At 73.1% G+C, this 57,671-nt stretch carries 38 protein-coding genes and 2 pseudogenes (2 of these 40 running past the window's edge); 17 read left to right on the top strand and 23 right to left on the bottom strand.

Annotated features, from left to right (window positions below; translation table 11 throughout):
* The 3 genes from F9278_RS45145 to F9278_RS45135 all read right to left on the bottom strand — a co-directional run.
* Positions 1–2,230, bottom strand: the 5' portion of a protein-coding gene (locus tag F9278_RS45145; protein WP_152173480.1) for a hypothetical protein. It extends 749 nt beyond the left edge of the window; only the first 2,230 of its 2,979 coding nucleotides appear in the window; its start codon is at positions 2,228–2,230; the stop codon falls past the left edge of the window.
* A 2-nt stretch (positions 2,231–2,232) separates the two neighbouring features.
* The gene (locus tag F9278_RS45140; RefSeq protein ID WP_152173479.1) at positions 2,233–4,182 is read right to left on the bottom strand and encodes an HSP90 family protein; all 1,950 of its coding nucleotides are present in this window, start codon (positions 4,180–4,182) and stop codon (positions 2,233–2,235) included.
* A gap of 172 nt (positions 4,183–4,354) precedes the next feature.
* Entirely contained in the window at positions 4,355–5,341 is a 987-nt protein-coding gene (locus F9278_RS45135; RefSeq protein WP_152173478.1) for a hypothetical protein, read from the bottom strand.
* 220 nt (positions 5,342–5,561) lie between these two features.
* Here F9278_RS45135 and F9278_RS45130 point away from each other — a divergent pair, with 220 nt between their 5' ends.
* The 3 genes from F9278_RS45130 to F9278_RS45120 all read left to right on the top strand — a co-directional run bounded on the left by F9278_RS45130 (position 5,562) and on the right by F9278_RS45120 (position 8,097).
* Positions 5,562–6,452 carry a calcium-binding protein gene (locus F9278_RS45130; RefSeq protein WP_226967226.1) on the top strand — a complete coding sequence of 297 codons (891 nt, stop codon included), beginning with the start codon at positions 5,562–5,564 and terminating at the stop codon, positions 6,450–6,452.
* Positions 6,453–6,632: 180 nt separating this feature from the next.
* Positions 6,633–7,340 (top strand): hypothetical protein, encoded by a 708-nt coding sequence (locus F9278_RS45125; protein WP_152173477.1) that lies wholly within the window; start codon positions 6,633–6,635, stop codon positions 7,338–7,340.
* Positions 7,341–7,485: 145 nt separating this feature from the next.
* Positions 7,486–8,097, top strand: a complete 612-nt coding sequence (locus F9278_RS45120) for a calcium-binding protein (RefSeq protein ID WP_152173476.1) — start codon at positions 7,486–7,488, stop codon at positions 8,095–8,097.
* Positions 8,098–8,127: 30 nt separating this feature from the next.
* Here F9278_RS45120 and F9278_RS45115 read toward each other — a convergent pair whose 3' ends face one another.
* Positions 8,128–8,598 (bottom strand): SRPBCC family protein, encoded by a 471-nt coding sequence (locus F9278_RS45115; RefSeq protein ID WP_152173475.1) that lies wholly within the window; start codon positions 8,596–8,598, stop codon positions 8,128–8,130.
* Between the two features lie 114 nt (positions 8,599–8,712).
* Here F9278_RS45115 and F9278_RS45110 point away from each other — a divergent pair, with 114 nt between their 5' ends.
* Both F9278_RS45110 and F9278_RS45105 read left to right on the top strand, forming a co-directional pair.
* Positions 8,713–9,156 (top strand): cytidine/deoxycytidylate deaminase family protein, encoded by a 444-nt coding sequence (locus F9278_RS45110; RefSeq protein ID WP_152173474.1) that lies wholly within the window; start codon positions 8,713–8,715, stop codon positions 9,154–9,156.
* Between the two features lie 173 nt (positions 9,157–9,329).
* Complete coding sequence (locus F9278_RS45105) at positions 9,330–10,499, top strand: cytochrome P450 (RefSeq protein WP_152173473.1); 1,170 nt, start codon at positions 9,330–9,332, stop codon at positions 10,497–10,499.
* Between the two features lie 9 nt (positions 10,500–10,508).
* Here F9278_RS45105 and F9278_RS45100 read toward each other — a convergent pair whose 3' ends face one another.
* The 3 genes from F9278_RS45100 to F9278_RS45090 are packed head-to-tail and all read right to left on the bottom strand — an operon-like array spanning position 10,509 to position 11,680.
* Entirely contained in the window at positions 10,509–11,054 is a 546-nt protein-coding gene (locus F9278_RS45100; RefSeq protein WP_152173472.1) for a P-loop NTPase family protein, read from the bottom strand.
* 3 nt (positions 11,055–11,057) lie between these two features.
* Positions 11,058–11,429 (bottom strand): fic family toxin-antitoxin system, toxin component, encoded by a 372-nt coding sequence (locus tag F9278_RS45095; RefSeq protein ID WP_152173471.1) that lies wholly within the window; start codon positions 11,427–11,429, stop codon positions 11,058–11,060.
* Positions 11,426–11,680: a hypothetical protein gene (locus F9278_RS45090; RefSeq protein ID WP_152173470.1), complete on the bottom strand. Its 255-nt coding sequence runs from the start codon at positions 11,678–11,680 to the stop codon at positions 11,426–11,428. The genes F9278_RS45095 and F9278_RS45090 overlap by 4 nt, the downstream gene beginning before the upstream one ends.
* A 116-nt stretch (positions 11,681–11,796) precedes the next feature.
* Here F9278_RS45090 and F9278_RS45085 point away from each other — a divergent pair, with 116 nt between their 5' ends.
* The gene (locus tag F9278_RS45085) at positions 11,797–12,789 is read left to right on the top strand and encodes an aldo/keto reductase (protein WP_152173469.1); all 993 of its coding nucleotides are present in this window, start codon (positions 11,797–11,799) and stop codon (positions 12,787–12,789) included.
* Positions 12,790–12,909: 120 nt separating this feature from the next.
* On the opposite strand, the gene F9278_RS45080 is transcribed toward F9278_RS45085, so the two are convergent.
* The 8 genes from F9278_RS45080 to F9278_RS45045 form a co-directional block, all read right to left on the bottom strand.
* The gene (locus F9278_RS45080) at positions 12,910–14,178 is read right to left on the bottom strand and encodes a diaminobutyrate--2-oxoglutarate transaminase (RefSeq protein ID WP_152173468.1); all 1,269 of its coding nucleotides are present in this window, start codon (positions 14,176–14,178) and stop codon (positions 12,910–12,912) included.
* 60 nt (positions 14,179–14,238) lie between these two features.
* Positions 14,239–15,240, bottom strand: coding sequence for a TauD/TfdA family dioxygenase (locus tag F9278_RS45075; protein WP_152173467.1), 1,002 nt, complete (start codon positions 15,238–15,240; stop codon positions 14,239–14,241).
* Positions 15,241–15,289: 49 nt separating this feature from the next.
* Complete coding sequence (locus F9278_RS45070) at positions 15,290–15,499, bottom strand: MbtH family protein (protein ID WP_152173466.1); 210 nt, start codon at positions 15,497–15,499, stop codon at positions 15,290–15,292.
* Between the two features lie 81 nt (positions 15,500–15,580).
* Positions 15,581–32,125 carry a non-ribosomal peptide synthetase gene (locus tag F9278_RS45065; protein WP_152173465.1) on the bottom strand — a complete coding sequence of 5,515 codons (16,545 nt, stop codon included), beginning with the start codon at positions 32,123–32,125 and terminating at the stop codon, positions 15,581–15,583.
* Between the two features lie 2 nt (positions 32,126–32,127).
* Positions 32,128–32,412 (bottom strand): acyl carrier protein, encoded by a 285-nt coding sequence (locus F9278_RS45060; protein ID WP_152173464.1) that lies wholly within the window; start codon positions 32,410–32,412, stop codon positions 32,128–32,130.
* A 122-nt stretch (positions 32,413–32,534) separates the two neighbouring features.
* Positions 32,535–34,247 (bottom strand): acyl-CoA dehydrogenase, encoded by a 1,713-nt coding sequence (locus tag F9278_RS45055; protein WP_152173463.1) that lies wholly within the window; start codon positions 34,245–34,247, stop codon positions 32,535–32,537.
* A complete protein-coding gene (locus tag F9278_RS45050; protein WP_152173462.1) occupies positions 34,244–35,956 on the bottom strand; it encodes an acyl-CoA dehydrogenase family protein in 1,713 nt (570 codons plus the stop codon). Before F9278_RS45050 ends, F9278_RS45055 begins: the two co-directional genes overlap by 4 nt.
* Positions 35,953–37,707, bottom strand: a complete 1,755-nt coding sequence (locus F9278_RS45045; protein ID WP_226967225.1) for a fatty acyl-AMP ligase — start codon at positions 37,705–37,707, stop codon at positions 35,953–35,955. Before F9278_RS45045 ends, F9278_RS45050 begins: the two co-directional genes overlap by 4 nt.
* A gap of 140 nt (positions 37,708–37,847) precedes the next feature.
* Here F9278_RS45045 and F9278_RS45040 point away from each other — a divergent pair, with 140 nt between their 5' ends.
* The 6 genes from F9278_RS45040 (at position 37,848) to F9278_RS45015 (ending at position 45,337) form a co-directional block, all read left to right on the top strand.
* Positions 37,848–38,903 (top strand): ABC transporter ATP-binding protein, encoded by a 1,056-nt coding sequence (locus F9278_RS45040; RefSeq protein WP_152173461.1) that lies wholly within the window; start codon positions 37,848–37,850, stop codon positions 38,901–38,903.
* On the top strand, positions 38,900–39,847 hold the full coding sequence (locus F9278_RS45035; RefSeq protein WP_152173460.1) for an ABC transporter permease: 948 nt from the start codon (positions 38,900–38,902) through the stop codon (positions 39,845–39,847). Before F9278_RS45040 ends, F9278_RS45035 begins: the two co-directional genes overlap by 4 nt.
* A gap of 39 nt (positions 39,848–39,886) precedes the next feature.
* Complete coding sequence (locus F9278_RS45030) at positions 39,887–41,062, top strand: LLM class F420-dependent oxidoreductase (protein WP_152173459.1); 1,176 nt, start codon at positions 39,887–39,889, stop codon at positions 41,060–41,062.
* Positions 41,049–41,759, top strand: a complete 711-nt coding sequence (locus F9278_RS45025) for a thioesterase II family protein (RefSeq protein WP_226967224.1) — start codon at positions 41,049–41,051, stop codon at positions 41,757–41,759. The genes F9278_RS45030 and F9278_RS45025 overlap by 14 nt, the downstream gene beginning before the upstream one ends.
* A gap of 61 nt (positions 41,760–41,820) precedes the next feature.
* Positions 41,821–42,645, top strand: a complete 825-nt coding sequence (locus tag F9278_RS45020; protein WP_152173457.1) for an SDR family oxidoreductase — start codon at positions 41,821–41,823, stop codon at positions 42,643–42,645.
* A gap of 46 nt (positions 42,646–42,691) precedes the next feature.
* The gene (locus tag F9278_RS45015) at positions 42,692–45,337 is read left to right on the top strand and encodes a non-ribosomal peptide synthetase (protein ID WP_226967223.1); all 2,646 of its coding nucleotides are present in this window, start codon (positions 42,692–42,694) and stop codon (positions 45,335–45,337) included.
* Positions 45,338–45,402: 65 nt separating this feature from the next.
* Here F9278_RS45015 and F9278_RS45010 read toward each other — a convergent pair whose 3' ends face one another.
* Positions 45,403–45,618 (bottom strand): hypothetical protein, encoded by a 216-nt coding sequence (locus F9278_RS45010; RefSeq protein ID WP_152173456.1) that lies wholly within the window; start codon positions 45,616–45,618, stop codon positions 45,403–45,405.
* A 195-nt stretch (positions 45,619–45,813) separates the two neighbouring features.
* On the opposite strand from F9278_RS45010, the gene F9278_RS45005 reads away from it, so the two are divergent.
* From F9278_RS45005 to F9278_RS47935, 3 genes and pseudogenes are all read left to right on the top strand, one after another.
* Positions 45,814–46,281, top strand: coding sequence for an ATP-binding protein (locus F9278_RS45005; RefSeq protein ID WP_152173455.1), 468 nt, complete (start codon positions 45,814–45,816; stop codon positions 46,279–46,281).
* Between the two features lie 94 nt (positions 46,282–46,375).
* The gene (locus F9278_RS45000) at positions 46,376–46,990 is read left to right on the top strand and encodes a sigma-70 family RNA polymerase sigma factor (protein WP_152173454.1); all 615 of its coding nucleotides are present in this window, start codon (positions 46,376–46,378) and stop codon (positions 46,988–46,990) included.
* A pseudogene (locus F9278_RS47935) lies at positions 46,987–47,100 on the top strand (zf-HC2 domain-containing protein); the annotation flags it as partial. The gene F9278_RS45000 and the pseudogene F9278_RS47935, both read left to right, overlap by 4 nt.
* 60 nt (positions 47,101–47,160) lie before the next feature.
* Here the strand turns inward: F9278_RS47935 and F9278_RS47930 are convergent.
* From F9278_RS47930 to F9278_RS44980, 4 genes are read right to left on the bottom strand one after another with little or no spacing between them, the layout of a single operon-like run.
* Positions 47,161–47,901, bottom strand: coding sequence for an alpha/beta fold hydrolase (locus F9278_RS47930; protein WP_226967222.1), 741 nt, complete (start codon positions 47,899–47,901; stop codon positions 47,161–47,163).
* Between the two features lie 53 nt (positions 47,902–47,954).
* Complete coding sequence (locus tag F9278_RS44990) at positions 47,955–48,767, bottom strand: DUF1295 domain-containing protein (RefSeq protein ID WP_152173452.1); 813 nt, start codon at positions 48,765–48,767, stop codon at positions 47,955–47,957.
* Positions 48,764–50,071 carry an SAM-dependent methyltransferase gene (locus tag F9278_RS44985; RefSeq protein ID WP_152173451.1) on the bottom strand — a complete coding sequence of 436 codons (1,308 nt, stop codon included), beginning with the start codon at positions 50,069–50,071 and terminating at the stop codon, positions 48,764–48,766. Before F9278_RS44985 ends, F9278_RS44990 begins: the two co-directional genes overlap by 4 nt.
* A complete protein-coding gene (locus F9278_RS44980; protein WP_226967221.1) occupies positions 50,068–50,790 on the bottom strand; it encodes a DUF1365 domain-containing protein in 723 nt (240 codons plus the stop codon). The genes F9278_RS44985 and F9278_RS44980 overlap by 4 nt, the downstream gene beginning before the upstream one ends.
* A gap of 104 nt (positions 50,791–50,894) precedes the next feature.
* Here F9278_RS44980 and F9278_RS44975 point away from each other — a divergent pair.
* Positions 50,895–51,796 (top strand): annotated as a pseudogene (locus tag F9278_RS44975) (helix-turn-helix transcriptional regulator).
* A 32-nt stretch (positions 51,797–51,828) separates the two neighbouring features.
* Here the strand turns inward: F9278_RS44975 and F9278_RS44970 are convergent.
* A complete protein-coding gene (locus F9278_RS44970; protein ID WP_152173449.1) occupies positions 51,829–56,268 on the bottom strand; it encodes a CHAT domain-containing protein in 4,440 nt (1,479 codons plus the stop codon).
* 122 nt (positions 56,269–56,390) lie between these two features.
* On the opposite strand from F9278_RS44970, the gene F9278_RS44965 reads away from it, so the two are divergent.
* Positions 56,391–56,933 (top strand): hypothetical protein, encoded by a 543-nt coding sequence (locus F9278_RS44965; RefSeq protein ID WP_152173448.1) that lies wholly within the window; start codon positions 56,391–56,393, stop codon positions 56,931–56,933.
* A 41-nt stretch (positions 56,934–56,974) separates the two neighbouring features.
* Here the strand turns inward: F9278_RS44965 and F9278_RS44960 are convergent, their stop codons facing one another.
* Positions 56,975–57,532 carry a GNAT family N-acetyltransferase gene (locus F9278_RS44960; RefSeq protein ID WP_152173447.1) on the bottom strand — a complete coding sequence of 186 codons (558 nt, stop codon included), beginning with the start codon at positions 57,530–57,532 and terminating at the stop codon, positions 56,975–56,977.
* Between the two features lie 107 nt (positions 57,533–57,639).
* Positions 57,640–57,671, bottom strand: partial view of a hypothetical protein gene (locus F9278_RS44955; protein ID WP_226967220.1) — the final stretch only. 340 nt of this gene lie beyond the right edge of the window; only the last 32 of its 372 coding nucleotides appear in the window; its start codon lies beyond the right edge, outside the window; the stop codon is at positions 57,640–57,642.

Here is a 57,671-nt window from a genome sequence, read left to right as displayed (position 1 = left end):
AGTCGAGCAGGGCGATGCAGTCCTCGACCCGGCCGAGGTCGAGGCTGAGCTGTGCGGCGTTGCTGTAGGTGCAGAACGCGTCCGTCCGGCTGCCGCCGCGCAGCCCCAGCTCGGCGGAGCGCGTCAGGTGCCGCAGCGCCTCGTCGGGGCGGCCCAGGCGCAGGCAGGCCTGGGCCAGATCGCCGTACAGGCGGCCGGTGTCGACCGCGTCGGCCGGCCAGTCGGCGGTGAGTCGCAGGGCCTCGGTCAGGTCGGCGTGTGCGGCCTCGGCGTCCCGGAGGCCGAACTGGAGCCGGCCGCGCAGTCCCAGCGTGCGGGGCAGGTGCCAGGCGGGGCCGTGGGCCTTCAGCCGGTCGAGGAGGGCGTCGATCTCGGCGACGGCGGTGGGCAGGTCACCGGCGATGGCGTGGGTGGTGGTCCGCAGCAGCAGGGCGCCGGAGATCTGTCCGGCGAGGTCGTGCCGGGTGGCGAAGGCGTGCAGCGCGTCCGCCTCGGCGAGGACCGGTGCGATGTGCTCCTCGCTCCCCGTCGTCTGCAGGCGCAGGCCGAGCGCGTTGCCCCGCAGCCGCAGCAGGCGGGCCTCCTGGGACGGGGTGAGGCCGGGCGTCTCCTCGTGCAGCCGGACCATGGAGGCGTGGGCGGCGGTCAGTTCGACGGCCTTCGCCTCCACCCCGTCAGTGGCCTCGGCCTCGTCCGCGCCCGCCCCCGGTGTCTCGGCGGGGATCTGGGCGGTGGTGAGCAGGGCGCAGGCGCGGGCGAGCGCCGCGTGCTGCGGCAGTACGGCATCGTCGTACAGGGCCGCCGCGTCCTCGTAGAGGTCGGCGGCGTCGGCGAACTCCTCCTTCTGGGCCGCCCGGCTCGCCTCGTCCTCCAGCAGGTCCGCACGCAGTCGTACGAGCGGGCCCACGGCCGGGTCGTCGGGGTGGCTGTAGTCGCGGGCGGCGACGAGCGTACGCAGCCGAGCCCAGCAGGCCGGCGCGTCCGGGTGCGCCTGCTCTTCCAACTCCCTTGCCCGGAGGATGAGTTCGGGGAGCGCGTCGGGGACGACGGCGGCCGTACGGGCGGCGGGGGCGGCGGCCGGTGCCGTACGGGCGATGTCGTCGAGGCCGCGGGTGCGCAGGGTCAGTTCCAGCGCGTCCAGGAGCGGGGCGCGGTCGAGGCGGGTCCTGCGGCGGTCGGTGTGGGTTGTGGTGCCGTTGCGGGCGTCGAACCGGGCGGCGATGTCGTCGGCGCGGTCGCGCACCTCGGCGCGCAGGCCGGACACCGTCCAGGTGCGGCCCGCGTACCCCGCGGCGGGCAGGTCGCCCTGGCCGAGGAGTTCCACGCGCCGGAGGAGGACCTCGACGCCGGTGAGGAAGCTCAGCAGGGCCAGCGGCGAGTCGACCTCGTCGAACAGGTTGCGGTTCTCGGCGAGGAGTTCCAGGCCGCGTGCCTCGTTGCCGGTGAGCGCGCAGAACTCCAGGTGCCGGCCGACCTCCTGGGACATGGAGAGGTTGCGGCGGCAGGCGCGGTAGCCGGCGAGGTGCAGTTCGCGGGCCTCGTCGACACGGCCGGTGCGCAACAGGGGCAGCAGCGCGTGCGAGACGGAGCGGGCCGGCTCCTCCTTGCAGGACTCCTTCCCGGCCAGGACGGGTTCCCAGATGCGCAGCGCCCGTTCGTCGTCGCCCGCCGCGAGGTGGTGCAGGGCGCGCTCGCAGATCTCGCAGGCCTCGCAGTCACTGAGCCGGACGCGGGTGCGGCTCGCCCACAGTTCGTAGGCGAGGGTGGTGTCCTCGCCGACGTGGGAGGCCAGTTGGTAGGCCTGGCCGTAGTAGGGCTGGAGGCCGAGGTCGGCCTTCTCGTACCGGTCGCGCATCTCCGTCAGCCACTGCCGCAGGCTGACGAGCGGCACCTCGGGCAGCTGGAGCAGGGCGTTGGCCACCCACTTGAACCGCCAGAACAGCTGATGGCGCAGGCTCTCGTCGAAGACGTCGGGCTGTTCGTCGAAGAGGTTGAGCAGCCGGGCGAAGACGACGGGCGACTTCCGGGGTTCGGAGCCGTACGTGTACGCCTCCTGGAGTTCCAGGAGGGCGCGGACCAGTGGGAGGGGCTCGTCGAACTGCTCGGCGGCGTCGACGAGTTCCTCGGCGGTGACGGTGCGGGTGCGGCCGTAGGGGCGCTGGTGGTTCTCCTGGAGCGCCTGGAACAGCTCGTCCGTGCTCTGGGGGTGGGGTGCGGGTGCGGTCGGCATCGTCAGCTGTCCTTGCGGAGGGCGTGGGCGAGCAGGTCGAGGAAGGAGCGGTTGATGAGGCTCGATTCGGAGGGCCTCAGCGGGCGCCGGGACAGCATCGCGGCCTGCCCGTAGAGGGCTTCGGCGCTGGTGCGGGCCAGTTCGGGTTCGTCGATGGCGACGGCGGTGCGGACCAGCGGGTTGAGCTGGTTCAGGATGAGCTGGGCGCGCGGTGCCTCCTGGCGCAGGGCGCCGAGGATGTCGCCCCACAGGCCGCCCTCCTGCTCACGGGCGAGCTGGGAGCGGGTGCGCTCGTGCCGTGCCTCGCGGCTGTCCATCAGGAGGGCGGGCGCGGAGGCGGGCTGGAAGGTGCGCAGCGCCACGTCGCAGTCGAAGACGGCGAGCGCGTCGCGGGCCTGGGCGAGATAGGCCGCGGCGGCCAGCTCCGTCTCCCGGTCCACGGGGTCGAGGTGGGCGGTGAGGGTCGCCGGGTCGAGGTCGGCGACGGCGACCTCGGGCCGGATCTCGGTCAGCCGGTGGACCAGGTCGCGGTCGTAGGTGTAGCCGCCGTTGACGACGCCGAGTCCGGCGGCCGAGGCGATCGCGGCGACCTGCCGGAACTCCTCCACGCTGGAGGTGACGAGCACGGTGCGGTGGGCGCGGGCGAACTCGTCGAGGGTGGTGTGTCCGTCGGTGGTCTCGAACGGCAGCCAGGGCAGCAGCATCCGCAGGATCTCGTCGTCGTGCACGGCGAGCGACTTCACGGCCAGGTGGTGGGCGTGCAGGAAGCGGGAGAGCAGGTCGGGGTCGCTGGCGGCGGCGCGGGCGATCCAGTCGCGCAGCCGCTCGGCGAGGGCGTCGCGGACGGCGGCGAGGGTGTCGTCCTCGTACAGGGACTCGCGGGACGCGGTGGGGCGCAGGCTCTCGGCGTCGACGACGCAGCGGACGAAGAACGCCCACTCGGGCAGGATCTCCTCGGCCTGCTCGGACAGCAGCATGCCCTTGACGTGCACGCGGTGTCCGTGGCGGCGCCCGGCCGGCACCGTCTCGGGCAGCACACAGGCGATGCCCTTCAGGCCCACGGCCGGCAGGTCCAGCTCGATGGTGTCCAGCGGGGTGAACCCGAAGACGTCGGCGCCGTACGCGGCCAGCGCGCGGGAACGGGCGCCAGGGGTCGGGTACGTACGGGACCAGGGGGCGGGCTCGGGGTTCACGGGCGCGCCCCGGCCGCCCGGCCCGTGTGCCCCGGCCGTGCCGTCGTCGAAGGTGACGGGGTGGCGGAGCAGGGAGCCGAAGTGCCTGGCCAGGGCGTGCACCTGGGCCGGGCGGGTCCACTCCCCCGCGTCGGCGCGCGGTGTCAGGGTGACGGTGGTGCCGGGTCGGGGGCGGGCGGAGGCGGGCAGGGTGCGGACGGTGTAGCTGCCGTCGCCGCGTCCCCGCCACTCCACGGCGGGCGCGTCGGGGGTGCGGGCGGAGCGGCTGAGGACGTGGATCTCGTCCGCGACCAGGAAGCAGGAGAGCAGGCCGATGCCGAACTGCCCGATGAAATCGGCCCGTTGCTCGGCTATGCGCTCGGCGCGTTTGCTGCTGCGGCCGATGGTGGCGAGGAAGGTGTGCACATCGGCCTCGGTGAGACCCACGCCGTCGTCCTCGACGCGGACCACCGAGCCGTCGGCGTACAGACGGATGCCGAAGGCGTCGGCGGGGGTGGCCGGGTCGGGGCCGTGTCCGGTGGCCGGGGCCGGGGCCGGGGCCGGGGCCGGGGCCGGGGCCGGGGCCGGGGCCGGGGCCGGGGCCGGTTCGAGCGTGTGCCGGGCGGTCAGCGCGTCCACCGCGTTCTGCATCAGTTCGCGCAGGTAGACCCGGGGGCTGGAGTACAGGTGGTGGGAGAGGAGATCGACGAGACCGCGCAGATCCACCTGGAAGGTGCGATCGGCGGCGACCGGGTCGGTGGCGGTGTCGGGCAGAGTCATGGGGCAGTCCGGGGTGGGAGGTGGGAGGGCGGAGGGACGGCACGCGGGCCGACCGGTGCGCGCGTACGCCGTCCTCGGCCGGGCGGGAGCGGTGTGCGCTCGGGCACGGCCGTGGTGACCGGGCGGGACCGGCGGCGGGTCCGGCGGGACCTGGGACGGGACCAGTGCGGGCTCAGGCGCGGCGGTGGTGGCGGGCGAACTCCTTCTCGGGGTCCGCGAAGTAGGTCCAGGGCCAGCTGGTGTAGGCGCCGTCCAGGGCCTGGAAGACCCGCCGGACCGTGTGGCGTTCGCCGGCCAGCGACAGTGCCATGGCGAACATGTTGAAGTCGTGCTGCCAGCCCGGGTGCCGCACATAGGCGGGATGCAGGATGCTGTGGTCGGCCGCTTCCCTCAGCTGCGCCTGGATCTCGGCGGTTTCGAGGTAGTCCCCGCGCTCCGACTCGACCCATTCCTCGATGTACGCCATGGCGATCACACAGCCGAGGCGGTGTCCCTCGGGGGCCCGGGAGAACGCCTCCTGGGCGAAGGCCAGGGCCTGGCCCGGCTTGCCGCTCCAGCGTGGCTGGAGCTGCGACACCCACTCCAGATGGGTCTCCAGGTCCAGCGGGTCGCGGCGCAGGGCGGCGTCGCGGCGGGCCTCGTTGACGGCGGGGCCGAGCGACATGCCCCGGCCGGAGGTGAGGAGGCGGCGCCAGGGGGTGACCCAGTCGGGCCGCAGCTCGGCGGCCTCCAGCAGGTGTTCCTCGGCGATCCTGAGCCGCTCGTGGAAGATCCGCCACTGGTCCCGCGAGACGTTCACGGCGCGTTCGGCGGTGCGGGCCTCCCAGCCCCAGCTGACATGGCGTGTGCCGGATATCAGCAGGGCGGTCGCCCGATGTTCCTTGTCCTCCTCGACGGCCTTGCCTATCCAGTCCTGCAGACCGTCCAGGTCGTCCAGCTCGCCGAGGACCAGGTGGTCGCGGCCGAGGTCGAAGGGGGTGAGCGCCGTCTTGAGCGCCTCCCAGTCACCGGCGTCGGCGGCCTCCACCAGCGCGAGCACCCGCGCGTCCCCGAGCGCGCGCAGCGTGTACATGCCGTTCTTCTGTCTGCGCGGGACGGGAAGGGCGTACGGATCCGTCGCCGGTCTCTCCGTGCCCCTGCCGAACAGCTTGCCGAGCATGCCGCGTCCTCCCCGTGGTCCCCGCGTGATCGTTCGGTGCAGCATAAACGGCCCCACCGACACCACTTCCACAGGGTTTTCACATGTGCCGCCCGACCGTGCGGGCGATACATGGGGGCCGTTCCCCCATGTACCGCCCGGGTGCGCCTGGCACGTTGGGACCGGCTCGGCGCACCGGCGGTGCGCGGCCAGGTCGATTCACAGGAGCGAGAGGGAGCCCATGGGCAGAAACGCGTTACTCCGGGTCATGGTGGTCGCCGCGATGGCGGGTTCCGCGGTGACCCTGACCGGAGGGTCCGCGAGCGCGGCCACCGGTGTGTCCAAGAGCGGGACCAGTCTGGTCGTGAACGCGGCGGCGGGCCGCGCGAACAACATCACCGTCAGTCTGTCCGGGAGCACGGTCTTCATCCAGGACACCTCCGACACCCTGTCCGCGGGGATCGGCTGCACGCTCCAGACCAACGGCTCGGTGGCCTGCCCGGTGAACCTCGGCACCGACACGGTCGTGGTCAACGCCGGTGACGGCAACGACATCATCACCAAGACCGGCAATGTGCGCGGTGAGCTGAAGGGCGAGTCCGGCAACGACGTCATCAACGGCGGCCCCAGCCCGGGGAGCAACATCCTCAACGGCGGTACGGGCAACGACACGCTGAACGGCGGTGTCACCTTCGACATGCTCGTCGGCGGCCCCGGCGCGGACCGGCTCAGCGGCGGAGGCGGCACCACCGACCTCGTCAACTACCTCGACAGCACGTCCGGCGTGGTCGTCGACATCGACAACGCCGCCGACGACGGCGTCGGGGGCGAGGGTGACAACGTCCTGACCGATGTCGAGTTCGTCTACGGCAGCCAGTTCGGCGACACCCTCACCGGAAGCGCGGCGGGCGACATCCTGTCGGGCTTCGGGGGCAACGACCTCCTGGTGGGCGGGAACGGCAACGACACCCTCGTCGGCGGCGCCGGCAGCGACAGCCACAGCGGCGGGGCGGGCAACGACACCCTCGACGCGGTGGACGGTGTGTTCGGCAACGACTCCCTCAACGGGGGCGCCAACACCGACACCTGCACGGCCGACACGAACGACACGAAGAGCGCCTGCGAGGCGTGACCTCGTACGCCGGGGCCGGACCGCGAAGCCGTGGTCCGGCCCCGGCCCCATTGAACGGACGCGCCCCCGCTGGGCAGAATCCAGCCAGGACGCGCAACTGCCGACGGCTGAAACTCGTCCCTTCCTCCCGAGCCGACGGGGCTCACGGAGATCGCGAAGAACCAAGGGTGGGGACGGACCATGAACCTGACGCCGAGAACGATCCGCCGCAGACCGGGCGCCGCCAGGGCGGTGGTGCTGGGCCTGTGCGCGGCGGGGGCACTGAGCCTCACGGGCTGCTCCGGTGACGGCGGCACGGGCGGTGCGGGTGGTACGGGTAGTACGGGTAGTACGGGCGGTGCCGCCGGTGGATCGAAGCCGACCGCGACCGTGACGGCGGCTGCTGCGACGGCGACGGCGAGCGACACGGACGACAAGACGGGGGCTCAGGCCGACGCGACCGGCGGCGCCGAGACCCCCGCGGACAGTGGTCCGGCCGCCTCGAAGTCACCGGCTTCCAAGGCGAAGGCCTCGGCGGGCGCCGACGGCGGTGGGGACGACTGCGACCACAAGATGCCGATCTCCCCCGACGAGATCGCGGTCTACCGCTACACCCCGGAAGGGGGATTCCTGAGCCTGATCGTCAAGCACGGCAACTGGGGATGCGGCACCCCCGACTCGGACGGCGCTCCCTTCGAGACGGTCGGCAAGGAGACCTTCATCCCGCTGGACCAGGCGGCGGACATCACCGTCACCACGCCCATCGTGGAGAGCACGGAGAACCAGCCCATCGGCGTCCAGGAGTTCCTCGACTGGCTGGAGGCCAACCCGGACTCCGGGCTGGTCTTCACCTACCACCTCGGCGACGACGGCGCCATCGACCGCCTCGACGAGGTCTTCACCCCCTGACCGCCCCAACACCCGTACCACCGGCGGTACTTGGGGGTTCTCCCCCCATGTGCCGCCGCCGCTCCGCGCCCAGGATGGAGCACGGCGAGACCAGCCAGTGGTCGACGGGGGCGAACAGGAGGAGCGAGGAACATTGAAGACCTCGATGCGCAGAGCGATTCAGGCCGGTGCGACGAGCGTGGCGGTGGGGGCGGCCACGGTGCTGTCCGCCGGGCAGGCGCACGCCGCGACCGGTGTGCGTGTGGACACGGTTCGCATCTATGTCAACGCCGTGGCCGGGAAGGCGAACGACCTCTCCGTCACCCTGTCCGACAACAGGGTCTTCATCAGCGACGGCGGCGACGCGGTCGCCGCGGGATCCGGGTGCACCCAGGTCGACGGTGACACCGTCAGGTGTCCGTTCGACAGCCGGACGCTCACCCTCGACATGGGCGACCTCGGGGACATGGTCCTCGTGACGGGCAACATCCCCGCCAACATCACCGCCGGCGCGGGCAACGACATCATCACCATGGACTACACCTCCACCGCCGCGACCTTCCTGGAAGGCCAGGCCGGTCACGACACCATCTTCGGTGGAGCCGGGGTCGACGACATCACCGGTGGAGCGGGCGACGACACCATGTTCGGCAGGAACGGCAACGACCGCATCTTCGCCGCCGACTTCTCGAACGGCAACGACCGCACCTACGGGGACGGCGGCTCCGACGCGTGCACGGGAGACGTCGGCGACCTCAAGGACAGTTGCGAGCGCTGAGCCCCGTCTGTCACCGCACCCATGACCGACTCAGTCGTCCGTCGCCTCGACGTACGCCGCCAGGTTGGCCAGTGACGAGGCGATCCCGGCCTCGTGGTCCGCTCGGTCGATGCCGGCCGGCACGTCCGTGGCGGTGACCGTCACCTCGGTTCCGTCCCCCTTGGCGGCGAGCTGCCAGGTCATCGTCATGACGCCCGCGTACGCCGGGTCGTCGGACGCGAACACCGCGCGCTGCACCACGCGTTCCGACGGCTCCAGGGCGCCGAATCCGATATCGACGACATCGGTCGCCCCGGAGGTCTTGCCGGGGCTGTCGGTGGGGTCGAGGTAGGTGAGGACCATCCGGAAGCCGCCTCCGGGACGGGGGTCCCACCGTTCGATCCGCCCGCGCATACCGTCCGGCGGCAGCCAGGTCTCCAGGGAGTCGCGGTCGAGGAGGGCGCCGTAGACGGTCTCCGGTGACGCCGCGATCACCCGGCCGGCGCGATCTATCCTGCCCATGGCCCGATTCTAGGACCGATGAGGGCAGAGCGAGCGGCCAAGGCCGACCGCCCCAGGCGGGTGCGGCCGAGTCGGAGCGACGAAGGCGGAGGCGGAGAGAGTGCGGGGACGAGGATGACCGGGCGGACGGACCACGTCGACCGGGAGCTGATCGAGGCGGCGGCGCGGGTGGCCCGCACGCGCTGTCGCGGTGACGACCACACGATGGCCGCCGCGGGACGCGCCCGGGACGGGCGGATCATCACCGCCGTGAACGCCTACCACTTCACCGGAGGCCCCTGCGCCGAACTGGTCCTCATCGGTACGGCAGCCGCGCAGGGCGCCTATGAACTGGACACCGTGGTCGCGGTGGGCGACCGCGACCGAGGGGTCGTCCCGCCGTGCGGCCGCTGCCGTCAGGTCCTTCTCGACTACTACCCCGCTCTCCGGGTCATCGTCGGCGCGGGCGACCGCGTCCGCACCGTCGCCATCGCCATCGCCGACCTGCTGCCCGAGAGCTACGTCTGGGCCGATCACCAACTCCCGGCGGACCGCACCGAGCCGAACGGCACCGATTGAGCGCGCCGGCCGAGGGCGCCGACCGAGGGCGCCGACCGAGGGCGCCGACCCGGGCGTCGGGCGAGGGTGCCGACCCCGGGTGCCCCAGCGCGGATCCCCAGCCTCTCCGCCCCGGAGCGGCTTGTTAGCCTCGGCGGCGTGAACGGTCTCCTCGTCCCGGGCCAGGGCGTGTCATGAGCGTCGTCGGCTCCTGCCCGCTCGGTGCCGCGACCACGCTCGCCGAGCTCTCCCGGGATCCCCATGCCCGTCTGGCGCTGCTCCGGGTGCGGGAGCCGGTGTCCTGGCTCCCCGAGCTGGGCGGCTGGCTGGTGACCCGCCGGGATCTGGCGCTGAGCGTGATGCGGGACGCCGAGACCTTCACCGTCGACGACCCCCGGTTCTCCACCGCGCGGGTCGTCGGCCCGAGCATGCTCTCCCTCGACGGCGACACGCACACCCGGCACCGTGAGCCCTTCACCGCCCCCTTCCGCCCCCGGGCCGTGCACGACGGCTTCGCCGCGGTCATCGAGCGGGAGACCGACCGGCTGCTGACCGGGCTGGAAGCGACGGGCGCCGCCGAACTGCGACGTGCCTTCGCGGGCCCGCTCGCGGTCGCGGTGGTGACCGAGGCGCTGGGTCTGGTCGGCACCACCTCGGACACGGTCCTCGGCTGGTACGACACCATCGTGCGGTCGGTCTCGGACATCACCGCCGGTCATGAGGCGGCGCCGGCGGGTGCCGCGGCCTACGACCGGTTGCGCGCCGCCGTGGAGGCCACCGTCGCCGACCGGGACGCCGCCTCCCTCCTCGTCTCGGCCGCCGACCGGCTGACCGTTCCCGAGGTGGCGTCCAATGCGGCGGTGCTGATGTTCGGAGGCATCGAGACCACCGAGGCGATGATCACCAACGCGCTGCTGCATCTGCTGCGGCACCCCGACCAACTCGCCCTGGTCCGGGCCGACTTCGGTCTGCTGGACGGCGCGATCGAGGAGTCGCTGCGTCTCGAACCCGGCGCGGCGGTGGTGGACCGCTACGCCACCCGGGACACGGCCCTCGGCCCAGCGACGATCCGCCGGGGTGACCTCGTCACCGTCTCCCTGACGGGGGCCAACCGCGACCCGGACGTCTTCCCCGATCCCGATGTGTTCGACGTCCGCCGGGCCAACGCGCGTCTCCAACTGGCCTTCGCGCACGGCCCGCACTACTGCCTCGCAGCGCACCTGGCCCGCCTGGAGACCCGCATCGCCCTCCGCCGGCTGCTCGAACGCCTCCCGGCCCTGCGCCTCGACCCGGACCACCCCACGGCGCCCTCCGGCCTGGTGTTCCGCAAGCCGACCACTCTCCATGTGCGGTGGGCGGCCTGACCGGACGGGTCAGCGGTCCACCGAGGGCAGATGGACCAGGCCGGTGTCCCGCATGATGCGGTCGACGGTCTCGGGCAGGGCACTGTCGGCGCCGATGACGGTCTCGACACCGCCGGGCAGCAGGTCGCGCGGCCGGTACCAGTCGCGCAGCCGTGTCGCGTCGACGACGTCGGCGATCGGTTTGGTGGAGTGCCGGGCGAGGGTCTCGTCCAACGGCACGTCCAGGTAGTAGCCGTGGGTCGCGCCCCGGTGGTCGGCGCGCAGCCGGGCGAGTATGGCGCCGTAGCGGTCGGCGTACATGATGCCTTCGACGACGACATGGAATCCGGCGTCGAGGGCGTAACGGGCCGTCAGGTCGATCAGGCCGATGTTCGCCGCTCCGGGCCGGTCGCGTTCGCGCAGCACGACACGGCGGAGGTTGTCCTGTCCGACCAGGGCCAGGCCGCGGCCGAAGCTCTCCCGCAGACCGGCGGCGACGGACGACTTCCCCGAGGCGGAGTTGCCGCGCAGCACGACCAGCCGGGTCTCCTCGGTACCCACCCTCACTCCGGTCACGGGTCAGGGCTTCCAGGTGCGCAGCAGGGCGGCGATCCGGGTGGTGGCGCAGCGCGGGTGGTTCAGCTCGTGGGCGAGGGCGGTGAGCTGTTCGCGGGTGGGACTGACGGGGATGTCGCTCGCCTCCAGGTACATGACCGCGACCGCGCAGGCCACGGTCAGGGTGGACCGCTCCAGCCAGCGGCTGCGGCCCAGGGTGTGGACCAGGGCGGCGGCGCGGGCGTAGGGGCCGTCGTAGACGGGGGTGTCGAGGAGTTCGCCGCGGTGACGGGCGACCGCCGCGATGGGTACGCCGTAGTCGTCGGCGGCCGGGTCGCGGTGACCCGCCCGCTCCGCCACTTCGAGGATCCAGGACTCGTCGACGTGCGGGATCACGCGGGACCCGGCCGCCGCTCGGCGTACGGGGCGTCGAGCCGGTGCTCCAGGTCGTCGAGGAAGGCGCCGTGCTCGCCGATGAGCCGCTGGGCGGCGGCCATGCCGGCCGCGCGGGCGCCGGTGGTGTCCTCGATGATGAGCCGCTCTATGTACTTGTTGAAGTCCAGGTGACGGGCGGCTGCGGCATCCTTGCCCGCCGCGAGCACACTCTCGTCCAACCGGACCTGCGTCTGCTTCTTCGCGGAGGTCACCCTCGGGACGGTAGCAGGGTGGTAGCACCCATGTGCGGCAAAATTTCGGTAGGGGTGTGTCACCGCGGTGCGGGACGGGAAGTTGGAGCGCACTCCATGGGACTAGCGTTCCCTCCATGAAGTACACGCAGCTCGGACGCACTGGACTCAAGGTCAGCCGACTCGTCCTCGGCACCATGAACTTCGGCCCGCAGACCGACGAGGCCGACAGTCACACGATCATGGACGCGGCACTGGACGCGGGCATCAACTTCTTCGACACGGCGAACGTGTACGGCTGGGGCGAGAACAAGGGCCGCACCGAGAGCATCATCGGCAACTGGTTCGCCAAGGGCGGCGAGCGCCGCGACAAGGTCGTCCTCGCGACCAAGGTGTACGGGAACATGACGGCCTCCGACGACGCCTGGCCCAATCACGACAAGCTGTCGGCGGTGAACATCCGGCGGGCCGTGGAGGCGTCGCTCAAGCGGCTGCAGACGGACCACATCGACGTCTACCAGTTCCACCACATCGACCGGGCCACCCCGTTCGACGAGATCTGGCAGGCCGTCGACGTACTCGTCCAGCAGGGCAAGATCCTGTACGCCGGGTCCTCCAACTTCCCCGGCTACAAGATCGCCCAGGCCAACGAGACCGCAGCCCGCCGCGGCGGCACCATCGGTCTCGTGAGCGAGCAGTGCCTCTACAACCTGTACGAGCGGCGCGCCGAGATGGAGGTGATCCCGGCCGCGCGGGAGTACGGCCTCGGCGTCATCCCGTGGTCGCCGCTGCACGGCGGTGCGCTCGGCGGGGTGCTGAAGAAGGAGATAGCGGGCGGTCGGCGCGGAGAGGGGCTGGCCGCGGGCACCATGTCCGGCCCTGAGGTACGCGCGAAGATCCAGCCCTACGAGGACCTGCTCGACAAGCACGGCCTGGAGCCAGGCGAGGCCGCCCTCGCCTGGCTGCTCACCCGCCCCGGCGTGACCGGCCCGATCGTCGGTCCGCGAACAGCTCAGCAGCTCGAATCCGCCCTGCGCGCCGTCGAGTTGGAGCTGAGTGAGGAGTTGCTGGCCGGGCTGGACGAGATCTTCCCGGGACCGGGACCGTCTCCGGAGGCCTTCGCCTGGTAGCGGTGGCAGCCCCATGCGTTCGCGCGAGCGCCGCCCCCGTCGTCGGGACGGGGGCGGCGCTCGGTCTGTGTGTCGGGGACGGCCGCGCCTGTCCGGCTCGTCCCCGAGGGCGTCGGGCGGCTACGCCGTAGCGAGTGCCTGGACGGCGTCGCCCACGGTGTCCGCCACTTCCTTCCACTCGGTGAGGGACATCGTCAGGGGCGGCAGCAGTTTCAGTACATGCCCCGACCCCGAGGTCTCGGCGACGACGCCGGCCCGGAACAACGCCTCCCGTGTCCGTTCGGCCGTCCCGGCGGCGGGGAATCGCAGTCCGCTCATCGCCCCCTTGCCGACGACCTCGGCGGCACCCGCCGGGAGGGCGTCGACGATGCCGACGAGGCTGGTGCGGATCGCGGCGGCCAGTTCGCCGGCGTGGTGGGTGAAGTGCGGGTCGGTCCAGTGGTCCAGTGCCGCGGAGCCCGCCACGAAGGCGAGGTTGTGGCCGCGGAAGGTGCCGTTGTGCTCGCCGGGGGCCCACCGGTCGATCTCGCGCCGGATCAGCAGCGCCGCCATCGGCAGCCCCATACCGCTGAGGGACTTCGACAGACAGACCAGGTCGGGCCGGAGTTCGGGCGCGTCCTCGAAGCTGAAGAAGGTGCCGGTGCGTCCGCAGCCCGCCTGGATGTCGTCCACGATCACCAACGTGCCGGTGGCGTCGGCGAGTTCACGGATCCGGGCCAGCCATGCGCGGGGCGCCGTGTGCAGTCCGCCCTCGCCCTGGACCGTCTCCAGCAGAATCGCGGCGGGCGGGGGCGTCACCGCCCCCGGGCCGAGGGCGTGTTCCAGGGCGGCGAACGGATCGGGCTCGGTCGCGTCGCCGTAGGGGAGGATCGTGACGTCGGTCAGTGGTACGCCCGCCGCGCCGCGCAGCAGCGGGGAGGTGGTGGCGGCGAGGGCGCCGAGGGACGCGCCGTGGAAGCCTCCGGTGAAGGCGATCACCTGGGTGCGCCCGGTGACCCTGCGGGCCAGCTTCAGGGCGGCCTCGACGGCGAGCGTGCCGGCCGGTCCGGGGAACTGGACGACGTGGTCGCCGAGGCCGCGCGGCTGGAGGATGAGGGTGGTGAAGCGTTCCAGGAAGTCGGCCTTGGCGGTGGTGTGCAGGTCCAGGGACTGCACGGGGCCGCCGGCCGTGAGGTAGGCCATGACCCGTTCGACGATCTCGGGCGGGTTGTGGCCGTAGTTGAGCGAGCCGGCCCCGCACAGCAGGTCCACATAGCGGCGTCCCGAGGTGTCCCACAGGTGGTGTCCGGCGGCGCGCTCGAACACCACCGGGAAGTCACGGCAGTAGCTGCGTACGTTCGACTCGTGCCGTTCGAACACCGTGAGAGGCGTCCGGTCGGTCTCGGTCATGTCAGCACGTACCTTTCCTCTGTCCATCTATTCATCTGTCCATCGGCCTGTCGGGTGGGGTCACTTGACCAGGACCGTGCCGTCGCCGGGGCGGTGGTCGCGGGAGCGGCGGAGGTCGCTGAAGGCGAAGGTCCGCTGGAGCCAGCGGTCACGGCCGTCGTAGCGCGGGGTGAACGCCGAACGGCCGTGCAGGGTGATCCGGTTGTCGACGACGGCGAGGTCACCGGGGCGCAGCAGCACCCCCGTGTACGTGCGGTGCGCCACCTCCGCCAGTTCGGCGAGGGCGGCCCGGCCCTCGGGGGTCACCGCCTTGGTGGCCGCCTCGTCGAAGCACCAGTCGGGGTCGTCCGGGTCGCCGGTGAGCACGGCGTGCGCGGTGCCCGCGTCGGCCGGGCCGAAGGACGGCGGTGCCTCGGTGACGTACTCGGGCCTGCCGAGCGCCTCCCGGGTGCCCGGGGTCAGCAGGGGTAGCACGCGTCGGGCGCAGCTGGTGCGCAGTTCGGCCGCGCCCTCGTGGTCGGGGCGCAGGCAGAGCAGCATGACGTAGTCGGGGCGGTGGGGATGGAAGGCGTTCTCGGTGTGGAAGGTGAGCTCGACCGAGCCGACGTTGCCCTGGACGGTCTCCTGGCCGGGCACCGGCACGACGTCCTGGACGAGGGCGCCGGACTTCTCCGCCGCGAACGCGGCCGGGTCGCCGAGCCCGGCCGCGAACAGCAGCAGCGTCGCCGCCGCCAGGGACGGGCCGTGCTGGACCGAGCCCTTCACCATCGGGGTCGGCGGCAGGGGCACGGCACCGATGGGGAGCCTCCTGAGGACGAGGGCGCCCTCGGGGCCCGAATGCCTCCGGAACTCCCGCACGGTGCGCCGTACTTCGGCGGGGACGTCCTCCCAGGCGTGCCGGGCGAGGGCCACCCAGGCCGGGTCGTCGACCCGGTCGCCCGCCCGGTCCAGCAGTTCCGCCGCCACATGGCCGAGCCGGGCCAGGGTGGGGGCGTCGTACCGCACCGTGCCGTCGTCGCTCGCCGGGGCGTACGGTGCCCGCGTCATGTCGACGCTGCTCACGTGCGTGTTCCCTTCCGTTCGTTCCGTTCGTTCCGCTCGTTCCGCCGGCTCATTCGCCCATGGCCCGGACGAGGCTCTTGGGGCGCAGGTCGGTCCACTCGCGTTCGACGTACTCCAGGCAGGCGGTACGGCTGTCCGGGCCGAAGACGGTGGTCCAGCCGGCGGGTACGGCGGTGAAGTCGGGCCACAGGGAGTGCTGGCCCTCGTCGTTGGCCAGGACCCGGTAGGTGCCGTCGGGGTTCTCGAAGGGGTTGGTCATGACGGTTCGGTGTTCCTTTCGGGAGTCGGGAGGCGCGTCGCCTCCCGGTGCGGGGGGGCGGGCCGGTGTGCGTGGCCGGCCTCACCGTTCGACGAAGTCCCAGTAGCGGGAGATCGCGGTGTCGTCGATGTCCGGGATCGCGACCGCCAGATCCCGCAGCCGCCGAAGCGTCCTGTCGTTCTCGAACGCCAGCGTCGGCCGCTGGGGGTCGGGAGTGTTCCTCGCGTGCTCTTCGAGATACGCCAGGTAGGGCAGGATCGGCAGGTCCTGTCCCCGTTCGCTCGCGCGCCGCAGACGGCGCAGCCACTCGGTGGGCGGGAGCGGTTCGGAGGCCGTCCCGCGCATCCGGTCGTGGCCGTTCATGAAGACGTCGGCTCCGACCCCGCGCGGGTGGTGGAGGTGGTGCACACGGGCGGTTCCCGTCCCGGTCAGGATCAGTTCCACGACGGCGCGGGCCAGGACGTCGACGGGCAGCAGTGCTTCCGCCAGATCCGGTCCGACCGGATGGCAGCCGAGCGCGGCACAGCTGGTGAGCAGCCGGGAGAACATGTCGTCCCGACTGACGGCACCGGTCGAGGTGTGCGCCCAGACGCGGCCGAGCCGGTGGATGCCGCCGGAGGCCCCCCGTTCGAAGGCACGCTCGACGAGCCGGTCCGCGACCCATTTGCTCGCCGCGTACCCGTTCCCGAACGGGTGCTTCTCACCGTCGATCGGTGAACCCTCCGTGACCAGCCGGGAGTTCTGGCCGAGCGTGAACACCCCCAGGGTGGAGAGGTGGTGGAACGCCTTCGGCCTGCCTTCTGCGGCCAGGCGCAGCAGGGTCCGGGTGCCCTCCACGTTGGCCGGTTTCAGCTGGGCGTACGGCGAGAGGTGGTGGACGTGTGCGCCGCTGTGGACGATCGTGTCGACCCGCTCGCGCAGCCCCGCCCAGTCCGTGGGGTCGAGACCGAGGTCCGCTGCCGCGAGGTCTCCCCGGACGACCTTCAGCCGCGAGCCGGCGTCCGGCGTCGGCCCGAGGTCGATGCCGTAGCGCCGCAGGGCCCCGGTCAGCCGCTCGCCCGCCTCCGCGTCGGTCCGCGCGCGGACGAGGCAGTGCACCCGCGCCGACGTCCGGTGCAGCAGCTCGGACAGGAGGAACGCTCCGACGAATCCCGTGGCCCCGGTCAGCAGAATCTCCCGAGGACCACCGGGGTGCGCTTCGCCATGCGTCTCGTCGGACGGGCCGGTGAGGGAGGTGCCGGAGGTGAAGCGCAGGGCGGGACTCAGCTCGGCTTCCGAGTCCGGTACCCATGACGCGGTGCGCGGGCCGCCCTCCGTGAGGTGGCGGGCCAGTCCCGCGGGGGTCGGTGCTTCGAGCAGCGCCGAGAGGCTGAAGCGGACCGCCAGCGTCTCACCGATGCGGCCGGCCAGACGGACGGCGAGCAGGGAGTGACCGCCCAGCGCGAAGAAGTCGTCGTCGGCGGAGACCTCGGACACGTTCAGCGCTTCGGCGAACAGGGTGCACAGCTGGGCCTCTTGTGGGGTGCGGGGGGCCCTGCCGGTGCCGGGGGTGGTGTCCGGTGGGGCGGGCAGTGACCTGCGGTCGAGCTTGCCGTTGGGGTTCAGTGGGATTTCGTCGATCTCGATGAAGGTGGAGGGGATGAGGTAGGGGGGTAGCGTCGCGGCGAGCTTGGCCCGTAGGTCGTCGGGGTTGATTGGATAGGTCGTTTGTTCGCTGCGGGTTTGTGGGGGCTGGTCGCGCAGTTCCCCGCGCCCCTTACGGGGCGCTCCTCGTCCGGGGGTTCCACCTGGCACCACGTAGGCGACCAGGCGTTTGTCGCCGGGGCGGTCCTCGCGGGCTGTCACCGCGGCTTGAGCGATTCCGTCCAGTGCCGTCAGGGCCGTCTCGATCTCACCCGGCTCTATCCGGTAGCCCCGGATCTTGACCTGGTCGTCGACGCGTCCGGCGTACTCCAGTACCCCGGCGCGGTTCCAGCGGGCCCGGTCGCCGACGCGGTACATGCGGGTGCCGGGTGGGCCGTACGGGTCGGCGACGAAGCGTTCGGCGCTCTGGGCGGGACGCCCGGCGTAGCCTCGGGCGAGTCCGGCGCCGGCGAGGTACAGCTCGCCCCAGATCCCGTCGGGGACGGGCTGGAGGTGGTCGTCGAGCACGTAGACGCGCGCGCCTGCGATGGGGCGGCCGATGGGTACCGGGCCCGTGTCGAGGCCGTCGTGCGGTTCGAGGCGGTGGACGACGCAGCCGACGGTCGCCTCGGTCGGGCCGTACTCGTTGAACACCACGGCGTCGGGGTGCCTCTCGCGCCAGGCCTGCAACGCCGTGCCGTCGAGTGCCTCGCCGCCGATGACCAGGTTGCGGGCGTCGCCGACGTGGTCGGGCAGTGACTCCAGCAGGCGCAGATGGCTCGGGGTGACCTTGAGCAGGTCGGGGGTCGGGGTGTCCTCGTCCAGGTCCGCGAACCGCACCCGGCCGCCCGTGATGAGCGGGGTGAACAGGGTGGTCACCGGCATGTCGAAGGCGAGGGAGGTGTGGACCAGGGACTCGCCGGACGCGGCCGGGTACATCGCCACGGCCTCGCTCAGATAGGCGGCGAGCGAGCCGTGTTCGACGACCACTCCCTTCGGGCGGCCCGTCGATCCGGAGGTGTAGATCAGGTAGGCGGCCTGGTGGGGGTGGAGGGGACGGCTCAGGTCGCTGTCGGGGAGGTCGTCCAGTTCGGCCGGGAGGGTCCTCTCGTCGAGCACGATCCGTGCGCCCGCGTCCGCGACCAGGGCGTCGATGCGTGCCTGCGGGTTGGCCGGGTCCACGGGCAGGTACGCCGCCCCCGTCTTCAGGACCGCGAGCAGCGCCACGACCACGTCCGGGCGGCGCGGCAGCACGACGGCGACGACGGTCTCCGGTCCGGCGCCGAGCGCGATCAGGTGCCGGGCGAGCCGGTTGGCGTCACGGTTCAGCTCGTCGTACGTCAGTTTTGTACTGTTCGAGATCTCCGTGCCGTCCGAGGTCTCGGTGCCGTCCAAGATCTCCGTGCCGTCCGTGACGACGGCCACGGCGTGCGGCGTGCGCGCCGCCTGCGCCTCGAACATCTCCGGGAGCGATGCCTGCGGCAGTGGCCGGGCGGTGTCGTTGCGGCGGACGAGTACGTCCTCGCGTTCGGCGGGGGTGAGCAGGGGCAGGGTGTGCAGGGGGCGGGCCGGGTCGGCTGTCACCTCCTCCAGCAGGCGCAGATAGCGGGCGGCGACGCTTGCGGCGGTGGCACGGTCGAACAGGTCGGAGGCGTACTCGACCCATCCCGACCAGCCGCCCTCCCGGCTCTCGGTGAGGGTCAGCGACAGGTCGAACTTGGCCCGGTCGCCGTGGACATTCCCGACGGTCACCTCAAGGCCGGGCAGTGTGGGAGCGACCGTCTCCTGATTGACCGTCAGCATGACCTGGAACAGCGGGTGTCGGGAGCGTGAGCGCGCCGGGTTGAGGACCTCGACCAGTTGCTCGAAGGGCGCATCGGTGTGGTCGTAGGCCGCCACGTCGGTCGCGCGCACCCGGTCGAGCAGTTCCTCGAAGGTGGGGTCGCCGGAGGTGTCGGCGCGCAGGACAAGGGTGTTGGCGAAGAGCCCGACGAGGTCTTCGAGGGCGGTGTCGGGGCGGCCCTCCACGGGCGTGCCGATCACGATGTCGTCGCCGGCGCCGAGCCGGTTCAGCAGGGTGACGAGGGTGGCGTGCAGCACCATGAAGGCGCTGGCGCCCCGGTCGCGGGCGAGCGCGTCGACCCGGTCGCGGAGTGCCGCCGGCACCGTGAAGGGCACCGTGCCCCCGCGCTGGGTGGCGACGGCGGGCCGGAGTCGGTCGGTGGGCAGCTCGATCTGGTCGGGGATCCCGGCCAGCTCCTCGGCCCAGAAGTCGAGCCGTTCGGCGGGGAGTTCGCGTTCCCACAGGGCGTAGTCGGCGTACTGGAGGGGCAGCGGGGCCCAGTCGGGGGCGTGGCCGGCGAGGCGGGCGGTGTAGGCCGTGGAGAGGTCGGCGGCGAGAGGGCGCATGGACGAGCCGTCGCCCGCGATGTGGTGCAGGAGCAGCAGCAGGGCGTGTTCGCGGTCTCCGTCGGTGAACAGCGCGGCGCGGATGGGTGGTTGGTGGTCGAGGGAGAAGGGCGTGCGGGCGGCCTCCGCCACCCCTGCGGCGAAGTCGACGGGCTTCAACGGCCGGATCGCGAAAGGCGGTTCGGTGTCGAAGACGGCCTGGTGCGGTCCGTCCGGTCCGTCGGCGATCACCGTGCGCAGCACTTCGTGGCGCCGGACCAGGTCGCCGAAGGCGTCCCGCAGGGCGTCCGGGTCGAGGGCGCCCGTCATGCGCAGGACGACGGGGATGGTGTACGTCTGTGCCTGGCCGTCGAGCCGGTCGAGGAACCACATCCGTCGCTGTGCCGCCGAGAGCGGCACCCGCTCGGGCCGATCGGCCCCTTCGCGCCGGACGAGCGGTGTCCGTGGGGCCTTCGTCGGTCGGCCGGACAGGAGTTCGGCGAGTCGGGCGACGGTCGAGTGCTCGAAGACGTCCCGAATGGACAACTCGGCGCCCAGCTCGGCCCGGACGCGGTTGACCAGCCGGGCGACGAGCAGGGAGTGGCCGCCGAGGCGGAAGAAGTCGTCGTCGGCGCCGATGTCGGGCAGGCCGAGGACGGCGGCGAAGAGGTCCGCCACCCGTCGTTCCATGCCGTCGGCGGGCGGCCGGCCCGAGCCCTCGGCGCTGAGGTCCGGGGCCGGCAGCGCCTTGCGGGCGACCTTGCCGTTGGCGGTCAGCGGCAGGGTCTCCAGCGCGACGAAGGCGGCCGGGACCATGTAGTCGGGCAGGGCCCGCGCGGCTGCGGCGCGCAGGGCGGCCGGGTCCGCCGGGTGGTCCGGCTCCGGCACCACGTAGGCGACGAGGCGCTTGTCGCCGGGGGTGTCCTCGCGGACGACCACGGCGGCGGCGTCGATGCCCGGCCGGGCGGTCAGGACGGCTTCCACCTCGCCGAGTTCGATGCGGAAGCCGCGGATCTTCACCTGGTCGTCGACGCGGCTGACGAACTCCAGCCGTCCGGCGGCCGTCCAGCGGGCCAGGTCGCCCGTGCGGTACATCCGGGAGCCGGGCGGGCCGTACGGGCTCGCGACGAAGCGGCCCGCGGTCAGGCCGGGGCGGCCGTGGTAGCCACGGGTGACGAGGTCGCCCGCGACGTACAGTTCGCCGGCGGTGCCGACGGGGGCCGGGCGGAGCAGCGCGTCCAGCACGTACATCCGGGTGTTCCAGGCGGGTGTGCCGATGGTGATGACACCGGGCGGTACGGGGTCCCCGGGTTCGATGCGGAACAGGCTGCAGCCGACGGTGGTCTCGGTCGGGCCGTACTCGTTGAGGACGGTCACCCCGGGGTGCCGGGAGCGCCAGGCGTCCAGGACGTCGCCGAGCAACGACTCGCCACCGAGGACGAGTTGGCCGCCGGGCGAGTACTCCTCGGGCACCACGCCCAGCAGGTGCAGATGGCTGGGGGTGGCCTTGACGAAATCGGGCCGGGTGACGGCCGCGTCCGGGTCCGGGCCGCTCGCGGTCCAGCGGACCAGTTCCACGGTGCCGCCGGAGATCAGCGGGCCGAACATGCCGGTGGCGGTGAGGTCGAAGGAGACCGGAGAGTGCACCAGGACGCGCTGTCGCAGGCTCGCGTACTCGTGGGTCGCCCAGGCCAGGTAGGCGACCAGCGAGCGGTGTTCGACGACGACCGCCTTGGGCCGTCCGGTGGAGCCCGAGGTGAAGATGACGAAGGCGGCGTGCTCGGGCCGCCGGTTCACGGTGGGGAGCGGGCCGGACGGCCGCCGGACGGGCGCGGGGTCGTCCGTGAGCACGATCGTCGCGTCCGTCAACGTGCTGACGGTGTCGGCGAGTTCGGCCGTGGTGACGACCGCGACCGGGGCGATGTCGCCGAGCATGAAGGCGAGGCGGTCGGCCGGGTGCGCCGGGTCGAGCGGCAGATAGCCGGCGCCGGTCTTCAGGGCGGCCAGCAGGGTCACCGGGATGTCCTCGGAGACCGGCATCAGTACGGCGACATAGCGCTCCGGACCGGCCCCGAGGTCGATCAGGTGCCGGGCCAACCGGTCGGCGCGGGCGTCGAGTTCGGCGTACGTCAGCTCGGTGGCGCCGAAGACGACGGCCGGGGCTTCCGGGGTGCGGGCGGCCTGGGCCTCGATCAGGTCGGTGAGCGTCCGTGCGGGCACCTCGTGGGCGGTGGTGTTCCACTCGGTGAGCAGCAGCCGCCGCTCGTCGGCGTCCACCACGTCGAACTCCCCCACCGGGCGGCCGGGTTCGGCGACGATGTCGGCGAGCAGCCGGGTGAAGCGCTCGGCGATCCGGGCGGCCGAGTCGGGGTCGAACAGGTCGGTGGCGAACTCCAGGAGTCCGTGCGCCCCGCCCTCGGGCCGTTCGGTGAGGAAGAACGACAGGTCGAACTTGGCGGCGGGCGAGGCGACCGGCCGTACGCGCGCGGTGAGGCCCGGCAGGTCCACGGCGAGGTCGAGGGCCGCCTGCTGGTCGGCGCCGTTGAAGTTCAGGCCGGTCTGGAACAGCGGGTGCCGGGCGGTGGAGCGTGCCGGGTTGACCGCCTCCACGACCCGTTCGAACGGCACGTCCTGGTGGGCGTAGGCGGCCAGGTCTGCGGCCCGTACCCGGCGCAGCACCTCGGTGAAGTCGGGGTCGCCGGTCAGGTCGGTGCGCAGCACCAGGTTGTTGGCGAAGAAGCCGACCAGGGGTGTGAGGGCCTCGTCCGTGCGGCCCGCGACCGGTGAGCCGATCACGATGTCGTCGCCCGCGCCGAGCCGGTGCAGCAGGGTGGCCAGGGCGGCGTGCACGACCATGAAGACGGTCGTGTGGTGCGCGCGGGCGAGCCGGACCAGCGCCTCGTGGACGGCGGGCTCGACCGTGTAGGGCACGGTGTCACCGCGGTGGGTCGGGACGGCGGGCCGGGGCCGGTCGAAGGGCAACTCCATCTGCTCGGGCAGCCCGGTGAGCGTCGTACGCCAGTGGTCCAGCTGGTGGGCGAGCGCGCTGTCCGGGTCGTCGGCCTCGCCCAGCGCCCGCCGCTGCCAGACAGCGAAGTCGGCGTACTGGACGGGCAGTTGCGGCCAGTCGGGTTCCGCTCCCCTGGTGCGGGCGGCGTACGCGGTGGCGAGGTCGCGGGCGAGCGGGGCCATGGAGGCGCCGTCGCCGGCGATGTGGTGCAGGACGAGGAGCAGTACGTGTTCGCCCGCGCCGAGGTCGAACAGGGTGGCGCGGAGCGGGGGTTGGGCGGTGAGGTCGAACGGGGTGCGGACCGCCTCGGCGATGCGCTCGTCCAGTGCCTCCCGGTCCGCCGGTGCCTCCTGGTCCGCCGGTGCCTGCTGGTCCGCGCGCACGACGCTCAGCGGCGGCACCGACGGCAGCACGACCTGGTGGGGCCCGTGCTCGTCCTCGGCGAAGACCGTCCGCAGGGCCTCGTGCCGCCCGGCCAGGTCGTCCAGGGCGGCGGTGAGCGCGGGTACGTCGAGGTCGCCGGTCAGGCTCAGTGCGACGGGCAGGTTGTACGTCGGGGACGGGCCCTCGAAGCGGTGCAGGAACCACAGCCGTTCCTGGGCGTACGACAGGGGCAGGCGTCCTTCGCGCGGCTGTGCCGTGACGCCGGAGCGGCGTGGGCCGTTCGCGGTGAGGCGGGACGCGAGCTTCGCCACGGTGGTCGCCTCGAACAGGACCGACAGTTCGAGGTCGGTGTCGAGCGCGGCGCGGATCCGGCTCGCCAGCCGGGTCACCAGCAGGGAGTGGCCGCCGAGCGCGAAGAAGTCGTCGTCGATCGAGACCTCGGGCACGCGGAGCACCTCGGCGAACAGCCCGCACAGGATCTCCTCCTGCGGGGTGCGCGGGCCGCGCCCGGCGGGGTGCGCGAGGTCGGGGACCGGCAGGGCCTTGCGGTCGAGCTTGCCGTTCGGGGTGAGCGGCAGTTCGTCCAGGGTGACGATCTGGGCCGGGACCATGTACTCGGGCAGCCGGGCCGCGAGCCGGTCGCGCAACGTCTCCGGGTCGACCGGGGCGCCCGGGGCGGCGGGCACGACGTACCCGACCAGCCACTGCCCGTGGACGGCAGCGGCGGCCTGGGCGACGGCCGGGTGGTCGGCGAGCGCGTCCTCGATCTCGCCGAGTTCGACGCGGAAGCCGCGCAGCTTGACCTGGTTGTCGGCGCGCCCGAGGTACTCCAGTTCGCCGTCCGCCGTCCAGCGCGCCACGTCCCCGGTGCGGTACATGCGTGCCCCGGGTGGGCCGTACGGGCTCGCGACGAACCGTTCGGCGGTCAGCGCGGGCCGGTCGAGGTAGCCACGGGCCAACTGGACTCCCTCGACGTACAGTTCACCCGGCACACCGGGCGCGACCGGCGTCAGCGTCGCGTCGAGCACATACGCCCGCGTATTGGCGACGGGCCCGCCGATCAGCACGGTCTCGGTGTCCGCCGGTGCCGCCCACGCGGTGACGTCGACGGCGGCCTCGGTCGGGCCGTACGCGTTCAGGAGCAGGGCGTTCGAGTCGTCGTGGAAGCGGCGGACCAGCTCGGCGGGCAGGGCCTCGTCGCCGGAGACGACCAGGCGGACGGAGTCCGGCAGCCGGGTCTCGGCCAGGTAGGCGCCGAGCATGGACGCGCTGAGGTGCACGACGGCGACGGACTCCTCGCGCATCAGCCGCTCCAGGTAGAGCGGGTCCCGGTGGCCGTCGGGGCGGGCGACGACGAGGGTGCCGCCGTACATGAGGGTCCAGAAGACCTCCCACACCGACACGTCGAAGCTGACCGGGGTGGACTGCAACACCCGTTCGCCCGGGGCGAGTCGGTGATCGCGCTGCATCCACCACAGCCGGTTCGCCATGCCGGCGCAGGTGTTGACCGTGCCCTTGGGGCGGCCGGTGGAGCCCGAGGTGTAGATGACGTACGCGGCGTTGTCGCCGTGTGCCGTCACCTCGGGGCTTTCGTCGGACGCCCCGGTCTCCTCGGCGTCGGGTGCGATCCGCTCGAAGCCGTCCGCGTCCCGGTCGGAGATCAGCAGCCGGGCGCCGGAGTCGGCGAGGATGTAGGCGATCCGGTCGGCCGGGTAGCCGGTGTCGATGGGTACGTACGCGGCGCCCGCCTTGAGCACCGCCCACAGGGCCACCATCAGGTCGACCGAGCGCGGCAGCATCACGGCGACCCGTGACTCGGGGCCGACGCCCCGCTCCCGCAGGGCGTGGGCGAGCCGGTTCACGCGGGCGTCGAACTCGCCGTACGTGACCCGCTCGTCCTCGAAGCGGACCGCCTCGGCGTCGGGGTTCCGAAGCGCTTGCGCCTCGAACAGTTCGACCGGCGAGCCCTCGCCGTCGCACCGGACGGCGGTGTCGTTCCAGCGGGTGAGCACCAGGGCGCGGTCGTCGGCGCCGAGGACGTCCACCTCGGAGAGCCGCTGTCCGGGGTCGGTGGTGACGCGGTCCAGGACGCGGACGAAGCGGGTCGCGAAGCTCTCGGCCGTACGGCGGTCGTACAGGTCGGTGGCGTACTCCAGACGGCACAACAGGCCGCCGCCCTCGTGGACATGGCAGTCGAAGTGGACATCGAACTTGGCGGTGCCGCTGGTGACCGGGCCGGGGTCGGCGGTGACGCCGGGGAGCGCGAAGCGGGCCTCGGTGAGGTCCAGCCAGGCCAGCATCACCTGGAAGAAGGCGTGCCGGGAGCGGGAGCGCTCCGGGTTCAGCTCCTCCACCAGGCGTTCGAAGGGGACGCCCTGGTGGGCGTAGGCGGCGAGGCCCGTCTCCCGGACGCGGACGAGCAGTTCCTCGAAGCTGGGGTCGCCCGAGGTGTCCATGCGGTAGACGAGGGTGTTGATGAAGACGCCGACCACGTCGTCGAGGACCGAGTCGGGCCGGTCGGCGATCACTCCGCCGAGCGGGATGTCCTCGCCCGCGCCGAGCCGGGTCAGCAGCAGTGACACGGCGGCCTGGAGGACCATGAACGGGGTCGTGCGGGTGCGGCCGGCCAGGTCCAGCATCCGCTGGTACAGCTCCGGGGCGACGGGGAACTCGACGTGGTCGCCGCGGTGGGTGGCCACCGCCGGGCGGGGGCGGTCGCCGGGGAAGGTGACCTCGGGCGGCAGGCCGTCCAGGTGCTGCTTCCAGTGGTCGATCTGGCGGGGCAGGTCCGCGGCGAGCGTCTCACGCTGCCAGATCGCGAAGTCCGGGTACTGGACGGTCAGTTCACCGAAGTGCGGTGCGTCGCCGTCGAGCCGGGCCCGGTAGGCGGCGGAGAGGTCCTCGGTGAACGGGCGCAGCGAGGCTCCGTCGGTGGCGATGTGGTGCACCACCAGGAGCAGGACGTGGGTGTCGGGGCCGGTCGTGTAGAGAGTGGCCCGCAGGGGCAGGTCGCGGGTGAGGTCGAAGGAGCGGGCGGCGGAGGCGGCCAGGTCGGGAGCGGGGCCCGCGTCCCGTACGACCTCCATGGTGAAGCCGGTGTCCGGGGGCAGGACGACCTGGTGCGGGCCGTCGGCGTCCTCCAGGTACTGAGTGCGCAGCGCCTCGTGGCGGGCGACCAGGTCGGCGAGCGCACCGCCGAGCGCGTCCGCGTCGAGCGGGCCGGTGAGCCGGACCTGGATGGGGATGTTGTACGTCCCCGAGGCGCCCTGGAGCCGCTGGAGGAACCACATGCGTTCCTGGGCGAACGACAGCGGGATGCGGGCGGGCCGCTCCTCCGCCGTGATGCGCTTGGCCTGCGGGGCGAGGCCGGTCAGCCGTTCGGCGACACCGGCGACGGTCGGGGCGGCGAAGAGGTCGCGCAGCGACAGGTCGACGCCGAACTCGTCGCGCACCCGGTGGACCAGACGGATCATCAGGATCGAGGTGCCGCCGAGCGCGAAGAACTCGTCTTCCACACCGACCCGTTCGACGCCGAGGACGTCGGCGACGATGGCGCACAGTGAGGCCTCCTCGGGCGAGCGGGGCTCGCCGCCGCCGTCGGCCGGCGCCACCGGCGACGCGGAGCCGGTCTCCGCCGCCGTCACACCCATGACGAGCAGCCGGTCCGCCGCACCCACCTCGATCAACTCGCCCGCAGGGGCGTCGAGTTCGGTGACGGCGCTGTCGATCAGGTCGGTCAGGAGGTCGGCGAGGCGGGTGACGGCCGGCGCGTCGAAGGCTCCGGCGAGGTAGGAGAACCTCAGCCGCAGCCGTGCGCCGGGGAAGACGGACAGGGTGACCGGGTAGTGGGTGCGCTCGACGAGGTCGGCGTGGACGAGGCGCAGGCCGCCGGCCTCGATGCCGTCGTCCATCGGGTAGTTCTCGAAGGCGACGATGGTGTCGAACAGCGCGTCGAAGCCGGAGGCGCGGGTCAGCTCCGCCAGGGAGGCGTGCTGATGGGCGTGGAGGGACTGCTGTTCGTGCTGGAGCCGCGTCAGCAGCGCGGCCAGTGTCTCGTCGCGGTCGATCCGTACCCGGACCGGCAGGGTGTTGACGAACAGTCCGAGCATCGACTCCGCGCCGGGCAGTTCGGGCGGGCGCCCGGAGACGGTCGCGCCGAACACGACGTCGTCCCGTCCGGTGAAGGCGCTCAACAGCAGCCCCCACAGGCCCTGCACGACCGTGTTGAGGGTGATCCGGTGGGCGCGGGCCGTCGACGTCAGGGCGTCGGTGAGCGCCTCGGACAGGACCAGCTCATGGACGGCGTGTCCGTCCCGGACGCGGTCGGCCCGTGCGAGCAGGGTGGGCGCCGCCAGACCGGCGAGCCGCTCCCGCCACACCCCGGCGGAGGCCTCGCGGTCCTGCCGGTCGAGCCAGGCCGGATAGTCGCGGTACGGGGCGGCGGCCGGGGGCGGTTCGGTGCCGCCGTACAGCGTGAACAGCTCGCGTACCAGCAGGGGCAGGGACCAGCCGTCCAGCAGCAGGTGGTGGTGGGTGAGGACGAGACGGCGGTCGCCGAGGACGGTGAATCGCAGCAGGGGCGGCCGGACGACGCTGAAGCCCCGGGCGCGGTCCCGGGCGAGGAACGTCTCCAGGTCGTCCTCGGCGCGCTCCTCCCAGGGCACCTTGACGTCGGCCGGGACGACCCGCACCGGAGCGCCCGCCGAGCGGCTGCGGAAGGCGGCGCGCAGGTTGGGGTGGCGGTGCAGCAGGGCGGTGGCGGCGGCCCGCATCCGCCCGGGGTCGAAGCCGCCGTCGGTCTCCAGGACGAGCTGGCCGACGTACGGGTCCTCGGGCTCGTACAGGGCGAGGAAGAGCAGGCCCTCCTGGAGCGGGGAGAGGGGCAGGACGTCGGTGGCGCCCCGGAACCGGTCCAGCTCCTCCTGGGTGATCCTGACCAGGGGTACGTCGGAGACGGTGAGTCCGCCTCGCGTGTGGACGGCGAGTTCGGCGAGGGCCTCGGTCCAGGCCTCGGCGAGGGCGCGGACCTCGGTCTCCGTGAGGACGCCCGAGGGGTAGGTCCACTCGGCGGTGAGTTCGCCGTCGCGGACGTGAGCGTCGATCTGGAGGGCGTGGGTGAGTGCGAGGCCGTCGTCGGCGAGGAGTTCCACCGGCGTCGCGTCGTCGGCGAGGCGCCAGCCGCCGAGGTCCTGGGCGTCCAGGCGGCCCAGGTAGTTGAAGGAGATCTGGGGTGCCGGCAGGCGGGTGAGGCGGTCGCGGAGCAGGTCGTGGCCGCGACCGCCGTGCGGGACCGCGCGCAGTTCCTCCTTGGTGCGTTTGAGCAGGGCGGGGCCGGTCGCCGTCCCGGCGGCGAGGCGGACCGGGTGGATACGGGTGAACCAGCCGACGGTGGTGGACAGGTCCATGCCGTCGGGGAGGTGGTCGCGTCCGTGGCCCTCCAGGTCGACCAGGACCGGTCCCTCGCCCCGGTGGCGTTGCACGGCGGCCGAGAGCGCGGCGAGGAGGATGTCGTCCGGGGTCGCCCGGTAGGCGGCGGGCAGTGTGGTCAGCAGGGTGCCGGTGAGGTCCGCCGGGACGGTGACGGTGATCGAGCGGGCGGTGCCGTGGACGTCCTGGGCGGGGTCGAGGGGACGGGCGCCGAGGACGGGTTCCGGCGTGGACAACAGGTCGGTCCACAGCGGGAGTTCGTCGTCGGGAGCCCGGAGGTGGCCGGCCCAGCCGCGCAGGGAGGTGCCTGCCGGGGACAGGTCGCCGTCCGCGAGGGCCTCGGCGAGGTCGGTCAGCAGGATGCGCCAGGACACACCGTCCACGACCAAGTGGTGCAGGACGAGCAGCAGTTGACCCGACTCGAACCACACGGCCCGGACCATCTCACCGTCCTCGGGCGACAGCGCGCGACGGGCGGCCTCCTTGTGCGCGGCCACGTCCTCGTCCCGGGCGCGGGTCAGGCAGTCTCCGGCCCGTACGGCGCCCACGGGCCGGATGTGCCGGCCTCGCATGCGCAGGGCGTCGTGGCGGTCGAGGACGCGTTGCAGGGCCTCGCAGAGCCGGTCGTACGACAGGCCGGGCCCGGTGGTGAGGAGGAGGGACTGGGCGAATCCGGCGGTGGGGCCGCCGCGTTCGGCGAGGCGCCGGGCCATCGGTGTCGCGGGGAGTTCGCCGACCGGGTCGTCCGCGACGGGCGCGGTCGCCGGTGCCGTGGTCGCGACGGCGGCGAGGCGGGCGACGGTCGGGTGGTGGAAGACGTCCTGGGGGGTGAGGTGCAGGCCCCGGCGGCGGGCGCGGCTGACCATCTGGATGGCGTGGATGCTGTCCGCGCCGAGGGCGAACAGGTTGTCGTCCACGCCCAGTTCGGGGCGGTTCAGCAGGTCGGCGGCGAGGGCGTGCAGGGTGTGCTCGATGGGGCTGTCGGGCGCGCGTCCGGTTACCTGCCTGGCCGGGGCGGGCAGGGCGCGGCGGTCGATCTTGCCGTTGGGGGTGACGGGGATGGACGGCAGGGTGCGTACGACGGTGGGGACCATGTGGGCGGGCAGCCGGTCCGCGAGCCAGGTCCGGGGGTCGGTGGTGGGCTCGCCGGTGACATAGCCGAGGAGTTGGCGTCCACCGGCCTCCGTGTCGTGCACGACTACGACGGCCTGCTCGACGCCGGGCGCGCCCGCCAACAGGGCCTGAACCTCGGCGGGTTCGACCCGCTGACCGTTGATCTTGACCTGGTCGTCGGCGCGTCCGACGAAGTCCAGGGCGCCCTCGGGGCGGCGGCGGACGAGGTCGCCGGTGCGGTACATACGGGTGCCGGCCGGGCCGTGCGGGTCGGCGACGAACCGCTCGGCGGTGGCGCCGGGCCGGTCGAGATAGCCGCGCGCCAGTTGGACGCCCGCGAGGTACAGCTCGCCGGTGACACCGTCCGGAACGGGCTGGAGGGCCGGATCGAGCACGTACGCACGGGAGTTGTGGGTGGGCGTGCCGATGGTGACGGGCGTGCCGGGCGCGCAGGCGTGGGAGGTGGCGGTGACCGAGAACTCGGTGGGGCCGTAGGAGTTGTGGAGCCGGGCGCCGCACTCGCGGTGGAACCGCTCGGCGAGCCCGGTGGGCAGGGCCTCGCCGCCGCAGCCGACCATGCGCAGGGAGTCGACGGGTACGTACTCGTCGAGGAACGGGCCGAGCATCGCCGGGACGAAGTGGATGACGGTGACCCGCTCGTCGCGGACCAGGCGGGCCAGATAGGCGGGGTCGCGGTGCCCGTCGGGGCGGGCGACGACGAGCGTCGCACCCCGGGTGAGGGTCCAGAAGACCTCCCACACCGACACGTCGAACCCGACCGGCGTCTTGTGCACGACCCGGTCCGCCGGGGTCAGCCGGTACTCGTCCTGCATCCAGGCCAGCATGTTGGCGATGCCGGCGTGGGTGACGACGGTGCCCTTGGGGCGGCCGGTGGTGCCCGAGGTGTGGATGACGTACGCGGCGTGGTCCCCCCGCGGGACGACACCGAGGTCGGTGTCGGGCTCGCCCGCGCCGAGGGTCCGTACGTTCTGCTCGTCGATGACGAAGGACGTACGGGCGTCGGCGAGGAGGTACGCGATCCGGTCGGCCGGGTAGCCGGTGTCGACGGGCACGTACGCGGCGCCGGTCTTCAGCACCGCCCACAGCGCGACGATCAGGTCCACCGAGCGCGGCAGCCGCACGGCCACCCTCGACTCCGGCCCCACACCGCGCCCGCGCAGGGCGTGTGCGAGGCGGTTCGCGCGGGCGCCCAGTTCGCCGTACGTCAGCCGCTCGCCGTCGAGGACGACGGCCTCGGCGGCCGGGTCCTGGGCCTCGAACAGCTCCACCAGCGAGCGCGGGTCCGTCGCGCGGTCGGTGGCGTTGCGGGCGTGGAAGCGCTCCCACTCCGTGTCGTCGAGCAGGTCGAGGGCGCCGATCGGCAGGTCGGGGTGCTCGGTTGCGGCGGTGAGGAGACGGGCGTAACGGTCGCGATGGGTGGCGGCCGTCTCGGGGGTGAAGCGGCCGGGGTGGGCGTTGACGGTGAGCTCGATGCCGTCGCCGGCCTCGGGGTCGCCGTACGCGTGCAGGGCGAGGTCCCGGACGGGGCCGGAGGCCAGCTGGTGTGCCTCGGCCTGGACGGGCCCGAAGGGCAGACGGGCGGCGGCGAAGGAGAGGACGTTCAGGGACGGGCCGCTCATGGTGCCCGGGTGGGCGGTGGCGGCGAGGTCGCGGCGGAGTTCGTCGTGCGGGTAGCGCTGGTGCCGGGTCGCCTCGGCCAGGCGGGCGGCGACCCGGTCGAGCAGTTCGGTGAAGGTCGTCGCACCGTCCACGGGAATCCGCAGGGGGACGTCGTTGACGAGCATGGCGGGTGTCGCCAGGGCGTGCGGGCTGAGGCGCGCGGCCATGAACACGCGGACGAGGACGTCGTGGGCGCCGGTGACGCGGTGGGTGTGGGCGGCCATGGCGGCGATCACCGGCAGGGACCAGCGGGACCCGGTGAGCCCGCGCACGCGCAGGGCGGTCTCCTCGGGCAGCCGCATACGTGCGCCGGGCAGACTGGGCGCGAGGCCCGTGGGTCCGGAGGAGCCCAGCTCGGTGGACTCGGGCAGATCGGCGAACTCCCGCCGCCAGTAGGCGCCGTCACGCTCGTGCCGGGCGGAGCCGAGGTAGCCGTTCTCCTCGGCCAGGACCTCGGACAGGGTGCCGAAGCCGCTCGCGGGCGGCTGTTCGCCCACCGCGAGCGCTGTGTAGACCTCCAGCACCCGGCGGCAGTGCAGGACCTGTCCGTAGCCGTCGAGGAGGATGTGGTGGTAGCGGAAGTGGAACCAGTGTCGGTCGGGGCCGAGGCGCAGCAGGGTGTGGCGGAACAGCCGATCGCCGGTGAGCGGGACGGGCCGGGCCCCCTCGGCGTCGATCCAGGCGCGGGCGGCGGCTGCCGGGTCGGGCTCGCCGGTGAGGTCGAGGTACCCCAACTCCCCCGTGACGGACGGGTCGACGACCTGTCGGGCCGCCTCCCCGCCCGCTGAGCCGTCCTCGGGGAAGCGGACCCGCAGTGCCTCGGTCTCGGCGACGGCCCGCTCGACCGCGCGGGCCAGCAGGGCGCGGTCCACGGGGCCGGGGACGTCGTAGTAGATGCCGCAGGTGTACAGCGGGCTGTCGGGGGCGAGGCGCTGGGCGACCCACACCCCGTGCTGGGCCGCCGTCAGCGGCAGGCCCGGACGCGTCGGGGAAGTGTTCATGGTCAGGCCTGCTTCCCGCTCGTCGGTGCCGCCTCGGACTCCCCGCCGACCAGCGCGGACAGGGCCGCGCTCAGCGCGTCGACCGTGGGGTGGTCCCAGGTCAGCGCGTCGTCGACGGTGACCTCGAACTCGTCCTCGATGTCGGCGGTGATGGCCAGCGCCGTGAGGGAGTCCAGGCCGTAGTCGGCCAGCGGCACGGACGTGTCGATGTCCTGCGGCGAGCGGCGCAGATAGGTCGCCACACGCGCGGTCAGCCAGGTGTGCACGTCTCGGTTGCCAGCGGTCATGAGGGGGGTTCGCTTTCTTGAGCGGAGGGGGAGGAGCAGGCCGGGGCGCGGGGCGGCGGGGCGCGCCCATGGGGGGCGAGCGGGTGCCGGACCCTGTACGGGCCTGAGGTGGGCGGTGGGCCTCAGACGGCGAGTGGTCTCGCGGTCAGGCCGAAGGAGCGGCCGGTGGCCCGGCGGTCCAGGAGTTCGGTGAGGAGCGCGTCCTCGACCGGGGCGGGCAGCGGGCCGGGCCCGTGCGGGCCCGGGGCCGACCGGTGCAGGGCCGCGCGCAGCCAGGCGGGGTCGGCGAGGAAGTCTCCGGGGTGGGCGTGCCGCCAGACCTGGACGTGGACGGTCCGGGAGAGGAGGCGCACGTACCGGGTGACGAGGTCGTAGTGCTCGGGCCGGGCGTCGACGCCGAGGTCCACCGGCGACAACGACGCGCACTCGGCGGCCAGTTCGACCAGTGCGGTGTGGTCGCGTCGGACCGCCGTACGCAGGTCCGTGTGGTCCGGTGCCCAGGACGCGTCGGGCAGGGTGTGCAGGGATCCGGTGACGGGGTCGCGGCCGGCGGCGTGGAGGGCCAGCCGGTCGTAGCGCAGGGGCGGCAGTGCCTCCGCGAGCGCGAACAGGTCGCCGGGCGGCTCGGTGCCGGGGCGGGCCCAGGTACGGCGGGCCAGCAGCGGGAGTTGGGGCAGCAGGCTCATCTGGCAGGCGGCACGGGCGATGTGCCCGAAGCCGACGGGGGCGAGGTCGCGGAGCAGCTTCTGGAACAGCGCGGTCGGGCCCTCGCGCAGATAGAAATGGGCGCCGAGGAGTTCCGCGAGCCGGTCCATGGCATCGAGGAGCAGCCGGGACACCTCGAACTTGACCGCCGAGGCGTACACGCTCGCCGCGCCGGGCGTCAGGTGGAGCGCGCGGGCGCCGACCGCGCCGAGCGCCTCGGCGCGCAGCAGGTCGGCGAAGACCCCGGCCAGCACCGAGCGGACGTGCGGGATGTCGGTCGCGGTCCCGCCGTACAGGCGCCGCCTCGTCAGATGGTCCAGGGCGATCCGCAGTCCGGTGTCCAGGATGCCGGTGGCCATCGCGGGCAGGACCGTGCGGGTGATCTGCAGTGCCTTCAGCGCGGTCTCCAGGCCCGAGCCGACGGGGCCGAGGATCGCGGAGGAGGGCACCGGCAGTTCGTCGAAGCGCAGGCCGCCGAGCTGGACTCCCCGCATCCCCACGGTGCCGAAGCGCGGCAGATCGGTCAGGCGCGCGGGGTCCGCGCTCGCGCGGTCGACGAGGACCAGGGAGTGGCTGCGCGGGCCGGGCCGGGAGTCGGTGCGGGCGAGCACCACCATGGCGTCGGCGCGCCGGATGTTGGTGATCACCTCCTTGCGGCCGCTCAGCCGCAGCGAACCGTCGTCCGCTGTTGTCGCGGTGAACTCCGTTCCCGCCATGTCGTTGCCGTGCGCCAGTTCGTGGAAGGCGATGGCGATGCGGCGGCCGTCCAGGAGCAGGCGAGCGGCCTGTTCGGTCTGGCGCGCGTCGCCGGCGGTCCACAGGGTGACCCCGGCGATGAGGGAGCTGGCGCCGTAGCCGAGGCCGAGCGCCGGGTCGCGGCGGTACAGGGCGCGCATGATCTCGGCGAGGTGGTCGGCGCGCTCCAGTCGGCCACCGAGCCCGGGTGGTACGAACTCGGCGTTCAGCCCGTACGAGTGCAGCAGCGCCTCTCCGGCGGTGAGTGTCTCCGCCCGCTCGTCGGCGGCGAGGATCGCGGTGGCGCCGAGGGGGTTGGCCGGGTCGGAGAGGCCGCCGAGCAGGTGCTCCAGTTCGTCGGCGCGCTTGGGGGCGAGGCCGGTGGCGGTGGTCATGCGGCACCTCCCAGCAGGGTGAACTCCGGTGCGGGTGTGCGGAGGACGACATCGGTCAGGGCGTCGAGAACCTCGCTGTCGTCCACGCCGAGCAGGACGGTCAGGCAGGCCCGCAGCCACAGCCCGTCGCCGCCGAGCCGTCCCGTGCGCAGGGTCGGGTTCTCCAGCCACAGGAGCAGACAGGCGGCCGAGGCGTAGGCGCGTTCGTATGCCTCGGCGAGGCGGAAGGCGGTGCTGGGCAGGCCACCGGCCACGGGGACGAAGTCCGCCAAGTCCGTTTCCAGGCAGACTAGTTCGGTGAGCAGGCGGTCGAGCAGCGGGCCCGTCCCGGGCGGCTCGTGCCGCCGTAGGCGCGCCGCGAGTTCCGGCAGGGCCTGCACGGCGCTGCATCCCGTCACGGACAGCAGCGTCAGACGGTCGGGGGCGAACGGGGGCAGCGGGGCGGCGAGGTCGGCGGCTGTGCGCAGGCCCTCCGCGTCGGTCCGGCGGCGGCTCAACTGCCTTGCCAGGCGCGGCATCTGGTTCAGGAGGGCGGCACGGTTGACGGCCGTACTGCCGTCGAAGATCGCGCAGATACGGTGGTCGCGCTCCAGCTTGGCGAAGCCGCCGCCCGGCGGTGAGGTGAGGAAGCCGCGTACGCCCAGCAGTTCGCCGAGCGAGGCCAGTGTCTCCTGGGTGAGGGTCGGGACGAATGCCTTGGTGAGCGCCGAGATCGCGCTCAGTTCCCCGGGCAGCGTGTGCACCGAGCGGACGGAGAGCAGGCTCACCGCCTCCGCGACGAGTGCGGCTGCGGCGGCGCGGCCGAGGATGCGGCGTACGTGCGGGACGTCGGCGAGGCGGCGGCCGTACAGTTCGCGTCCGGTCGCGAAGTCGCGGGCCAGGCGCAGGGCGTGGTCGGCGGCGCCGAGGGAGAGCGCTGCGCAGGTGACGCGGGTGAGCTGGAGTGTCTTGAGGACCACGGGGATCCCGTCGCCCTCCTGTCCGATCAGCGCGTCGGCGGGGACGGGGACGTCGTCCAGGGCGAAGCCGCTGATGTCGGCGCCCCGGATGCCGTGCGTACGGACCTTCGGCAGGTTCCGCCAGGCCCCTTCGGGCAGTTCGCGCTTGTCGACGAGGAAGAGGCTGAAGCCGCGTGCGCCGCCCGCCGGGTCGGTGCGGGCGAGGACGCAGGCGAGGGTGGAGCGGGTGGCGTTGTTGATGAGCCATTTCTCCCCGGTGAGCCGCCAGCCGGCAGCGCTCACCCCCGCGACACCGCTCTCGCCCCCGAGGCCACTCGCATCCGCGAGGCCCCCGGCGCCCCGCTCGGTGTCGGCCGTCGCCGCGAACTCGCCCGCCATCAGGTCGGCGCCGTGGTCGCGTTCGGTCAGGCCCCAGCAGACCGGTTCGCCGGCGCGTACCCGGTCGGCGAGCCGGGCGGCCTGGTCCGGGGTGCCCGCCACCCATACCGGTGCCGCTCCGAGGAACGTCTTGCCGTGGGCGACGGCCACGGTCAGATCGCGGCGGGCGACCGCGCGCAGCAGCCGTACCGTCTCGCCGAGGTCGCCGTCCGGGGGCAGTACGTAGTGGGCGGGCAGCCCGGCGTCGTCGAGGACACGGACTGCTCCGGCGGGGAACTCCTCCCGGTCGTCGAGCCCGGCGAGCGCCTCGGGTGCGAAGGCGTCGTCCTCGTGGGCCGCGAGCAGGGTCTCCAGGTCGGCCGTGGTGGTCATCGCCCGGTCACCCGCCGGCGTTCGGCCAGGGCGGCGGTGAGCAGCGGGTCCTCGCCGAGGTGGAGGGTGTCCAGTTCGCCGGTGAGATAGAGGGCGCGCATGGCCGCGCGCTGCACCTTGCCGCTCGTGGTGCGTCGGACGCCGCCGGGCCGGACCAGGGCGACCGCCGCGACGGGGACGCCGAACTCACGGGCCACGGTCTGCTTCATGTCGACGGCGATCCGCCCGTGGCGCTCCGCACCCCAGTGGGCGCGGATCTCGTGGACGGCGACGACGGACGGGGCGATGTCCACCCGGTCGTCGTCGCCGACCAGGAAGACCGCGCCGTGCAGGCCCTCCAACTCCTCGTGCTGGGAACGGAGTTCGTACTCGATGTCCGAAGGGTGGAGGTTGCGTCCGTGCAGGACGAGGACGTCCTTGCTGCGGCCGGTGATGTAGAGGTCGCCGTCGAGCAGGGCGCCGAGGTCGCCGGTGCGCAGGAACGGGCCGCGTCCGTCGCTCGTGCGGGCGTGGAACGTGGCGTCGGTGGCGTCGTCGTTGTCCCAGTAGCCCGCGGTGACGCAGGGGCCGTCGAGCCAGATCTCGCCGATGCGGCCGTCGGGCAGCGCCTCGCCGGTGCCGGGGTCGACGATCAGCGCGTCGGAGCCGGTCGGTGCCCCGCATCCGACGAGTACACGGGAGGGTTCCGTGCCGGTGGCCGGTCTGAGGACCCGGTTCTCCAGTGCCTTGGCGTCGACGCCGGTCCGCAGCGCCGGCCGTCCGCTGGTGCCCGACGCCATCAGGGTCGCCTCGGCGAGGCCGTACACCGGGATGAGCGCGTCGGGCCGCAGTCCCGCGGCGGCGAAGCGCTCGGTGAAGGCGGTGACGACTTCGGCGCGGACCGGTTCGGAGCCGTCGGCGAACTTGACCCGGGACAGGTCGAGCGTGGCGAGCTGCTCGTCGGTGACCCGGCGGGCGCACATCTCGTAGCCGAAGTCGGGCGCGGCGGTGAAGCCGACGCCGTGGGCGTCCAGCATCCGCAGCCAGTGGTAGGGGCGGCGCAGGAAGGACATGGGGTCCATCTGCACATAGCCGTCGCCGCACAGGAGGCCGGGCAGCATCAGGCCGATCAGGCCCATGTCGTGGTAGAGCGGGATCCAGCCGCCGTAGGTCGTCTCGCCGTCGTTGCGGAAGGTGTCGGCCATGCGCTCGACGTTGGCGACCAGGTTGCCGTGGGTGACCATGACGCCCTTGGGGTCGCCGGTCGATCCGGAGGTGTACTGGAGCAGTGCCAGGGTGTCGGGCGACACCTCGGGGGCGGTCCAGGCGTCCGGGTCGCCCTCGCCGGTGTCCGTGGTGTGGCAGACCGCGCCGACGATGCCTTCCTCGGCGAACCACTTCTCGACGTCCGGCAGATCGCCGCGCTGGGTCAGGACGACGCGCACTCCGGCGTCCCGGGCGATGGCGGCGAGGCGGCGGCGCTCGTGCCGGTAGCGGCCCGGGAGCGGGGCCGGCACCGCGATGACCCCGGCGTACACACAGGCGGAGAACGCGGTGGTGAATTCGATCCCCGGGGAGTAGGGGAGAAGTGCCCGGTCCCCTGGGGAGAATCTCTCCCGGAGCCACGACGCGATACGCCGTGAATGCAGATCGAGCGCCGCGCGATCGCGTACCGTACCGCCGATGTCACTGAAATCCGAAATAAAGGTCACAGCAGGCTGCTGCGGATTACGCGCTGCCTGCTCCATCAGCTCCGTGAGTAATTCTCGCACGACAGGAACCGTACGTGATCTTGATTCCCGAATCTGTACTGAAACGTTCAAGCAAACCTAAAGAAAGATCATTGAACGGGCAAGAAACCTTGACACTTCCATGATCGACACAGGCGGCGGACGGGCGTAGAAACAGTTCCGTGCATGCGTCAAGCAGGTCGGCCATCGCCATCGAGGGCCTCCATAAGAAATACCGGACAAACCATGCGTTACGCGGAGTCGAACTGGAGGTGAGAACCGGTGAGGTCATGGGCCTGCTGGGGCCGAACGGAGCCGGTAAGACCACTCTGGTAAAGATTCTGACCACTCTTCTCAGGCCGGATCACGGACACGCTTATGTGAATGGCTGGAATGTTTCCGCGGAACCGGAGAAGGTACGTGCGACCATCGGAATGGCCGGCCAGTATTCGACGGTCGACGGGCTGTTGACCGGCTTCGAGAATCTGTATCTCCTCGCGAAACTGCGTGGTGTGGGCCGCCGTACGGCCCGCCGTGTCGCCGACGATCTGCTCTCCCGCTTCCGGCTCACGGACGTGGCCGGGCGCCCGGTCGGGGCCTACTCCGGCGGTATGCGCCGCCGGCTCGATCTGGCCGCCGCGCTGGTCGGTTCCCCGCCCCTGGTCGTGCTGGACGAGCCCACCACCGGGCTCGACCCCGAGAGCAGACTGGACACCTGGGAGGCGGTCTCCGAGCTCGCCGCCGCCGGCACCACGATCCTGCTGACCACCCAGTACCTGGAGGAGGCGGACCGCCTCGCCGACCGGATCACCGTCATCGACCGGGGCCGAGTGGTGGCCGAGGGCACCAGCGACTCGCTCAAGTCCGCCGCCGGGAACCGGCTCGTCGTGTGCGTCGCCCAGGAACACCAGCTCGACGCCGCCGCCCGCGCCGTCGCACGGGCGACCGGCGCCACCCCGACGGTGGACCGTCGCGCCCGGCGGGTGGAGGCGCCCGCCGCCGACGGCCGGGCCGCACTCGCCCGCGCCCTCGCCGCGCTGGAGAACGAGAACGACGCGGATGCCGAGGACGTCGAGGACGTCGAGGTACTGGAGATCGGCCTCATCCGCTGCACCCTCGACGACGTGTTCCTCGGTCTGACCGGCCACGCCCGCCACTCCGACCACGCCGGTCACGCCGGTCACGCCGGTCACGCCGGTCACGGGCATCGTCACACGGATCGGGAGGCCACCCCATGAACGCCCCCGTACGCGCCCCTGACACCACCACACCCCCGTCCGACCGGGGCGACGGCGGCCCGCATCCGACCGCCACCGCCAGGGGCACCGCCAATAGCACCGCCACTGCCGCCTCCACCACCCTCCGCCCGACCCCCGCCCGTCGGAACCCCGTGCTCCAGGTGGTCGCGGAGAGCGCGGACCTCGCCCTGCGCAATCTGCTGCGTCTGCGGCGCACCCCGGGCCTGCTCATCTCCTGCCTCGTCGAGCCGGTCGTCTACGCCCTGCTCATCGGGTACGTCTTCGGCAACAGCCTGGGCGGCCACGCCTACCGCTCCTACATGATGGGCGGTCTGATCGCCCAGACGGTGGCCTTCACCACGACCTTCACCACGGTCGGGCTCTCCAGGGACCTGGAGGAGGGGATGGTCGACCGCTTCCGCGCCCTTCCGATCTCCCGGGTGTCCCTGCTGCTGGGCCGGACCACCTCCGACCTCACCACCTGTCTGGCGAGTGTCGCCGTCACCACCACCTGCGGCCTGCTGATGGGCTGGCGGGCGCACACCGGCCCCTTCGGGATCGCCGCCGGGGTCCTGCTGGTGCTGCTGTTCTCCTTCGCGATGTCGTGGATCGGCGTGTTCGTCTCCCTCATCGCGCCGAACGCCCAGGTGGCGGGTAGTCTCGGGCTGATCTGGCTGTTCCCGGCGACATTCATCTCCTCCGGGTTCGTCTCCGGCTCGACCCTGCCGGGCCCGCTGCCCACCGTGGCCGCCTGGAACCCGATCACCTCGCTCGCGGGCGCCCTGCGCGAGCTCTTCGGCAACACTCCCCCGCCGGGCTTCCGCGTCCAGCACGACTGGCCCGCCCAGCACCCCGTCCTGTACACCGCGGGCTGCTCGGTGCTGCTCATCGCCGTCTTCGTCACCCTGGCGACCTGGCGCTACCGCACCCGTACGAGCCGCTGACCGCACCCCCGCGACCGTACGCCCCCAGAGGAGTCCCCCATGCCCGTGCCCACCCTGCGTCTCGGCCTCAACCTCGGCTACTGGGTCGGCGGCAACGACGCCTCCAACCTCCCGCTCGCCACCCTCGCCGAAGACCTCGGCTACTCGGCGGTGTGGGTCTCGGAGGCCTACGGATCCGACGCCGTCACCGTCATGTCATGGATCGCCGCCCGCACCTCCCGCATCGACGTCGGCAGCGCGGTCCTGCAGATCCCCGCCCGCTCGCCCGCGATGACGGCGATGACCGCCGCCACCCTCGACACCCTCTCCGGCGGACGGCTCAGGCTCGGCCTCGGAGTCTCCGGCCCCCAGGTCTCGGAGGGCTGGCACGGCGTCAGGTTCGCCTCGCCGCTGGGCCGTACCCGCGAATACGTCGGCCTCGTGCGCCGCGCGCTGCGCCGGGAACCCCTCGCCCACGAAGGCCGCCACTTCACGCTCCCCCTGCCGGACGGCCCCGGCAAGGCCCTCGCCCTGACCATCCGGCCGCCCCGCGAGCGGATCCCCGTCTATCTGGCCGCCCTGGGCCCGAAGAACCTGGAGCTGGCCGGGGAGATCGCCGACGGCTGGCTCCCCGTGTTCTTCTCCCCCGACCACGCCGCCCAGCAGCTACGGCCCCTCAAGGCCGGCCTCGCCAAGTCGGGGCGCACCCTCGACGGGTTCGACATCGCCCCCGGGGTCCCCCTGGTCACCGGCGCCGACTGGCGGACCTGCGCCCGCCGGGTACGCGGGTACGCCGCGCTCTACCTCGGCGGCATGGGCGGACGGGAGGACAACCACTACACCCGGCTCGCCGAGCGCATGGGGTTCGGCACCGAGGCCCGTGCCGTCCAGGAGAGGTTCCTCGCCGGCGACTACCCCGGCGCCATGGCCGCCGTACCGCTCGCGTTCCTCGACGCCACCTCGCTGCTCGGGCCCCGGGAGCGCATCGCCGAACGGATGACGGCGTTCGCCGAGGCCGGTGTCAGCACGCTCAACCTGATGCCGGTGGGTCCGGGCCTGCCCGGCCCGGACCGCGCCGCCGACGCGCTGCGCGTCGCCGTCGAGGCGGCGGAACTCGCCGGACTGCTCACGTCCGAACCTCGCCCCGGAAGTCCCCGCTCCACAACTCCCCGCTCACAAGGCACACATGAAGCACGCCACTCACAAGGAGAGACCCGTACCCGTGACCACGCATGACACGACCAAGCTGATCTGCCTGCCGTACGCCGGGGCGGGCGCCTCCTTCTACCGGCCCTGGACGGCCCTGGCCGGGGACGCGGTGGAGATCGTGCCCCTGCAACTGCCGGGCCGTGAACGGCTGATCGACGAGGAGCCCTACCGGGACGCGCACCAGGCCGTCGACGGTCTCCTGTCCGAGTTGCGGGAGCGGCTCGGCGACGACGGGGCCAGGGTGGCCCTGTTCGGGCACAGCCTCGGCGCGGTGCTCGCCTACGAACTCGCTCACCGGCTGATCGCCGAGCCCGGCGTCGAGCTGGTCCACCTGTTCGTGAGCGGATCACCGGAACCGGCGCGCGGGCGCGAGCGGCGGGCCACCGGTCTGTCCGACAAGCAATTCCTCGCCCAGGTAGGCGAGTTCGCGGGCTATCACCATCCCGCGCTGGACGACCCGGAGATGCGCGAGATGATCCTGCCCGCCCTGCGCGCGGACGTCGAGATGCACGAGAACTACGCGCCCTCCACCGGCCTCCCGCTGGACGCCCCGCTCACGGTCGTCCGCGGCGAGGACGACGATCTCGTCGGCTACGACGACGCCGAGTTCTGGAGCAAGGTCGCGGGCCGGGACTTCGAGCACGTCGAGGTCCCCGGCGGCCACATGTACCTCACCGACGCCGCGCCCGCGCTGGTCCGGCTGATCGTCTCGACGGTCCTGTAGCACAGCCCGCCGTCACCCGCCTCCCTTCCCCCGACTCGCTTGATTCTGCAAGGAGTTCCCGATGCGTCTGCACGGCAAGTCCGTCCTCGTCACCGGCGCCGCCCGCGGCCTCGGCAGGGCCACCGCGTTCGCCTGTGCCGCCGAGGGCGCCGATCTGACCCTGCTGGACCTCTGCGCCGACCTGCCCGGGGTGCCCTATCCGCTGGGCACCCCGGGGCAGTTGGAACACACCGCCGCGCTGTGCCGGGAGGCGGGCGCGGCCGTCCTCACCACGGTCGCCGACATCCGTGACCTGCGTGCCGTACGGGAGGCGGTGACCCGGGCCGAGGACCGGTTCGGCCGGATCGATGTCGCCGTCAACAACGCGGGCATCGCGGCCCCCTCGGGCAAGCCGGTGCACGAGATCGGCGAGGAGGAGTGGTCCCTGATGATCGACGTGGACCTCTCCGGGGCCTGGCGGGTGATCCGCGAGGTCGGCAAGGCGATGAGCGCCCGGCGGTCCGGCAGCATCGTCAACATCGCCTCCACCGCCGGGCTCGTCGGCTATCGGCACTTCGCCGGGTACGTCGCCGCCAAGCACGCCGTCGTCGGACTGACCAAGGCCGCCGCGCTCGACTACGCGCCCACGAAGGTGCGGGTGAACGCGGTCTGCCCCGGCTCGGTACGCGACGACGCGCGGGCCGAGGGCCGCATGCTGGCCGAGATCGCCAGGGCGCTCGACGTACCGGTGGACGAGCACGAGAAGACCTTCGTCGAGGCACAGCCGATGAACGCGCTGATCGAGCCCGAGGACGTCGCGTCGGCGGTGGTCTTCCTCGCCTCGGACGAGTCCCGGCAGATCACCGGTTCGGTCCTGACCGTGGACGGCGGGTTCAGCGCCCGCTGAGCACACGTACACCGTCCGCCACCCTGAACGACAAGGAGTACCCCCCGTGTCAGGCTCCCTGCACCCCGCCGCCGCCCGTTGCCACGCGGTGCGTGTCCGCTCGGACCGCTCCCCGGGCCCCATGGACCTTCCGGGGCTGTGGATCGAGGACGTGCCCGTGCCGGCGGCCCACCCGCTCGCCGAGCGCCGCCGCCACACAGAGCTGGCCCGCCCGGCCGACGCGCCGCGCAAGGTCCTGCTGCGCTACGCCGACGGCCCCCACGATCTGATCGTCGTGGCCCCGCGCGACCGGTGGGACCGTACGGCCCTGGGACGGCTGGCGGCCGGTGCCCCCATCGCACCGGCAACGGCCCCGGCCGACTCCGCCGCACCCACGACCGCACCCACGACCGCACGCCCGCACGCGCCCGCCTGGGGGTTGGGCGAGGACGGCCCCACCGTCCCCCACCTCTTCTCCCTCGCCGACGGCGGCGACGAGACGACCTGGCTCGCCGCCCTCGCCGTCACCCTGCGCCGCTACGACCCCGAGAGCACACCCGTCATCGGCACGGACCACGGCTGCTTCACCGTCGAGCGGGCGCCCACCCTCGGTGAGCTGAAGCCCTCCCCCGTGGACGGTCCCGCGTTCGTCGGCCTGCTCTTCGACGAGGCGGAGGTGCCCGGCGCGTATGTGCCCTGCCTGGCACCGCCGTTCCCGCTCACCCTGTCGGTCTTCAGGGACGCCGACGGCTGGCGGCTGCGCTGCGACCACGTCGGCACCGACGTCTCCACGGAGATGGCCGTGCAGTTCACCCGGCATCTCGTACATGTGCACGGGCACGTCCTGGGCGCGCCCGGGAGCGCGGTCGACGACGTCGATCCGCTGGACGAGGCCGAACGCGACCGGGTCGCGGCGCTCGGCCGGCCGCCGCACCCCCTGGTCGGCGCCCCGACCGGCGTTCCCGAGGCGTTCGCGCGGATCGTGGGCGCGACACCGAACCGGATCGCCGTGACCGACGGCGCCGCCGATCTGACCTATCGCGAACTCGACGACCGCGCCACCGTCCTGGCGCACGGCCTGCGCGCCCATGGCGTCGCCGCCGGGGACCGGGTGGGCGTCTGCCTGGAACGCACCGCCGAACTCCTCGTCGCACTGCTCGCCGTGCTGAAGACGGGCGCGGCCTACGTGCCCGTCGACCCCGCGTACCCGGCGGCCCGCGTCGCCCACACCGCGCGGGACGCGGAACTGAGCGTGATGATCACCCGTCTGCCCGGCTTCCCGGACGTGCCGGGCTGCGCACCGGTCACTCCGGACGAACTCCTCGACGCGGCACCGGAGTCCGGCGAGGCGACCGAACTCCCCGCCGTCGCTCCCGACGCCGCCGCGTACGTCATCTACACCTCCGGCTCCACCGGCCGCCCCAAGGGCGTCGAGGTACCGCACCGCAATGTCGTCGCCCTGATCGACGCGACCCGTGACACGTACGGGTTCGGGGCCGAGGACGTGTGGACCTGGTTCCACTCCAGCGCCTTCGACTTCTCCGTGTGGGAGATCTGGGGCTGTCTACTGACCGGCGGACGCCTGGTCGTCGTCCCGTACTTCCTCTCCCGCGAGCCCGATCGCTTCCGGGACCTGCTGGTGGCCGAGAAGGTCACCGTGCTGAGCCAGACCCCGTCGGCGTTCGCGCAGTTGCTGGACGTGGACCACACCCGGGTCGGGATCCGGCTGGTCGTGTTCGGCGGCGAGCCACTGGACGCGCGCATGCTGCTGCCCTGGGTCGACCGGCATCCCGAGTCGGTCTGCCGGGTGGTGAACATGTTCGGCATCACGGAGACGACGGTCCACGTCACCCACCAGACCCTCACCCGCCGGCTGGCACTCGCCGCCACCCGCTCCGTCGGGCCCGCGCTGCCCGGCTGGCACCTGTACGTGACCGACGGGGCGGGCAGGCTGCTTCCGCCGGGCGTGGCCGGCGAGATCTGCGTCGGCGGCGCCGGTGTCGCCCTCGGCTACCTGGGCCAGGAGGAACTGACCGCCCGGCGGTTCGTACCGGACCCGTTCACCGGCGGCACGATGTACCGCAGCGGCGACCTCGGTCGGCTGCGCCCCGACGGACGCCTCGAACACCTGGGGCGGATCGACAGCCAGGTCAAGATCCGCGGCTTCCGCATCGAACTGGACGAGATCCGCGCGGTCCTGCTGGAGGACCCGGACGTGCGGTCAGCAGCCGTCGTGGCCCGCCGTGACGACTCGGCGGACGCGGCCACCGCCAGGATCGACGCGTACGTCGTCCTCGCCGGCGGCGACGCGTCCACCGTCCGCAAGCGGGCCGCGACCCTCCTGCCCGACCACATGCTCCCCGCGACGGTCACCCCCCTGCCCTCCCTGCCCCTGACGGGCAACGGAAAGCTCGACACGACCCGGCTCCCGGCACCGACACCCCCCGCGGTCCCGGCGGTCCCGGCGCAGGACACCGGGCCCACCACGGGCGACGGCCTCGCCGACCGGCTCCGGGACATCTGGGGCGAGGTGCTGGGCAGGCCCGTCGGTCTCGACGACGACTTCTTCGAACTGGGCGGCAACTCGCTGCTGGCCGTACGCATCGGCGCGGCCCTCCGCGCCCGGGGCCTGCCGTCGCTGCGCCTACGGGAGCTGTACCGCCACCCGACCGTCCGGGAGACGGCCGAGAAACTCGCCTCCCGGAACGGCTGATACGCCTCGGGGCCGCCGCCCGGCGACGGGCGGCGGCCCCGAGGGACACGCCGTTCTGTCCGGGATCACCTGTGGTGGCAGTCCCGGTGGCCCTTGACCCGCTTCTTGGCCCAGTGCCCCTTCTTCCAGTCGCACCGGTCGTGGTGGTCCCCCGCCGTGACCGTGGCCACGGCCGGTGTCGCGGCGGCCGGGCCGGTAAGGCCCAGCGCGGCGCCGCCGGCCAGCAGTCCGGTGGCGGTGGCACCGACCACCAGACGACGGACTCGTATGGATGCGGCCATGGAGGCTCACCTCGTCTTCCGAGCTCGAAACACATGACGTAGGGGATTCGAGACCCGGGACGCCGCGTATGACTCCTGGACGGAAGAATCTCAACAGGTCGGAGAAGAAGCACATTTCGGAAGGATTCATCCATGGCCCCGGTGGTTTCGAATCCCTGACACAGCCGCATCACTCCGCACCGTCCGGGAGCGGTCATGACCACCATCGTCACATCACCCGTCACTCGCACTTCCACCACTCGCAGCTCCACCAGCCGTCGAGTCCCCCTGGCCCGCAGCCGTCACGCGCCCGCCGTGGCGCGCGGGATCACGGCCCGGTGGCTCGCCGTCCGGGGCGTGCCACCGGGTGCCGCGGCCGAGGCGGTGCTCGCCGTCTCCGAGCTGGTCGCCAACACCGTCCGCCACACGTCGGGGCCCTGCACCCTCACGCTCACCCTGACCCCGACCGCGCACGGCACCACCCTCGGCATCGCCGTCGCCGACACCAGCGCCCGGCCACCCCTGCTGTGCGCGGACTCCGCCGCGGACGAGCACGGCGGGCGCGGTCCGGCCCTGCTACGCGGCATGGGGGTCCGGGTCGGTGTCGTACCGGCCCCGTGGGGCAAAACCGTGCACGCGGCGCTCGACCTCGGTGACGGGGCACCCCGTGGCCGCCTGGAGTGAGCGCGCTGAGCCGGATGACGCCTCCGGGCTGCGGGCCGGTCCGCCGGGGCACAGGATCGCTCGGGGACAGGCACGTCGACGGAACGTGAGAGAGATGACCGGCACGGCCCATGAGGCCCATGAGGCCCATGAGGAAGAACCCGATCCCCCTGCCGCGCAGGACTCCACGAGCGTCGAGACGTCGCTGGCCAGGGGCGCGGACGGCGACAAGAACGCCTTCACCGGCGTGTACGAGGCACTCGCGCGTCCGGTCATGGGGCTGGCCTGCCGCATCCTGCACGACCCGGCACAGGCCGAGGAGGTCACCCAGGACGTGATGGTGGAGGTCCGGCGCACGGCGGACCGCTACCGTCCCGGACGCGGCAGCGCCAAGGGATGGGTGCTCACCCTCGCGCATCGGCGGGCGGTGGACCGGGTCCGTCACGCGCAGGCGGCGACACAACGTGAGCTGCGCGCGGGCGCCGTGATCGCGGGCCGGGAGCACGACGAGGTGGCCGAGACCGTCGAGGACGACGACGAACGCCGGCGCGCCCAGGAGTGCCTGGACCAGCTCGCCCGTCTGTACCGGATCCCCCTCACCCTGGCCTACTACCGGGGCCAGACCTATGTCGAGGTGGCGGCCACCCTGTCCGCGCCGGCCGGAACCGTCAAGTCCCGGATGCGCACCGGACCGCGTCTGTTGCGCGACTGTCTGGGGGCCCGGTCATGACACCCGACGAGGAACCGCACCCGGACCCGCACCAGGCCGTCGGCGCCTACGCCCTGCACGCCCTGCCCCCGGACGAGGAGGCCGTCTTCGAACGGCACCTGGACACCTGTGCCGCCTGCCGGCGCGAGCTGGCCGAGCTGACCGAGGCGGCGGCCCGGCCAGCGGAGCGTTCAGAGCACGGGGAAGCCGTCCGTGGCCCGGTAGGACTCGGCGGGGAGCGGGTCGGGGATGGAGTCGGGGTCGAGGAGGTGGGCGACGGCGGCCGTGGCGGTGCGGTGCCAGAGGGTGTGGCGGCGCAGCATGGCATGGTCACCGCCGCCGACGAGGGCCATGCCCGCGTGTGTCGCCGTGTCCCGCGCCCGGCGCACATAGGCCGCCGAGTCCCCGGGCGAGGTGACGTGGTCCCGTTCGCCGTGCAGGACGACGAGTCGGCGGCCGGCCAGCTGCTCCACCGGCTCGCCCGGCGGGCACCACGGCGCCAGGGCCAGTACCGCGCTCACGCCCGGGTGCGCGGCGGCGCGCAGTGCGGCCCGGCCGCCCATGGAGTGGCCGACCAGCACGGTGGGCACCGGGCCGGCGAGTTCGGCGACCCGGCTCAGCGCCCGGTGGGTGTCCGGTACGGGGTCGGCGTGGGGGCCGTTCCAGCCCTGGAGGCGGTAGCGCACGCGGGCCAGCAGGACGTCCTGGCCGCGCAGTTCGGCGGCCAGCGACCACAGGAACGGGTGCATGCGCAGTGCGGCGAGGTGCCATGGCCGGGAAGGGCGGTGGCCGAACTCCCGTCCGCCGTGCAGGATCAGCACCGCCGCCCGGGGCCGCGCCGGAAGGAGCCGTGGCACGAGCGCGGGCGCGTCTCCGGGCGCGGACGGCAGCCCGGTCTCGATCTCGGTCCCTGTCTCGTCCTGAGGGGGCACGGCGGGTACTCCTGCCTTCGTCTGCCTTCGTGGTCACTACGGTCGGCACCTTCTCATCGACGCGGCGGGCGGGGGAAGAATCCGCTGGTGCGCGCGACGTACTCGGCATAGCCGGGACGGCCCGTCATATGCCGTTCCAGCAGCCGCTTTCCGCTCCCCCGCACCAGCAGCAGGCTCATCACCAGCGGCGACACGAAGGACACGGCCGCCGCCTCCGGCGCGTCGCAGGCCAGCAGGAACAGACCCCACCACGCGCAGAAGTCCCCGAAGCAGTTGGGGTGCCGGGTCCAGGACCACAGGCCCCGGTCCATGATCCGGCCCCGGTTGGCGGGGTCGGCCTTGAAGCGGGCGAGCTGGGCGTCCCCGACCGCCTCGAAGCCGATGCCCACCGCCCGCAGCGCGACACCGATCCAGGCGAGGAAGGACGGCGGGCCGGACACGTACCGCGCCGCCTGGACGGGCAGGGACACCAGCCAGACCAGCGCGCCCTGGAGCAGATAGACCATGCGCAGGGCGTACAGGTTCCGCCCGCCCGGAGTGGTGGCCCGGGACTTGCCCAGCAGCGCCTCGTAGCGCGGGTCCTCGCCGTGCCCCCGGCCGCGGCGGGCGATGTGCACGGCCAGCCGCAGCGCCCACACCACGGTCAGGACGGTCACCGGCAGCCGCCGCGCCGGATCGCCGTGCCCGGCGGACACGGCGAAGGTCACGGCGGCGACGGCGGCGACGGCGCCCCCCCAGGCGACATCGACGATCCGGTGCACGCCGAGGCGCAGCGCGAGGGCGAAGGCGCCGAGCATGACGGTGAGCGCCGCGCCGGCGGCCCAGCCGAGGTTGGCGGCGAACGCGCTCCAGTCGAACCCGTTCACGGCCGCTCCAGCCCCTCGTCGGACCGCCGGTGCTCCTTGGTGAACAGGTACTGCTGGACGTCGAGATAGCCGGAGCGGAAACCGGCCTCGGAGTAGGCCAGGCAGAAGGTCCACAGACGGCGGAAGGTGTCGTCGAAGCCGAGCGCGTCGACGTCCTCGGCGTGTGCGGTGAACCGCTCCCGCCACAGCCGCAGTGTCTCGGCGTAGTGCGGGCCGAAGCCGTCACGGCGGGTCAGGCCGAGCCGGGTGTGGTCCCGGGCGGTCTCCTCGATCGCCTGGGTGGAGGGGATCTGGCCGCCGGGGAGGACGTACTTGTGGATCCAGGTGTAGGTGCCCCGGGAGGCGGGCATGCGGTCGTGCGGCATGGTGATGGCCTGGAGCGCGGCCCGGCCGCCGGGTGCCAGCCGGTCGTCCAGGGCGCGGAAGTACACCGGCCAGTACTCGGCGCCGACCGCCTCGATCATCTCGACGCTGACCACGGCGTCGTACTCGCCGCCCGCCTCGCGGTAGTCGCACAGTTCGACGGAGACCCGCGCGTCGAGTCCCGCCGCGCGCACCCGTTCCCGGGCCAGGTCCCGCTGTTCGCGGGAGAGGGTGAGCGAGGTGACGTGGGCGCCTCGCGCGGCGGCCCGCAGGGCCAGTTCGCCCCAGCCGGTGCCGATCTCCAGCAGCCGGGTGCCCTCGCCGACGTCGGCGAGGTCGAGCAGCCGGTCGATCTTGCGGTGCTGGGCGGCGACGAGCAGGTCCCAGCTCGCGGGGAAGCCCCGGAAGAGGGCCGAGGAGTAGGTGAGGGTGTCGTCGAGGAACAGGGCGAACAGGTCGTTGGACAGGTCGTAGTGGTGGCTGATGTTGGCCCGGGAGCCGTCGGGGGTGTTGCGCTGCTCGTCCGGCCGGCGCGGCGCCCACAGACCGCGCAGCCGTTGCAGGGGCGCGGGCACCAGTTCGGCGGTGTGCGCGGCGAGCGCGGTGAGGACGGCGACCAGGTCGGGGGCGTCCCATTCGCCGGCCATGTAGGACTCCCCGAAGCCGACCAGGCCGTGGGTGCCCACGCGCGCGTGGAAGCTGTTCGGATCGCGCACCTCCAGCAGTGGCCCGCCCCCGCCGATGGGGTCCGCGCCGGCGAACCGGGCGCGCAGGGGCTGCTCGCGCAGGGCGCGGCGTACGACGGCCCGGGTCACGGCGACGGCCCGGGTCACGGCGGCGCGCGGCCAGGAGGCGCGCGGCGCGGCGGCGACGTCCGGGCCACGGGCGGGGTCGGGGTCGCCGGGGGCGGTGCGGGGCTCTGTCGTCCTCGCTGTCGTCATGTCGCCTTCTCCGAGGTGCGGTGGTCGGGGCGGGGCTGAACGGGCAGTCCACGCAGATGGAGGAGGATGCCGTGGGCGCGGATCGCGGCCGACACGGCGAGGGTGGACCAGGGGTGCCGCAGCGCCAGCCGCAGCAGGGCGGACGTGCTCACCGGGCGCCGGGTGCCGCGTACGGTCGCGGTGAAGGCCCGGCCGCCCTCGCGGTCCAGGTGCACGGTCAGGTCGAGCCGCGCACCGGGCGACGGCAGGCGCATGCGGTAGCGGCCGTCGACGGGGAAGAACGGCGAGACGTAGAACTCCTTGTCCGAGACGTAGAACGCGTTGTCGGTGTGCGCGGTCCCGGTGGCGTCGGGGCGCAGCAGATAGCCGTGGCGTCCGCCGTAGGTGTTGTGCACCTCCGCGACCACGCAGCGCGGCTCCCCCTCCGGGCCGCGGCACCAGTACAGGGTCAGCGGGTTGAACACGTACCCCAGCACGCGTGCGTGGGTGAGCATCAGCACCGGCCCGCCGTCCAGGTCCACGCCGTGCGCGGCCAGGAAGGCGTCCGGACCGGCGCGGACGGTGGGCCGGTCGCCGGTGAAATGGTCGCGTGGGTCGAACCCGGCGAACGGCCGCAGCGGGAGCGGGAGTCGGGGCGGGTGGTCGGGGTCGACCAGCCACATGTAGGTGCGGTGGCGCAGCGCGCACAGTGCAGGGTGGCGTCGCTCTTTCCCCTTCACCTTCGCCCGGAGCGCGCCGGTGTGGCAGGGCGGGCTCTTCGGGGGTGACGACAGGGCCCCTCTCCCCGCTGCCTGGCAGGTGCCGAGGGAGTGAGACTGGGGGCATGGCTTCCGAGAGCGCGCACAGCGAGGGCGCCGAGCTGGGCCGCTATCTGCGCGCCCGCCGCACCCGGACCCGCCCCGAGCACGTCGGCCTCACCGTCGGCGCCGGCATCCGCCGCACCCCCGGGTTGCGCCGCGAGGAGCTGGCCACCCTCGCCGGGATCAGCATCGACTACTACGTACGCCTGGAACGCGGCAAGGAGACCCGCCCCAGCCCTGCCGTCTCGACGCGCTCGCCCGCGTCCTGCGCATGGACGATCAGGAGCACCAGCATCCGCGCGAGCTGGCAGCGCGGGCCGCCCGGTACACGCCCGAGCCCCCGCCGGCGCCCAGCCGCACGGTGCGCCCCCACCTCAGGCTGCTGCTGGAATCGCTCCGCCCGAACCCGGCGTACGTCATCAGCCGCAGCATGGAGATGCTCGCCTGGAACCCCGCCGGCCTCGCCCTGTACGCGGGTCTGGACGACTGGCCGGTCAGGCACCGCAACCTGGCCCGGTATCTGTTCCTGCACCCCGCCGCCCGCGACCTCTTCCAGGACCGGGACCGGCAGATCACGGCGTGCGTCGCCCGACTGCGCGCCATCGCGGGGACGGCCCCCGACGCGCCCGACCTGACCAACCTCGTCGGCGAACTCCTCCTCAAGAGCCCCGACTTCGCCGGTCTCTGGGAGCGGTACGAGGTGACCGGACACAAGCCCGCGCACAAGACGTTCCACCACCCCCAGGTCGGCACACTCACCCTCACCGCCCAGTCCCTGCACGTGGAGGGCACCCCCGGCCAGCGCATCGGCGTCTACACCGCCGAGCCGGGCACCCCGGATCACAACGCCCTGCTCCTGCTCGACATGACCGCATCGCGACCGACGGAACGGCCGACGGAGCGTCCCGCTCGCGAATCCCTGTGACGTCGTGTGCCGAGACCATGGACCTGGCTCCGTCAGCGGCTGGTCACCTCCACCACCCGGTACAGCGGGCGGCCGTTCAGCTCGTCGGCGATCTCGGTGGCCTGTCGCTCGTCGAAGCTGCCGGAGATCTCCACCCGTCCTTCGGTCAGGGCCTGGGTGACGTAGGGGGCCGACACCACGCGGCCTCCCGCCGTGATGGCCAGCTGGTTCCGCGGGGACACCTGTGTCGCGAGCCGGGCCGTGAGCTGGGCGAACTTCTTGCCGCCGGCGGTGTCGAAGGACAAGAGGATGTGCCAGCCCCGGTCGGCGGCGTAGGAGGATTCGGCTTCCGTCACGTCGTCGCCCGTGAGGGCCGCCGCGCCCAGCAGATAGGTGATCGGGTCGCGGACGTCGCAGAGCACCACGGGCTCGGACAGCGGAGTGGAAGCGGCGGTCTCCTCCGCCGAGGTGGCGTCCGAGGGGCACTCGGTCGCCGCGAACCGCTGTTGCAGCGCCGCCGTGGCAGCGTCGCCTCCCGCCTGCGGCGAGGCCGTTCCGTCGGTACCGAGTTGGGGTTGGGGCTGGGTGTCGGGTGTGGCGGACTTCAGCGCGAGGACCGGCCGGATCAGCATGTCGGACTCGCCCTCGGCGAGCGCCACGAGCCGTTCGCGGTACTTGAAGGGCGCGGTGGCCGTGATCGTGGCGCCACTCGCGGTGAACTCGGCTCCCGTGACACCGGACCGGGCGGCACGGTCGCGGAGCCGGGTCATCGCCAGGTCGAGATCTGCCGGGTCCGTGCCGTCGTCGGCCGGTGCGAACGTCACGGTGACCGTGGTCGGATGGAACGGGGCCGGTGACGCGGGTGCGTGCGGTGCCCCGAGAAGCGCGGGCACGCCGAGGATGAGCAGCCCGACGAGGAGGGCGACGGGCCAGTTGTACGTATCCACCACGCTGTCGTAGTGCCGCCGGTCCGTGGCGGCCATCCGCGTCCGGTGGCGGTCCTCGTCCCCCGGCGCGGTACCCAGCAGGATGTCGGGGTCGGGCTCGCCGCCGAGCGGCTGGAGACAGTGACGCTCGGCCCACTGCTCGCCCCGGGGGCCGCATGCCGACACCCACCGGCCCACGGCGGACTCGTCGTCGAACAGCGCGGCGGTGATCACATGGCGCGGGGCCGTCCGGTGGGCTCCCTCGGCGAGGCGCTCGGCGCGGCGCAGGGCGCGGGCCAGCGCGGCGGTGATCAGGTACGGCCGAGGTCCCGGTGAGGCGTCGAGCAGTACGCGGTCGCTTCGTCCCTCGGGGGGTTCGTCGCGCGTGTCCGAGGTCGGACGGCCGGGCAGTGGTTGCCAGTTCGCGGGGTCCGAGGTGAACGCGGCGACGGCGAAGCCCATCGTGTCGACCGGCCGTCCCGGACAGGTGTCCGTCGCCAGGTCCAGCACGGCCCGCACCGACGAGGGCAGTACGAGCGTCAACTGCCCCTGGGAGGTGACGTGTTCGACGGAGAGGCCGCTTCGGGCCCAGAAGACCGTGGCCGTCGGGCGGGGCGGCGGCCGGAGGGAAGGGGCCGCCGTGGACCAGGTGATGAGCCCGCCGACCGTGGCGGCGTCGAGATCGGACAGGGGCACGGTCCGGACGCGTACGAGGGCCGCTTCACGGAGTACGGACAGGGGTGCGCGGCCGTGGGGAACCGACGCGATGAGCCGGCCGATGTCCGCGGCGGCGATCTCGTCCGGTACGGGTGCCGCGCCGCCGACCACGGTGTCCGCCCCGCCGAGGAAGCAGGCGAGGGGGAACCCGAAGGGCTCCCGGCCCGTGTCGACGACCATGCCGCTGACCCAGCAGGAGCCCAGCACGACCGTCGACGGCCAGGGCAGCATGGCCGCGCTCGCGGCCGAGAGAGTCGATCCGTCGGCGAGCCACAGCGACCGGTCCACGGCCGCGCCGGGGGAGCCGTGCGCCGAGATGATCGCCAGGTCCGCCGCTGGCTGCGCGCGCAGGGCGGCCTCCAATCGCGCGCGATCCGCGGTGCGCCGTACGGTCACCGACGCGGCGATCCGCTCCAGCGCCGCGACCTCGGCCGCCGCGCTCTCGGGCCGCAGGCCGACCCCGATGTGGCTGACCACGGTCGGACGGGCCGCCGTGGGCCGGGCCGGCAAAGGGGCGGAGGGCGGCCGGAGCATCGACAGCGCCGGGGTGAGCGTGATCAGCGCGTGCTCCAGCAGGGGCCGCCGATCGCGGACGGGCAGCGCGGCGAAGGGCAGCGCGGACAGCGGCCCGTCGGGCACGACGACCACCTCGCGTACGGCCTCCTCGCGTACGGTCCCTTCCCTTGGGGTCCCCCCGCGTACGGCTCCCTCGTCCTCGGGGCACAGCAGGTCCCACCACGCGGCGGGGACCAGCGCGCGGCTCAACTCCGCCCAGACCGGGTCGTCCAGGGGTGTGTAGTACAGCATCGTCGTCCGTGCCTCGTCCGCCGCCGCGAGCGCGTCGAGGACGCCCGCCGGGGTGAGCAGGTCGGAGATCTCCTCGCCCGCCAGGGCGTCCAGCCGGGTCCGGTGGAGACGGGTTCCGTGGGCCGCGGAGACGATCGCGCTCAGCACGGACCAGCCGCGCGGGTCACGCCGGCAGTGGTAGAGCAGGGCGACCCGGTCGCCGAGCCGGTCGAACAGATCCTGTACGTCGGTGGTGTCGGAGATCGCGGGCCCGTCCTGGGCCGCGTCGGCAGTGCCCTCGGCCGTGGCGGTCGGCCCCCCGGTCGGCGGTGACGGTGGCGTGTCGTCGCCCCGGCGGGCGGACGCGAGGCGTCGCAGCAGATGGGTGCGGGCGCCGAGCGAGCGGATGCGTTCCTGGACGGCGGCGAACTCCTCGGCCGTACGCGCGCGAACGGCCGCCTCCTGCCGCGCCAGGCTCTGGAGTTCGGTGTCCCCCACCGGATGCCAAGGGCCGTCCTCGGCGCCGATCAGCGCCTCGGTCAAGGTGCGGTGCAGGGACTCGAGCAGCCACAGGCCCAGTTCGGCGGCCTTGCCGGGGTGGGCGTGCGGCCCTGTCGACACGAAGGTGAACACCCTTGCGTAGAGCTCCTGTTGGGCGGCCAGCCAGGCGGCGCGGTGCTCCTCGCCGCGCAGCGCGCCACGGTCGGACTCCAGGATCTGCAGGCCCACCCGGATCATGTCCAGGGCCTTCTCCTCCTGATCCGGATCGTCGTAACCGGCGCGGAGCGCGTTGAGGAAGCCGAGCACGATGCACCGGGCAGCGCGGGTCCGTTCCACGTTCGCCTCGAACTCGCTCAGCGCGTCGAGGTAGGCGCCGGTCGCCGCGCCGTGGTGGCCGCGCACCTCGTGGATCTCGGCGGCCAGCATCAGTGCCAGACCCGTGGCCGTCCGGCCCCGCTGGTAGGAACGCATGTGGGCGTCCGAGTCGCCGCCCCGGGCGAAGGGCGCCACACGGTCCGGCAGTCGGCACAGCCGGTAGACCAGTGTCAGCGCCCGATCCGGGTCGGTCGCGGCGAGGCCGCGTGCCTCGACCACCAGATCGAGGAAGACCGTCCCGTACTCCTGCCGCCACACCAGGGCCGTACGCTGCCCCGGACCGGCCGGGGCGACCGGGCCCGCCGACGCTTCCAGGGCGACTTCGGCGATCAGCCCGCGCAGCGCGGCGGGCACGCGCCGCGCTGCGCCGGCCGCCTGCCGCAAGGTGGACAGGGCCCGCTCGGACTCACCCACCGCACGCAGCAGCGCGGCCTCCGCGGCGAGCGCGGCGGGCTGTCCGGCGACCTCCGGAGAGTCACGCATCGCGCGCACCAGCCGCTCGGCGTGCGGCAGTTGGTTCCGCGCGATCATGTAGTCGATGCCGAGGGCCCAGCAGAACGCCTCCGAGGCCGCGTCGCCCCGGTCCCGGAACACCGCCGCCGACTTCTGCGCCTGGGTCTCGGCGAGGTTGGTCGTGAAGAGCTGGATCTCCGGGTAGGCGGTGCCGAGGTTCCGCAGCGCGACGTAGGGGCGCAGCCCGAGCGCGGCCCGGGAGGAGGGGCCGAAGCCGGCGGCCGTTCTCCGGCGAAGCCAGGCGAGGGTGCCGCTCCAGCGGGCCCGGCGAACGACCAGTGCCAGCAGGACGGCGGCGGTGAGCGGGCCGTAGCGCAGGACCGTGCCGCCGGGCCGGTCGTGGACCGCCCAGACCGCCGCGACCAGCGTCATCACCCCGAGGAAGACCTTCTGCAGGGCCAGCGGGAACGGGGACTCCGCGTCCAGGCGCGTGCCCAGCCGCAGCAGCGTCATCAACGCCACCGCGGCGACGAGCACCGAGGCGCTCCCGTACGGCAGCACGTCCGTCAGCGGACCCAGAGGCGCGTCCCGCCACCGGGCCCCGCCCGCCGAGGCGTCCTGGGTCACGGCGAGCCAGCCGAGGCCCGCCGCCACGAACACCACGACCGGCACCGCGTCCGCGACCGTGTGCCGCAGCGCGAGGATCACACGGTAGGTGCTGAGCCTCGAGAACATGCCGCTCTCCCGTCCGGGCATCCGCTTCACCCCGTTCATCCGCTCAACTACCGCTATTCCACGGCTAATCAGGGCCAGACACCATATGGTGCAGGAGCGGAACCAGCCACGAGGGGGAATTGATGGAAGCCACACCGCTGGAGCCTGCGGAGCCGCGTGGTACGACACATCACCAGGCGGTGGACCTGGGTGCCGGGCGGGAGTTCATCCTCTTCTTCGCCGACAGCCCGGCCGGACTGCCGGGGGATGCCGTCACCCGCGAACTGCGCACCGCGGCCCGTCTCGCCCGCGCGCAGCACACCCGGGGTGTCCTCGACACGGTCCTGGAACAGCTGGGCGCGGGCATCGTCGGCGGGGTGGGCTTCGCCGGGGTGTCCGCCTCGCTCCGTGCCTCGCTGCGCGCCACGACACGCTACTTCGGCCTGCGCCGCCCGTCGCCGGAGCCCGCGACACTCCCCCAGGTCGTCGCCCGTCTGCGGGAGACCTGCGAGATCGTCCTCGGCACGGCCCCCGCCTCCCTCGACGACGCCGACCTGCGCCGCCAGGAGGACGGCACGTGGAAGGCCCGCTTCGTCCACGTCACCGGCACCTACGAGGCGCACATCGACCGTGACGGCACGATCGTGCACTGGGTGCACACACGCCACCCCGACAGTCCGGCATGACCGCCGGGATCACCCCGCCGACGGCAGCGGGCTCGTAGCGGTCATGCGGGCTGTGCGCCGGGGTCGCGGAGGCCGACCGCGTCGTGGCGCCAGAACGGCTCCGCGTAGACCAGTGTCCCTGTCATCCATGGCTCGTACGCCGGGAGTCCGATGACCTGGAAGGCGCCGTCCGGGATGCGCAGGGACGGTTTCCGGAAGCCCTGTCCGTCACCGCGCGCGAAGCCGAAGCGGGAGTAGTAGCCCGGATCGCCCTCCAGGAAGACCAGCGGGACGGCCCGCTCGGCGAGGGCCGTCAGCCCGTACCGGACCAGGGCCGAACCGACACCGTGCCGCTGGTGCTCGGGCACGACGGCCAACGGGCTGAGCACTTGCACCTCGACCAGTCGCCGAGGGGCGTCCAGCAGACTCCGGGTGAACATGACATGCCCGACGGTCCGCCCGTCGAGCTCCGCGACCAGGGAGAGACCCCCGGTGGGCGTGATCGTGTCCCGCAGGGTGTCGACCAGGTCGGCCACGACGGGGCCGTGATCACCGAACGCCCGCAGGTGGATGTCCCGCACATGCTCGCTGTCGCCCGGAAGTTCTTCGCGAAGATCCATGCCCGGAGGGTAGGGACCCGGCCCGGCCGCTCGCACACGGTTTTGCGGCCGGGGGCCGACCGACCTGTGCGTGACCGGCGTCGTCGCCTCGCAGGAGAGCGACTTCGCTACGCATCGCCGGCCTGCTCCTGGACGAGCT

Origin of the sequence: Streptomyces phaeolivaceus (genome assembly GCF_009184865.1) — a bacterium.
In the GTDB taxonomy this organism is placed as follows: domain Bacteria; phylum Actinomycetota; class Actinomycetes; order Streptomycetales; family Streptomycetaceae; genus Streptomyces; species Streptomyces phaeolivaceus.
This window is presented reverse-complemented; position numbering and strand designations above follow the sequence as displayed.

Coding starts and splice junctions, on each gene's coding strand:
- F9278_RS45140 (WP_152173479.1), bottom strand. CDS start 4,182: ATGACTCTGCCCGACACCGCCACCGACCCGGTCGCCGCCGATCGCACC.
- F9278_RS45135 (WP_152173478.1), bottom strand. CDS start 5,341: ATGCTCGGCAAGCTGTTCGGCAGGGGCACGGAGAGACCGGCGACGGAT.
- F9278_RS45130 (WP_226967226.1), top strand. CDS start 5,562: ATGGGCAGAAACGCGTTACTCCGGGTCATGGTGGTCGCCGCGATGGCG.
- F9278_RS45125 (WP_152173477.1), top strand. CDS start 6,633: ATGAACCTGACGCCGAGAACGATCCGCCGCAGACCGGGCGCCGCCAGG.
- F9278_RS45120 (WP_152173476.1), top strand. CDS start 7,486: ATGCGCAGAGCGATTCAGGCCGGTGCGACGAGCGTGGCGGTGGGGGCG.
- F9278_RS45115 (WP_152173475.1), bottom strand. CDS start 8,598: ATGGGCAGGATAGATCGCGCCGGCCGGGTGATCGCGGCGTCACCGGAG.
- F9278_RS45110 (WP_152173474.1), top strand. CDS start 8,713: ATGACCGGGCGGACGGACCACGTCGACCGGGAGCTGATCGAGGCGGCG.
- F9278_RS45105 (WP_152173473.1), top strand. CDS start 9,330: ATGAGCGTCGTCGGCTCCTGCCCGCTCGGTGCCGCGACCACGCTCGCC.
- F9278_RS45085 (WP_152173469.1), top strand. CDS start 11,797: ATGAAGTACACGCAGCTCGGACGCACTGGACTCAAGGTCAGCCGACTC.
- F9278_RS45080 (WP_152173468.1), bottom strand. CDS start 14,178: ATGACCGAGACCGACCGGACGCCTCTCACGGTGTTCGAACGGCACGAG.
- F9278_RS45070 (WP_152173466.1), bottom strand. CDS start 15,499: ATGACCAACCCCTTCGAGAACCCCGACGGCACCTACCGGGTCCTGGCC.
- F9278_RS45065 (WP_152173465.1), bottom strand. CDS start 32,125: ATGAACACTTCCCCGACGCGTCCGGGCCTGCCGCTGACGGCGGCCCAG.
- F9278_RS45060 (WP_152173464.1), bottom strand. CDS start 32,412: ATGACCGCTGGCAACCGAGACGTGCACACCTGGCTGACCGCGCGTGTG.
- F9278_RS45055 (WP_152173463.1), bottom strand. CDS start 34,247: ATGACCACCGCCACCGGCCTCGCCCCCAAGCGCGCCGACGAACTGGAG.
- F9278_RS45050 (WP_152173462.1), bottom strand. CDS start 35,956: ATGACCACCACGGCCGACCTGGAGACCCTGCTCGCGGCCCACGAGGAC.
- F9278_RS45035 (WP_152173460.1), top strand. CDS start 38,900: ATGAACGCCCCCGTACGCGCCCCTGACACCACCACACCCCCGTCCGAC.
- F9278_RS45030 (WP_152173459.1), top strand. CDS start 39,887: ATGCCCGTGCCCACCCTGCGTCTCGGCCTCAACCTCGGCTACTGGGTC.
- F9278_RS45020 (WP_152173457.1), top strand. CDS start 41,821: ATGCGTCTGCACGGCAAGTCCGTCCTCGTCACCGGCGCCGCCCGCGGC.
- F9278_RS45010 (WP_152173456.1), bottom strand. CDS start 45,618: ATGGCCGCATCCATACGAGTCCGTCGTCTGGTGGTCGGTGCCACCGCC.
- F9278_RS45005 (WP_152173455.1), top strand. CDS start 45,814: ATGACCACCATCGTCACATCACCCGTCACTCGCACTTCCACCACTCGC.
- F9278_RS45000 (WP_152173454.1), top strand. CDS start 46,376: ATGACCGGCACGGCCCATGAGGCCCATGAGGCCCATGAGGAAGAACCC.
- F9278_RS44985 (WP_152173451.1), bottom strand. CDS start 50,071: ATGACGACAGCGAGGACGACAGAGCCCCGCACCGCCCCCGGCGACCCC.
- F9278_RS44970 (WP_152173449.1), bottom strand. CDS start 56,268: ATGTTCTCGAGGCTCAGCACCTACCGTGTGATCCTCGCGCTGCGGCAC.
- F9278_RS44965 (WP_152173448.1), top strand. CDS start 56,391: ATGGAAGCCACACCGCTGGAGCCTGCGGAGCCGCGTGGTACGACACAT.
- F9278_RS44960 (WP_152173447.1), bottom strand. CDS start 57,532: ATGGATCTTCGCGAAGAACTTCCGGGCGACAGCGAGCATGTGCGGGAC.